The organism is Bifidobacterium leontopitheci, from assembly GCF_009193355.1.
Lineage (GTDB): Bacteria > Actinomycetota > Actinomycetes > Actinomycetales > Bifidobacteriaceae > Bifidobacterium > Bifidobacterium leontopitheci.
Genome location: NZ_WBVT01000005.1, coordinates 1 through 57,671, shown reverse-complemented (window position 1 = coordinate 57,671; position 57,671 = coordinate 1). Strand labels below are relative to the sequence as shown.

46 protein-coding genes and 2 tRNA genes (1 of these 48 running past the window's edge) are annotated in these 57,671 nt (G+C 65.8%); 10 read left to right on the top strand and 38 right to left on the bottom strand.

Going from position 1 to position 57,671, the window contains the following annotated elements; translation table 11 throughout:
- The 3 genes from F7D09_RS02645 to F7D09_RS02635 form a co-directional block, all read left to right on the top strand.
- Positions 1–266, top strand: partial view of a nitroreductase family protein gene (locus tag F7D09_RS02645; RefSeq protein ID WP_152233885.1) — the end only. The gene continues 439 nt to the left of window position 1, outside the view; the window shows 266 of its 705 coding nt (coding positions 440–705); its start codon lies beyond the left edge, outside the window; its stop codon occupies positions 264–266.
- Positions 267–341: 75 nt separating this feature from the next.
- On the top strand, positions 342–1,610 hold the full coding sequence (locus F7D09_RS02640; RefSeq protein WP_152233884.1) for a hypothetical protein: 1,269 nt from the start codon (positions 342–344) through the stop codon (positions 1,608–1,610).
- A gap of 116 nt (positions 1,611–1,726) precedes the next feature.
- Positions 1,727–1,799 (top strand) — tRNA-Ala (locus tag F7D09_RS02635).
- Between the two features lie 442 nt (positions 1,800–2,241).
- Here the strand turns inward: F7D09_RS02635 and F7D09_RS02630 are convergent.
- The 10 genes from F7D09_RS02630 to F7D09_RS02585 all read right to left on the bottom strand — a co-directional run bounded on the left by F7D09_RS02630 (position 2,242) and on the right by F7D09_RS02585 (position 10,845).
- Positions 2,242–3,483 (bottom strand): alpha-amylase family protein, encoded by a 1,242-nt coding sequence (locus F7D09_RS02630; RefSeq protein WP_152233883.1) that lies wholly within the window; start codon positions 3,481–3,483, stop codon positions 2,242–2,244.
- A gap of 70 nt (positions 3,484–3,553) precedes the next feature.
- A complete protein-coding gene (locus F7D09_RS02625; RefSeq protein ID WP_152233882.1) occupies positions 3,554–4,009 on the bottom strand; it encodes a PH domain-containing protein in 456 nt (151 codons plus the stop codon).
- Between the two features lie 116 nt (positions 4,010–4,125).
- Positions 4,126–4,827 (bottom strand): histidine phosphatase family protein, encoded by a 702-nt coding sequence (locus F7D09_RS02620; RefSeq protein ID WP_152233881.1) that lies wholly within the window; start codon positions 4,825–4,827, stop codon positions 4,126–4,128.
- 69 nt (positions 4,828–4,896) lie between these two features.
- Positions 4,897–5,325, bottom strand: coding sequence for a ribosome silencing factor (gene rsfS, locus F7D09_RS02615; protein WP_152233880.1), 429 nt, complete (start codon positions 5,323–5,325; stop codon positions 4,897–4,899).
- Positions 5,326–5,329: 4 nt separating this feature from the next.
- Entirely contained in the window at positions 5,330–6,712 is a 1,383-nt protein-coding gene (gene glmU, locus F7D09_RS02610; RefSeq protein WP_152233879.1) for a bifunctional UDP-N-acetylglucosamine diphosphorylase/glucosamine-1-phosphate N-acetyltransferase GlmU, read from the bottom strand.
- 73 nt (positions 6,713–6,785) lie between these two features.
- Positions 6,786–6,856: transfer RNA gene (locus F7D09_RS02605), tRNA-Gln, on the bottom strand.
- 119 nt (positions 6,857–6,975) lie between these two features.
- Positions 6,976–7,998 (bottom strand): ribose-phosphate diphosphokinase, encoded by a 1,023-nt coding sequence (locus F7D09_RS02600; protein WP_152233878.1) that lies wholly within the window; start codon positions 7,996–7,998, stop codon positions 6,976–6,978.
- A 98-nt stretch (positions 7,999–8,096) separates the two neighbouring features.
- On the bottom strand, positions 8,097–8,822 hold the full coding sequence (gene nadD, locus F7D09_RS02595; RefSeq protein ID WP_193312301.1) for a nicotinate-nucleotide adenylyltransferase: 726 nt from the start codon (positions 8,820–8,822) through the stop codon (positions 8,097–8,099).
- A 14-nt stretch (positions 8,823–8,836) separates the two neighbouring features.
- Positions 8,837–9,478, bottom strand: coding sequence for a phosphoribosylglycinamide synthetase (locus F7D09_RS02590; protein WP_376863381.1), 642 nt, complete (start codon positions 9,476–9,478; stop codon positions 8,837–8,839).
- A gap of 32 nt (positions 9,479–9,510) precedes the next feature.
- Positions 9,511–10,845 carry a glutamate-5-semialdehyde dehydrogenase gene (locus F7D09_RS02585; protein ID WP_193312289.1) on the bottom strand — a complete coding sequence of 445 codons (1,335 nt, stop codon included), beginning with the start codon at positions 10,843–10,845 and terminating at the stop codon, positions 9,511–9,513.
- Between the two features lie 147 nt (positions 10,846–10,992).
- On the opposite strand from F7D09_RS02585, the gene thrC reads away from it, so the two are divergent.
- The gene (thrC, locus tag F7D09_RS02580) at positions 10,993–12,480 is read left to right on the top strand and encodes a threonine synthase (RefSeq protein ID WP_152233875.1); all 1,488 of its coding nucleotides are present in this window, start codon (positions 10,993–10,995) and stop codon (positions 12,478–12,480) included.
- Positions 12,481–12,677: 197 nt separating this feature from the next.
- Complete coding sequence (locus F7D09_RS02575; RefSeq protein WP_152233874.1) at positions 12,678–14,501, top strand: ATP-binding protein; 1,824 nt, start codon at positions 12,678–12,680, stop codon at positions 14,499–14,501.
- 106 nt (positions 14,502–14,607) lie between these two features.
- On the opposite strand, the gene F7D09_RS02570 is transcribed toward F7D09_RS02575, so the two are convergent.
- Genes F7D09_RS02570 through F7D09_RS02560 form a run of 3 tightly spaced genes read right to left on the bottom strand, consistent with a single transcriptional unit; the run spans position 14,608 to position 17,978 of the window.
- Complete coding sequence (locus tag F7D09_RS02570) at positions 14,608–15,267, bottom strand: HAD family hydrolase (protein ID WP_152233873.1); 660 nt, start codon at positions 15,265–15,267, stop codon at positions 14,608–14,610.
- A gap of 19 nt (positions 15,268–15,286) precedes the next feature.
- Complete coding sequence (recN, locus tag F7D09_RS02565; RefSeq protein WP_152233872.1) at positions 15,287–17,026, bottom strand: DNA repair protein RecN; 1,740 nt, start codon at positions 17,024–17,026, stop codon at positions 15,287–15,289.
- The gene (locus F7D09_RS02560; protein WP_226835885.1) at positions 17,019–17,978 is read right to left on the bottom strand and encodes an NAD kinase; all 960 of its coding nucleotides are present in this window, start codon (positions 17,976–17,978) and stop codon (positions 17,019–17,021) included. The genes recN and F7D09_RS02560 overlap by 8 nt, the downstream gene beginning before the upstream one ends.
- Before the next feature lie 197 nt (positions 17,979–18,175).
- Between F7D09_RS02560 and F7D09_RS02555 the strand changes: the two genes are divergently transcribed.
- Entirely contained in the window at positions 18,176–19,639 is a 1,464-nt protein-coding gene (locus F7D09_RS02555) for a TrkH family potassium uptake protein (RefSeq protein ID WP_152233871.1), read from the top strand.
- A 98-nt stretch (positions 19,640–19,737) separates the two neighbouring features.
- Complete coding sequence (locus F7D09_RS02550) at positions 19,738–20,394, top strand: potassium channel family protein (protein ID WP_152233870.1); 657 nt, start codon at positions 19,738–19,740, stop codon at positions 20,392–20,394.
- 16 nt (positions 20,395–20,410) lie between these two features.
- Here the strand turns inward: F7D09_RS02550 and F7D09_RS02545 are convergent, their stop codons facing one another.
- The 11 genes from F7D09_RS02545 to F7D09_RS02495 all read right to left on the bottom strand — a co-directional run bounded on the left by F7D09_RS02545 (position 20,411) and on the right by F7D09_RS02495 (position 33,012).
- Entirely contained in the window at positions 20,411–21,154 is a 744-nt protein-coding gene (locus F7D09_RS02545) for a TlyA family RNA methyltransferase (RefSeq protein WP_152233869.1), read from the bottom strand.
- A gap of 23 nt (positions 21,155–21,177) precedes the next feature.
- Positions 21,178–21,369, bottom strand: coding sequence for a hypothetical protein (locus F7D09_RS02540; RefSeq protein WP_152233868.1), 192 nt, complete (start codon positions 21,367–21,369; stop codon positions 21,178–21,180).
- Complete coding sequence (locus tag F7D09_RS02535) at positions 21,366–22,433, bottom strand: HAD-IIA family hydrolase (protein ID WP_152233867.1); 1,068 nt, start codon at positions 22,431–22,433, stop codon at positions 21,366–21,368. Before F7D09_RS02535 ends, F7D09_RS02540 begins: the two co-directional genes overlap by 4 nt.
- Positions 22,430–24,562: a helicase gene (locus tag F7D09_RS02530; RefSeq protein ID WP_152233866.1), complete on the bottom strand. Its 2,133-nt coding sequence runs from the start codon at positions 24,560–24,562 to the stop codon at positions 22,430–22,432. Before F7D09_RS02530 ends, F7D09_RS02535 begins: the two co-directional genes overlap by 4 nt.
- Before the next feature lie 135 nt (positions 24,563–24,697).
- Entirely contained in the window at positions 24,698–26,020 is a 1,323-nt protein-coding gene (gene tyrS / locus F7D09_RS02525; RefSeq protein WP_152233865.1) for a tyrosine--tRNA ligase, read from the bottom strand.
- A gap of 149 nt (positions 26,021–26,169) precedes the next feature.
- On the bottom strand, positions 26,170–26,952 hold the full coding sequence (locus tag F7D09_RS02520; RefSeq protein ID WP_152233864.1) for a putative ABC transporter permease: 783 nt from the start codon (positions 26,950–26,952) through the stop codon (positions 26,170–26,172).
- The gene (locus tag F7D09_RS02515) at positions 26,939–27,484 is read right to left on the bottom strand and encodes an HD domain-containing protein (RefSeq protein WP_152233863.1); all 546 of its coding nucleotides are present in this window, start codon (positions 27,482–27,484) and stop codon (positions 26,939–26,941) included. Before F7D09_RS02515 ends, F7D09_RS02520 begins: the two co-directional genes overlap by 14 nt.
- 180 nt (positions 27,485–27,664) lie before the next feature.
- Positions 27,665–29,155 (bottom strand): argininosuccinate lyase, encoded by a 1,491-nt coding sequence (gene argH / locus F7D09_RS02510; protein WP_152233862.1) that lies wholly within the window; start codon positions 29,153–29,155, stop codon positions 27,665–27,667.
- A gap of 246 nt (positions 29,156–29,401) precedes the next feature.
- Positions 29,402–30,742: an ABC transporter permease gene (locus tag F7D09_RS02505; protein ID WP_152233861.1), complete on the bottom strand. Its 1,341-nt coding sequence runs from the start codon at positions 30,740–30,742 to the stop codon at positions 29,402–29,404.
- Positions 30,729–31,991: an ABC transporter permease gene (locus tag F7D09_RS02500; protein ID WP_152233860.1), complete on the bottom strand. Its 1,263-nt coding sequence runs from the start codon at positions 31,989–31,991 to the stop codon at positions 30,729–30,731. The genes F7D09_RS02505 and F7D09_RS02500 overlap by 14 nt, the downstream gene beginning before the upstream one ends.
- Positions 31,992–32,025: 34 nt before the next feature.
- Complete coding sequence (locus F7D09_RS02495) at positions 32,026–33,012, bottom strand: ABC transporter ATP-binding protein (RefSeq protein ID WP_226835897.1); 987 nt, start codon at positions 33,010–33,012, stop codon at positions 32,026–32,028.
- 271 nt (positions 33,013–33,283) lie between these two features.
- Here F7D09_RS02495 and F7D09_RS02490 point away from each other — a divergent pair, with 271 nt between their 5' ends.
- Positions 33,284–34,564, top strand: coding sequence for a sensor histidine kinase (locus F7D09_RS02490; protein ID WP_152233929.1), 1,281 nt, complete (start codon positions 33,284–33,286; stop codon positions 34,562–34,564).
- Positions 34,565–34,571: 7 nt separating this feature from the next.
- Complete coding sequence (locus F7D09_RS02485; RefSeq protein ID WP_193312288.1) at positions 34,572–35,279, top strand: response regulator transcription factor; 708 nt, start codon at positions 34,572–34,574, stop codon at positions 35,277–35,279.
- 116 nt (positions 35,280–35,395) lie between these two features.
- Here the strand turns inward: F7D09_RS02485 and F7D09_RS02480 are convergent, their stop codons facing one another.
- The 12 genes from F7D09_RS02480 to F7D09_RS02425 all read right to left on the bottom strand — a co-directional run bounded on the left by F7D09_RS02480 (position 35,396) and on the right by F7D09_RS02425 (position 49,812).
- A complete protein-coding gene (locus tag F7D09_RS02480) occupies positions 35,396–36,634 on the bottom strand; it encodes an argininosuccinate synthase (protein ID WP_152233858.1) in 1,239 nt (412 codons plus the stop codon).
- A gap of 128 nt (positions 36,635–36,762) precedes the next feature.
- A complete protein-coding gene (gene argR, locus F7D09_RS02475) occupies positions 36,763–37,278 on the bottom strand; it encodes an arginine repressor (protein WP_152233857.1) in 516 nt (171 codons plus the stop codon).
- A gap of 10 nt (positions 37,279–37,288) precedes the next feature.
- The gene (argF, locus tag F7D09_RS02470) at positions 37,289–38,254 is read right to left on the bottom strand and encodes an ornithine carbamoyltransferase (RefSeq protein WP_152233856.1); all 966 of its coding nucleotides are present in this window, start codon (positions 38,252–38,254) and stop codon (positions 37,289–37,291) included.
- A 61-nt stretch (positions 38,255–38,315) separates the two neighbouring features.
- On the bottom strand, positions 38,316–39,605 hold the full coding sequence (locus F7D09_RS02465) for an acetylornithine transaminase (protein WP_152233855.1): 1,290 nt from the start codon (positions 39,603–39,605) through the stop codon (positions 38,316–38,318).
- Entirely contained in the window at positions 39,595–40,551 is a 957-nt protein-coding gene (gene argB, locus F7D09_RS02460) for an acetylglutamate kinase (protein ID WP_152233854.1), read from the bottom strand. Before argB ends, F7D09_RS02465 begins: the two co-directional genes overlap by 11 nt.
- Positions 40,552–40,560: 9 nt before the next feature.
- Positions 40,561–41,733: a bifunctional glutamate N-acetyltransferase/amino-acid acetyltransferase ArgJ gene (gene argJ / locus F7D09_RS02455; protein WP_152233853.1), complete on the bottom strand. Its 1,173-nt coding sequence runs from the start codon at positions 41,731–41,733 to the stop codon at positions 40,561–40,563.
- On the bottom strand, positions 41,730–42,821 hold the full coding sequence (gene argC, locus F7D09_RS02450) for an N-acetyl-gamma-glutamyl-phosphate reductase (RefSeq protein ID WP_152233852.1): 1,092 nt from the start codon (positions 42,819–42,821) through the stop codon (positions 41,730–41,732). Before argC ends, argJ begins: the two co-directional genes overlap by 4 nt.
- Positions 42,822–42,984: 163 nt before the next feature.
- Entirely contained in the window at positions 42,985–43,722 is a 738-nt protein-coding gene (locus F7D09_RS02445; RefSeq protein WP_152233851.1) for a DUF4190 domain-containing protein, read from the bottom strand.
- A 45-nt stretch (positions 43,723–43,767) separates the two neighbouring features.
- Positions 43,768–46,374, bottom strand: coding sequence for a phenylalanine--tRNA ligase subunit beta (pheT, locus tag F7D09_RS02440; protein ID WP_152233850.1), 2,607 nt, complete (start codon positions 46,372–46,374; stop codon positions 43,768–43,770).
- A 7-nt stretch (positions 46,375–46,381) separates the two neighbouring features.
- Positions 46,382–47,449 carry a phenylalanine--tRNA ligase subunit alpha gene (gene pheS, locus F7D09_RS02435; protein ID WP_152233849.1) on the bottom strand — a complete coding sequence of 356 codons (1,068 nt, stop codon included), beginning with the start codon at positions 47,447–47,449 and terminating at the stop codon, positions 46,382–46,384.
- Between the two features lie 92 nt (positions 47,450–47,541).
- Complete coding sequence (locus F7D09_RS02430; protein ID WP_152233848.1) at positions 47,542–48,432, bottom strand: TrmH family RNA methyltransferase; 891 nt, start codon at positions 48,430–48,432, stop codon at positions 47,542–47,544.
- Positions 48,433–48,594: 162 nt separating this feature from the next.
- Complete coding sequence (locus F7D09_RS02425; RefSeq protein WP_152233847.1) at positions 48,595–49,812, bottom strand: hypothetical protein; 1,218 nt, start codon at positions 49,810–49,812, stop codon at positions 48,595–48,597.
- 302 nt (positions 49,813–50,114) lie between these two features.
- Between F7D09_RS02425 and F7D09_RS02420 the strand changes: the two genes are divergently transcribed.
- Positions 50,115–56,021, top strand: coding sequence for an endo-alpha-N-acetylgalactosaminidase family protein (locus tag F7D09_RS02420; RefSeq protein WP_152233846.1), 5,907 nt, complete (start codon positions 50,115–50,117; stop codon positions 56,019–56,021).
- Between the two features lie 346 nt (positions 56,022–56,367).
- Here the strand turns inward: F7D09_RS02420 and F7D09_RS02415 are convergent, their stop codons facing one another.
- Positions 56,368–57,078: an SDR family NAD(P)-dependent oxidoreductase gene (locus F7D09_RS02415; protein WP_152233845.1), complete on the bottom strand. Its 711-nt coding sequence runs from the start codon at positions 57,076–57,078 to the stop codon at positions 56,368–56,370.
- A 128-nt stretch (positions 57,079–57,206) separates the two neighbouring features.
- Positions 57,207–57,371 (bottom strand): hypothetical protein, encoded by a 165-nt coding sequence (locus F7D09_RS11060; RefSeq protein ID WP_193312287.1) that lies wholly within the window; start codon positions 57,369–57,371, stop codon positions 57,207–57,209.
- Positions 57,372–57,671: the final 300 nt, after the last annotated feature.

Here is a 57,671-nt window from a genome sequence, read left to right as displayed (position 1 = left end):
GCCGGCCGCACCGCAGCAAGCCCATCGACCAATTGGGATCCACGGAGCATGGCGGGCTTGACGACGCGCCGGACTGGTTCATCATGGGGCTTGAGGCGGCGGCGCTCGCTCCCAGCGCTTTGGGCAAGCAGCCGGTCCACTTCACGCTGCTGGATGACGGCACGGTCCGCGCGGAAGCGCTGGATGGCGTGCAGTCCGAGATCTGCCTGGGCATCGCCCGCCTCCATTTCGAGGTGGGTGCCGGCGGATTGTGCAGATTCTGCTGAGACCGTGTGACGGTTCGGCGCATTTCAGCATTCGTTCAGTTCCATTTCAACAGGTATCGGCTAGCGTCAGACATCATGAAGAATTTTTTCAAGGGCATCTCCTTCTCGTCGATCGCGGCGGGCGCGCTTGCGGCGGTCACGTCGTTTCTGCTGTCCGCGAAGATCGGCATCGCGGGATCGGTGATCGGCGTCGCCATCGGCTCCGTCGTCTCCGCGGTGTCGACGCAGATCTACAAGAACGTCCTGAGCGAATCCGGCAAGAAACTGCAGGATGTGGCAGGCGTAGGCGATTCGGGTGAAAGCGCGGAATCCGGAGCCGAATCATCCACGGAAGGCAATGGCACCGCCCGGCCTGCGTCCGGCGAAACGACGCGGGTCATCACCACGTCGGGCACCATGCCGATGCCCGCGATCCCCGCGCCGCCGGACGACCCCGAGGCCACGGTCGTCGGACTGCATGGCATCGCCCAGCATGACGGCGGCCGACGACCGCGAACCGCAGGATCAGCCGCGGCGCAGGCGGAAGGCCTGCTCGACGGGCGGAACTCGGACGCCACACGGGTCATCGGATCGTCCGCCGCCAACATGGCGCATGACGGTCGGACGGCTTCCGGTGTGGCCGGCGCGAAGGCCGCCGGCAAGAGCACCGCCGGCAAATCCAACCGTACGAAGCGCATCGCGATCATCGTCTCCGTTGTCAGCGCGCTTGCCGCAGTCGGCTTGACGGCGGCGATCATCATGCTGGTCACGCAGGGACAGGGAACCGACACGGTGGTGCGTGACTGGGTGAACCAGTCGAACACGCCGAGCCGGCAGGAACAGTACCGCCGCCCGGACACGACCACGAACGACAAGAAGAGCGACGGCACGACTGACGGCACGACCGGCAACTCCGACAACACTGATGGCACGGACTCGACTGACGACGACGGCACGACCTCATCCAACGGCACCGAGGGCTCCGACTCCGGGTCGAACAGCGGGTCCGACGGCACCGGGTCATCCGGCAGCTCCTCGTCAGGCAGCTCCTCGTCAGGCAACTCGTCGTCGAACAGCGGATCCGGGTCCTCGAGCGGCAACAGCTCGAACGGGTCCGGCAGCTCCTCGTCCAACTCCGGTTCCGGCTCGTCCGATTCCAATGGCTCGTCAAGCGGTTCCGAATCGTCCGGATCCTCCAGCTCGAATGGCTCCGGCTCGTCATCCGGGTCAGGCGGATCATCGTCGGACGGGTCGTCAGGCAGCGGATCTACAGGCAGCGATTCCTCTTCCGGCGCCTCGACGGAATCGGCGACCGGCGGCAGCTCCGGCGGCATCGGAACATCGACGGGCGGATCGGCGGCGTGACCGCCGATGTCGGGAGACGTACACGTTGGCGACGAGCGCGACACGCCGAATTTGGTCTTCATGGTGATGTGAGGTAATCTATCACTCGGCTCGAAAAGAGCCCACAAATGAAGATCGGGGCTATGGCGCAGCTGGTAGCGCATCTCCATGGCATGGAGAGGGTCAGGGGTTCGAATCCCCTTAGCTCCACGAGCAAGGCTCGTACTCAATGAGTACGAGCCTTTTTTCGTCATTGACGTTGTGGTTCCCGCATCCGCCGTTAGCTCCCACCCCACCGTCCAGCGAACCGTACGAACCAGCCCGTCCGAGTACGTTACGTTGACAATTCCCAACCGACCGTACTCGTAACTGTTGCCCGAGTACGTTCCGTTGTGATTTCCTGACAAACCGTACCCGTAGCAGCCCGTCCGAATATGTTACGTTGTGATTTCCCGACGGAACGTACTCGAACGCGGTCTACGAGTACGTTCCGTCAGCATTTCTCAACCGACCGTACCCGTAGCGGGTCTCCCGAGTACGTTCCGTTTTGTTTTCCTGACAAACCGTACCCGTAACGGGTTGTTTGAGTACGGTTCGTTGAAGATCCGCAAACCGAGCGTACCCTGGCGACGTGCGCGTCCGGAAGGCCAGGTCACCGGTGCACGTGCATGACCGGGACGTCGCGCTGCCAGATGGTCGCGTGCGGTTCGGGGTCGAGCGTCAGTTCGACGCGTATCAGCTCGTCCGGCATCGTCCCGACCGACTCGTAGACGAAATGCCGGTTCTCCAGATGAACGGGCCTCGTCCTCGCGTGCGTCAGCCACGGGTTGCGTCTGCGCAGGCTGATCAGTCCCTGGATGAGATGGTACATCCACTCCCCCGCGCGCGGCAGGTCGTCGGGCGACGGCGGGAATGCGGGGCGCACGGCATCGTCGCCGCCGAGCCGGTCCTCCTTGACGCCGCGGAACGCCTGCTCGTCGCCGTAATAGACGCACGGTATGCCGCCGACGGTGAACAGGACGGTCATGGCGAGCGCCGCGCCCGCGTCGCCTATGCGGCTGGCGATACGGGTGACGTCATGGTTGCCGGCGAACGTGAACGGCGTGAAGGTCTTCAGGAACGCGTTGTGCCGGCGCAGGCTCCATTCCAGCTCGTAGAAGTTGCCGGATTCGATGGCGCTCCACATCGCCTTCCACAGCTCGTATTGGGTGAGCGAATCCATGCCGGAGCGTGTGATGGTGTCCGCATAGTCGCCGTGGATGACTTCGCCCATGAACCATGCGTCGGGGAACTCCTCCCGCACGGCGGGCAGCACGCGCGTCCAGAACGCGGGGTCGACGGCGTAGGCGGCGTCCAGACGCCAGGCGGATGCGCCGCGTCGCAGCCAATGCTTCATGACGTCGGTGACCATCGCCGAGACTTCGGGGTCGTCGTGGTTGAGTTCGGGCAGTTCGGCATGTCCTTCGAACTTCGCGTAGTCGACGCCGCCGTCAGCGTTACGGGTGATGAGGAACATGGCGTCATGTCCGTGGCCGGCGAGCGCATCGCGGAACGGGCCGAAGTCGCGTCCTACATGGTTGAACACGCCGTCGAGCATGATGCGGATGCCGCGCGACCGGCAGGCGTCCACCAAGCGGTCGAATGCGGCGTCATCGCCGAGCCTTGGGTCGATGCGGTAATAGTCCGTCGTGTCATAGCCGTGCGTAGAGGAGTCGAAGATCGGGCCGAGCAGCAGGCCGTTCGCGCCGAGTCCGATGAGATAGTCAAGCCAGGGGATGATCCGGTCGAGCCGCGGCGTCATGCGTCGATGCTCGGCCGTCGTCGGCCGTATGGGCGCGCCGGTGAATCCGAGCGGATACACCTGCCACCAGATGGTGGAGTCGTTGACGTTCATATGCACTCCTCACGTATCGTGTCCCATCCGCATCATTGCGGATGGGGTTCTCGGCACATTCACGCTCCGGTCATTGCGCGGGATAGTCCGGGTATCCGTCGCCGTCGAAATCCTGCCCGTCGGGGCCGTATCCGGCCGGAGCGTAGTAGCCTTCGCCGGCGCCCATGAACTCCCTGGTCGATACGCGGTTGACGTTGCGCGCCGCGTCGACGGCATGCTGGAGCTCCTTGCGCACGTCGAACCCGTGAATCACGTTCTTCAATGCGATCTTGCCGCCGGTTGACTGGTCCATGGCGTCGATGAGGATCGTGCTCAGTCCGAAGATCCGCTGCAGGAGCGTTCGTGTGATGGTGATGTCGACGATGCGGAACAGTTTCACCGTGTCGAAGCTTTGGCGCAGCACGCCGCTTTGCACGGCGAGCTCGTCGGTCGTCAGCGTGTAGGTGGTGAAGGTGAACGGCGTGCGGCACCAGTTGCGCTTGCGCTGCGTCCAGATGACGTCGCCGTCTGCATTGTCCTTGGCCATGATGGGCTCCTTCCCGCGGGGTGTAGGCACAGCTCCATCGTAGACCGGGGATGCGCGTTACGGCAACAGGACACGGCTTCGGCTATGGAGACGGCCGGCGTACGGCCGGTCTTCGTTCAGCGCGTGGGGTCGCCCCAGTCGCCGTTGTCGGCTGCGGCCGGACCGTGGTTGTAGTCGACGAGGCGCCAGCGCAGCGTGCCGTCGGGCATGTCGGCGGCGACGAACCGCGTCCAATGGGCGTTGCGCATGCTCACCACATCCGCGAATTCGGGGTGGATGTCGCCCAGTCCCATGAGTTTCTGTACGGTCTGCGCAATCCATGAGCCGTGCGAGAACACGAACAGGTCGGTGTCGTCCCCCGCCTGCCGGCTCCAGTATTCGAGCGCCTCGACGCCGCGCGCACCCACATGCTCCTTGGGTTCGGCGCCGTGCAGCAGCTCGCCGCCGCGGTATTGTGCCCAGGACTTGAAGTCCTCAGGACATTCGCGTTCCAGTTCGGCGAGCTCCTTGCCTTCCCATTCGCCGAAGTCGCGTTCGCGTACGCGCTCGTCGGGATGGACGGTCAACGACAACGGGTCGGCGAACGCCTTGGCGGTCGCCATGGCCCGGCTGAGATCGGAGGCGACGACGATCTGCCGGCGTTCGGGGTGCGGATGCACGTACAGGTCCGTCAGCGCCGCCGCGGTCTGTTCGACCTGCCAGCGGCCCACCTCATCGAGCGGGATGTCGATCTGCCCTTGGAAGCAGTGCCGCACATTGTATGAGGTGCGACCATGCCTCACCAAGGTGATCGAATGGACGTGCGCTTGCGTCGTCATCGCTGCTTCCTTCCCGTCAGCCGGTTCGGCCGAGCCTTGATGTTGCGTCGCGGTGGGAGCCGCTGCGTGCTACTGGTTGTCGGCTGCGTCGGTGTCCTTGGCGTCGTCCGCGGCCAGATGCGACTCTTCGGCATGTTCGAGCTGGAGGTCGACGGTCGGGCAGTCGCGCCACAGGCGTTCCAGCCGGTAGTAGCCGCGCGCCTCCTCATGCATGATGTGGATGATGAAGTCGCCGTAGTCGAGCAGCACCCACTGGGCTTCGCTCACGCCTTCGCGCGAACGCGGATTGAGGTTGCCGCACTTGAGGTACAGGTCCTTCTCGATCTCCTCGGCCACACCGAGCACCTGACGCTCGTTCGCCGCGGTGGCGACCATCATGATGTCGGTGATCGCCAGCAGGTCGCTGACATCGAACGCCTCGATGTCGAAGGCCTTGAGTCGGTTCGCCGCCTCGGCGGCGACGCGGACGGCATCGATGGAATTCTGTGCTGCGGTCATCTGATCAACGCTCCCATTTGGGCTTCCAGCCCTCGACGATATGCTGAGTGTTCTCGGAGTACACCATGGCGCCATCGGGCACCGGGTGACGGACGACGGATCCCGCGCCCGTGGTGACGCCATCCCCCACCTCGACGGGGGCGACGAAGAGGTTGCCGGCTCCCACGTGCACGTTTGAGCCGATGTGCGTGCGGTTCTTGTGCACGCCGTCATAGTTGGCGGTGATCGTGCCGCCGCCGATGTTCGTGTGCTCGCCGAGTTCGGCGTCGCCCACGTAGCTCAGGTGCGGCACCTTCGTGCCGTTGCCGATGTGCGCCTTCTTCATCTCGACGAACGCGCCGGCCTTGGTCTCCTCGCCGAGGTCGTTGCCCTGGCGCATGTAGGTCCACGGTCCGATGTTCGCGGCGCGGCCGATGTGCGATTCCTGCACGCGGGAGCGTTCGACGACGGCCTCGGCGTCCACGGTCGCGTCGATGAGCGTCGTGTAGGGGCCGACCACGGCGCCCTCGCCCACCACGGTGCGTCCCTTGAGGAAGCTGCCGGGCAGCACGGTCACGTCCTGCGCGAGCTCCACGTCATCCTCGATCCAGGTGGTGTCGGGGTCGAGGATGGTCACGCCGGCGAGCATCCACTTCTCGCAGATGCGGCGGTTGTGCGCCTTGGAGAGGGCGGCGAGCTGGACGCGGTCGTTGACGCCCTCCACGCTCAGCGGATCGGGCGCCGCGAACGCGCCGACGGTGCCGCGCGACTTCGCGGTCTCCAACGCGTCCGTCAGGTAGAACTCGCCCTGAGCGTTGTGGTTGTCGAGGTTCGCGATGGCGTCGGACAGCAGCTGCGCGTCGAACACGTACACGGACGTGTTGACCTCGTGCACCGCCAGTTCGCTGCGGTTGGCATCCTTCTGCTCGACGATGCGCAGCACGTGGTCCTCGCGGTCGCGGATGATGCGGCCGTAGCCGGTCGGGTCATCGAGCACGGTGGTGAGCACGGTCGCGCCGTTGCCGCTCTGCTCATGGAAGGCGACGAGACGGTCGAGGGTGACGGTGTCGAGCAGCGGCATGTCGGAGGCGGCGATGAGCACGGAGCCGCGCAGGTCGCGCTCACGGGTCAGCTGGGCCATCGCGCACTGCACGGCGCGGCCGGTGCCCGGAATGTCGTCCTGATGCACGATATCCACCGCGGCGTTGTACGAGCGTGCCGCCTTGGCGACCCGCTCGGCCTGATAGTGCACGACGACGGACAGGACCTCGGGGTGGAGCGCGCCGACGGATGCCATGACACGCTGCAGGAACGTCTTGCCGGCGAATGTGTGCAGCACCTTCGGCCGCGAGGAGCGCATGCGCGTGCCCTCTCCGGCTGCAAGGATGATTGCGGCGGATAATGCCATGTTGTGTGATCTCCAGTCTCGGCCATCGGCCGGATTGCTGCCCGGCCGCACTCCTGCGAACCGGGCGCGTGAGCTCCCCCACCTGGACTCGAACCAAGACAAAGGGTTCCAAAGACCCGTGTGCTGCCATTACACCATGGGGGAACGGCGAGACGAACTCGCCAAGCCTTTATTATGCCATACCTGCCGATTTCGTCAAATCGAAGCGGCAGGCGGCTTGTCCGCCGCGCGGTAAAGGTTCACGTTGCGCGGCGGCCACGGCATCACGCGAACAGGAAGCCCTGCCCGTGATGCTCCGGGTACGTGTCGAACAGTTCGGCGACGGAACCGTCCTCGAACACGGCGCGGATCGCGCTGGCGAGCAACGGCGCGATGGACAGCACGGTCAGGCCGTCCCATCGCTTCTCCTCGGGGATCGGCACGGTGTCGGTGAGCACGACCTCCTTGGCGCCGCAGTTCTTCAGACGGTCGATGGCCGGTCCGGACAGCACGCCGTGGGTGGCGACCACGGTCACGGACTTCGCGCCGGCGTCGCGCAGCACGTGGCATGCGCCGGCGATGGTGCCGGCGGTGTCGATGAGGTCGTCGACGAGCACGCAGTCCTTGCCGGCGACGTCGCCGACCACGCGGTTGGCGACGGCCTTGTTCGGCCGGGTGATGTCACGGGTCTTGTGCACGAAGGCGAGCGGGCCACCGCCGAGGCGCTGCGCCCACTGTTCGGCGACGCGGATGCGGCCTGCGTCCGGGGAGACGACGGCCACGTTGTCAAGCTGGTTCGAGAACCGGTCGCGGATGTAGTCAACGAGGACCGGCATGGCGATGAGATGGTCGACGGGGCCGTCGAAAAAGCCCTGCGACTGTGCCGCGTGCAGGTCGACGCTCATGATGCGGTCGGCGCCGGCGGTCTTGAGCAGGTCGAACACCAGACGGCAGGAGATGGGCTCGCGGCCGCGGTGCTTCTTGTCCTGACGGGAGTAGCCGAGCAGCGGGCATACGGCGGTGATGGAGCGTGCGGATGCGCGCTTGAGCGCGTCGATCATGATGAGCTGCTCCATGATGGACTTGTTCACCGGGGCGGCGTGGGGCTGCAGCACGAAGACGTCCGCGCCTCGCACCGACTCCGTGTAGCGCACGTACATCTCGCCGTTGGCGAAGTCGTAGGCCGTGGTCTCCAGGATGTCGATGCCAAGCTGCTCGGCCACGTCCGCAGCCAGCTTCGGATGCGTACGGCCGGTCACAAGGATGAGGTTTTTATCGGGCTTTCCTTCGAGGATTGCGCTCACCATGTCTCCAAACGTTCATGTTCGCCAAAGTGGACACCACATAGTGTAACCATGCACACCGACGGCAGGCGTGCGGCGGGGATGCGCACGCCCGCCGCCCGTCACCGGTACAGCCCGTGTTTGCCGATGTACTGGACCACGCCGTCCGGGACGAGATACCAGACAGGCTCGCCGTGGGTGGCGCGACGGCGCACGTCGGTGGAGGAGATGGCCAGCGCAGGGATCTCGAGCGTGTCCACCTTGCCTTCGGGCAGTCTGACGCCCTTGGGCGACGAGTAGCCGGGGCGGGTGACCGCGACGAAATGCGCGAGGTCCCACATGTGCTCGGCGTCCTTCCACTGCATGATCTCCGCGACGGCGTCCGCGCCGGTGATGAAGAACAGCTCGGCGTCCGGGTGCTGGGCGCGCAGGTCGCGCAGCGTGTCGATGGTATACGTGACGCCGGGACGGTCGATGTCGACGCGGCTGACGGTGAACTTCGGGTTCGAGGCCGTGGCGATGACGGTCATCAGATACCGGTCCTCCGCGTTCGTGACCTTCTTGTCGAGCTTGAAGACGGGACGGCCCGTGGGCACGAAGATCACCTCGTCGAGGTCGTACACCCATGCGACCTCGGAGGCGGCGACCAGGTGGCCGTTGTGGATGGGGTCGAAGGTGCCGCCCATGATGCCGATGCGCGGCCGCTCATGCCAGTTGCCGCGCGTCGACACCCGTCGGCGCCCCTCGTGCGGTTCCGGTGACAGGTCCGACATGCGCCGTGCGGGCTCCTGGACTGCGTTCGTCAGCGGTTCGGGGTCGGCCTCCGTTGCCTGCGCCGCGGCGTTCATGGCCGTCGGCGCGCTCATTGCGCCGGCTCCTGGGCGGACTGGCTGCGTGCGGCGTCGTCCGCCTCGTCCGTCTCGCGCTCGACCATGTCCGCGGTGGTGTTCTCCTCCTGCGGGTCGATCTTGCCCATGTCCTCGTCCCATTCGTCCTGCACGACGCGCCGGATCTCGGCGAAGGTGGGCAGCGGGAACCCGGGCTGGAAGAGACGCCGCGCCTCGGCGACGCGTTCGGTGATGCGGATCAGCGTGTCGGTCATGCCGTCGATGTCGCCTTCGCGCTCCATGGCGCTGAACCGCGCGATGTACTGCTCCATGGTCGTCATCTGCTCGCGCACGACGCGCATCTGCGCGTCGTCGAGCGCGACCACTTCGGGCGAATCGGATTCGGGCCAGCCGATGAGCACGGCGTCCGCATACTCCAGCGAGGCTCGCTGGCCGGCGGACGCGATGCCGTCCTCGATCTGCACGAGGAACACGTAGCGCACGATGCTGAGCCGTTCCGCGGCGACCTTGAGCACCACCTTCTGGTCCTCGACGCCGATGTCGTTCCATGACGTCACGCCGGCGTGGGCGTCCGCCGCCGCAGCCGCCGGCTCGGCCTGTTCGCTCATGTCGCCTTCCGCGCGGGCGATCGGGTCCTGGTTCCGTGTGTCTTCCATCGTCGCCTCCGAATGCTGTCGCGTGTCCTCGTTCATCGACGCACCTGCCCCATGCCGTAGCCGACCCATTTCGTGGTGGTCATTTCACGCAGTCCCATGGGGCCGCGCGCGTGCATCTTCTGGGTGGAGATGCCGAGCTCCGCGCCGAAGCCGAACACGCCGCCGTCGGTGAAGCGTGTGGAGGCGTTGACCATCACCACCGCCGAGTCCACGCGGCTGGTGAACTCCTCGATGGCCGAATAGTCCTCGGCGATGATCGACTCCGTGTGCCCCGTGGAATGCGCCGCGATGTGCGCGATCGCCTCGTCGAGCGAATCGACGACCTTGACGCCCAGCTTCAGGGCCAAGTACTCGGTGTCCCAGTCGTTCTCGGTGGCGGCGAGCAGGTTCGCGCCTTCGATGCCGGCCGAACCGATGATGCCGTAGGCCGCCTCGTCGGCGTGCAGCTCCACGCCCGCCTGCACGAGCGCCGAAGCGATCGCCGGCAGGTACTCGGCGGCGACGTCGCGGTGGATGAGCAGTTTCTCGGCGGCGTTGCACACGCCGACACGCTGGGTCTTCGCGTTGAGGATGATGGGGATCGCCTTGTCGAGGTCGGCGGAACGGTCGACGTAGATATGCACGTTGCCGGCGCCCGTCTCGATGACAGGCACCTTGGAGTTGCGCACGACCGCCTGGATGAGCCCGGCCCCGCCGCGCGGCACGAGCACGTCGATGTGGCCGCGCGCCTCCATCATGGCGGTGGCGCCGGCGCGGCCGTACTCGTCAACCGTGTCCACCAGCGCGGGATCGAAACCGTGGTCGGCGAGCACGTCGCGCACGATGCCGAGCGTCGCGGCGTTCGTCCGCTGCGCGGCATGGCCTCCGCGCAGGATGGCCGCGTTGCCGGATTTCAGGCACAGGCTCGCCACGTCGACGGTCACGTTCGGGCGTGCCTCGTAGATCATGCCGATGACTCCGAGCGGCACACGACGCTGCTGCAGCCGCAAGCCGTTCGGCAGGTTGTAGCCGCGCACGATCTCGCCGATCGGGTCGGGCAACGTGGCCACATGGCGCACGCCCTGGGCGGCGGCGGCCACGCGCGGAACGTCGAACAGGAGACGGTCGAGCTTGCCTGCGTCCATGCCGGCCTCGCGCGATTCGATCATGTCGAGCTCGTTGGCGCCCGAGATCTCGTCGGCGCGGGCGTCCAGCGCGTCGGCTATCGCATCCAGCAGTTCGTTCTTGGCCTCCGTGTTCGCCCTCGAAAGAAGCTGCTGGGCGGCGGCAGCGGCGTCGGCCTTCGCGCAGACCGCCCCGAACACGGCGTCATCGACCGTCGCCCCCTGCGACGCGGACGTGACCTTGCCTTCATCTGTATTCGTCATACCCATACCTTAGCGCAGAGGGCACCTTTCGGCGCATGCCAGGCCGCCGGACGCCGCCACCATGCGGAAGGCGCGCTCCGACTGCCCACCGATGCCGGTAGACTGGAAAAACCTTAAGTCCATGTCGCATCAAGCATGAAGGGCATCATGACCACGTTCCATTCCACGCGCAGCACCACCGACTCCCTGACCTCCAAGCAGGCGATCCGCAAGGGCATCGCCGACGACGGCGGCCTGTTCGTCACCGATTCGCTCGGCGAGACCAAGGTCGACATCGCGAACCTTGCGGGCCGTTCCTATCAGGACATCGCCTATGACGTGCTGCACGCCCTGCTTCCCGACTTCGCGGAGGACGAGCTGCGCGGCTGCATCGCCGCCGCCTACGGCGCGCAGTGGTCCGACGAGCGCATCACTCCGTTGAAGCCGCTCGGCGACGACTTCATCCTCGAGCTGTTCAACGGCCCGACCTCCGCGTTCAAGGACGTGGCCCTGCAGATCCTGCCGCGCTTCATGGCGCGCACCACGCCGGCCGGCGGCGACGCCGACGAGAAGATCATGATCCTCACCGCCACGTCGGGCGATACCGGCAAGGCCGCGCTGGCAGGTTTCGCCGACGCGCCGGGCACCGCTATCACCGTCTTCTACCCTCAGGGCAAGGTCAGCCAGGTCCAGGAGCTGCAGATGACGACGCAGACCGGCTCGAACGTGTCGGTCGCCGCGGTCGAAGGCAATTTCGACGACGCGCAGTCGGCGGTCAAGCGCATCTTCGGCGACAAGGACCTCGCGGCCAGGCTCGCCAAGGACTCGCATGTCGTGCTCTCGTCGGCGAACTCGATCAATGTGGGCCGCCTCGTGCCGCAGGTCGTGTACTATTTCTCCGCGTACGCGCAGCTGCTGGAATCCCAGACCATCAACGTGGGCGACGAGGTCGAATTCGTCGTGCCGACCGGCAACTTCGGCGACATCCTCGCCGGCTACTACGCGAAGCGGCTGGGTCTGCCGGTCAAGCACCTGGTGGTCGCCTCCGACAGAAACAACGTGCTCTTCGACTTCCTGCGCACCGGCACGTACAACCGTCAGCGCCCGTTCTACCAGACGATCAGCCCGTCGATGGACATCCTCGTCTCCTCGAACCTCGAGCGTATGCTCTACTACTTCTCCGAAGGCGACACGCGTCTGATCACGATGCTCATGAACGACCTCAAGAACTGGGGCACATACGAGGTCCCGGAGGACCTGCTCGCGAAGATCCGCCGGCTGTTCGGCTGCGGATGGGCGAACGAGGATCAGGTGCGCGAGATGATCGCCGACTGCTGGGCGAAGAACCGGTACGTGATCGACCCGCATACCGCGTGCGCGTACTTCGTCGCGCAGCAGATGCCGCGCGACCCGCTCATCCCTCGCGTGATCCTCGCGACGGCGAGCCCCTACAAGTTCCCGCGCGTGGTCAACGAGTCGCTCGGCTTCGACGCGACCGGCACCGATTTCGAGTGCATGGATGTGCTGGCGAAGGAGACGGGCACCGTGCCGCCGGCTGCGCTGCGCGGACTGGAGACGGCCGACGTGCGCTTCGACACGGTCGTGCCGATCGACGGCATGGAGGGCTTCGTGGAGACCGCCGCAAAGGCTCTGTAGTCGGTTTCGGCCTGCCATTCAGCCGGAGACCCGGTCGCGGCGAGGTTACGACGGCCCCGTCAGGACATATATCCTGACGGGGCCGTATTCGTTGTGCCGGTGGTCTGCGATGAAAACCGTCGCCCCGCGACATACATAACAAACATAGCAACCGTTATGATAATATGGTTGCTATGTTCGTAAGGTAGGGAGGGGCCATGTGGACGCAGGAAGAAATAGACGCACTGCTCGCGCCATTGCGCCATGCCGACAGCGATGACCAAAGGGTCGAGGTCAAGGAAGCGGCGGGAGGATTGCCCGCATCGTTGCCCAAGACCGTCTCCGCGTTCTCAAACGGAAACGGCGGCACCATCGTTCTCGGCATCTCGGAACGTCACGACTTCTCCCCCGCCGACGGATTCGACGCCAAGACGATTGCAAGCGCGATGGCGCAGATGTGCCGGGACAAACTCATGCCTCCGATTCGCCCGACCATCGAAGTCGCGACGTACTGCGGCTCCCCGGTGGTCATAGCGGCCATCGACGAGCTCGACCCGCTGGACAAGCCCTGCTATGTGCGCAACCGTGGCCGGTACAGCGGATCGTTCATCCGCGTTTGGGACGGCGACCGGAAACTCAGCCAATACGAGATCGACCGCCTGCTGGAGAACCGCGGACAGCCCACATATGACAAGGAGGTCATCGACGAAGCCACCGTCGACGACCTCATGCCTGACGTTCTGCATGCCATGCTGCGCCTGTGTCGTGAGCAGAGGCCCCGCATTTTCAGCGGCCTGTCGGATGACGCGGCGTTGCGCGCCTTGGGCGTAACTGGCCCCGGCGCCGACGGGTGCATTCGCCCCACCCTTGCCGGGTTGCTCGTCGCCGGGAATTATCCGCAACAGTTCTTTCCACGGCTGAACATCACGTTCACGCGGTATCAGGGGTACAGCAAGGTGTTCGCCGGGGGCGTGAAATACATCGACAACCGGACCCTTGACGGCCCAATCCCGGAAATCATCGAGGAGGCCCTTCTCGCCGTCCGCAGGAACATGCGCATCGGCGGCGTACTGGATGGTCCCCTGCGCAAGGACTCCTATGAATACCCTGAGGAGGCGGTGCGCGAGGCGGTGGTCAACGCCGTCATGCATCGCGATTATTCGCCGCTGGCCCGCGGAGGCCAGATCCAGGTCAACATGTACACGGACCGGTTGGAGGTCCTCAGTCCCGGAGGCTTGTACGGAGCCGTGACCGCGGACACCATCGGCTCTCCGGGCACCACATCCACCAGAAACCAGACGTTGGCCAAACTGTTGGAACTCACACCGTTCAGAGGAGGCACCATTGCGGAAAACCGAGGCACCGGCTTCGAACTCATTGCCTCATCATTACGGGAGAACGGCAATGGGGAGCCGCAAATCAGCAGCACCCTTACGGCGTTTCGCGTGACGTTCCGTTCGTCCGACACATCGACGCTGCCGGACAGCCGTCGCGATCCACGCTATGCCGGCTGGCAGCACCATAACGGCACCGACTACAGCGCTTCGCGAGGGCTGGACCATGGAGGGATGCCGAGGCCCGCACATCCGATAGTCGTGCCATTCCCCAGAAGCGAAATCGTCTCGGAGGACATCACGGGACAGGAGATGTACGACAGATTCATCAAAGGAACGCCTTGGCTTGAGGAGGCATACGCCCGGTACATGGGTCTCACGCCGGGACAGCCCCACGGCGGGGCCATCGTTCCCACGGTCCGCGATGAGGGCGCCGCCGAAACGACCAACGTCGTCCGTGGAAGCATCCCATTGACGTTTTCTGATTCGACGTCTTCTGACGACGATGACCGTTCGCCTTTGGAGCAGGCCTTGCTCAACCTCATCGGCGAACACGGCGCCATGGCCACACCGCAACTGGTGGAGGCCACGGGCGCTCCACGGTCAACCGTCACCTACCAGCTGCGCAAGCTTCTTGCAACAGGCGTCATCGAACGCACGCAGCCGGCCCGAAGTCCGAAACAGTCCTACCGGTTGAAAACGGCGTGAAGCCCATCAGGCAATCATCGCCCGATCATTCCGGTAGCGTTTCTTACGCCGTCATGACATCGGATACGTTCACGAAGCACGCTGCCATCGGCGCACACCCATGACGTCACAATTCGCGCGGGGCGTCATGGAAGTCGAAGAGGACGCCGTCGGCGAGCTCGCAGATCTGCGGCCAATCGGCGTCGGACGAGTCGTCATGCATGGCCCAGACCGTCATGCCGACGGACTTGGCGGATCGGATCGCCACCAACAGGTCCTCGAAGACCGTGCAGTCGGCCGGATGCACCCCCAGCCGCGCGGCGGCGAGCAGATACACGTCCGGCTTGTCCTTGCCGATGTCGTTCGCATCGTCGACGGAGACGATCTCGTCGAACAGGTCGAACATGCCGACATGCCGCAACGCCGGCTCGCGCAGCCGCGGCGGCAACGAGGTGGCCACGGCGAGCTTGACCCCTCGCGCCTTGAGATCATGCAGGTATGCGAGCGACCCCGGTTTGGCCTCCACGGTGGTGGCGTAGGCGACACGTGCCATCTCGTCCCACTCGTTCATCAGCTCCTCGGGAGTGTCCTTGAGCCCGAACCGGTGGATCGTGTATTCGGCGATGGCGCGAAACTGCATGGGCGCGACCTTCGCCATGTAATCGTCCGGCACGTCGATGCCGCGGCGTGCAAGGAAGTCGATGTCGACCTGATCCCATACGCCCATCGAGTCGAGGAGCGTGCCGTCAAGGTCGAAGATCGCGGCCTTCGTGTGTGCGTCGTTCATGATGGCTCCTTGCGGGTTGTCAATCGGCTGCGGCGATACGGGAATCGGCGAGCAGTTCGCGAGCATGGTCAAGGGAGGCTTCGGATTCGGAGCCGGAGAGCATGCGGGCGATTTCGCGAACGCGCGCGTCCTCGCTCACTTCGGCGACCGTGGTGATGACGCCGACGGCATCGTCGTCCGCGTCAGGCGGTTCCTTGGTGACGACGAACTGCGCGTCCGCCCATGAGGCGACCTGGGCGAGGTGCGTGACGACGATGACCTGCGACGTGCGGGCGAGGCGCGCCAGCCGGCGTCCCAGTTCGACTGCGGTCTTGCCGCCGACGCCGGCGTCGACCTCGTCGAAGATGAACGTCATGCCATCGTTGCCCGTGCCCTGCCCGTCCGCACGCATGTCCGCGGCGGACAGTTCCAGTGCGAGCATGAGTCGGCTCAGTTCGCCGCCTGACGCGCTTTTGCCCATCGGCAGTTGCGGCGAACCCTCATAGGGGGTGAACAGGAAGGCGATGTCGTCTGCGCCGTTGGCGTCAATCGGCTCGTCCGTGGTGCGTGGGGTGACCCGGATGGTCAGCGACGCCCCGTCCATGGCCAGCGACGACAGTTCCGCGGTGACCCGGGAGGCGAGGTCCTTCGCGGCTTTCGCGCGTGCCGCGCTGAGATTGTCGGCGGCGTGTCGCGCGTCGGTGTACAGCGTCTTGCGCTCCTGCTCAAGCTCGGCGATCTTCTCCGGGGACGCGTCAAGGTCCTCCACGTCGAACGCGGACTTGTCGCGCCATGCGATCACGTCGGCGAGCGTCGGCCCCCAACGGCGCGTCAGTTCGCTCAGTTCGTGGATGCGCGCGTTGATGGCGTCAAGGTCCTCCACCGTCTCCTCGTCGTCCATCTGCTGGGACAGTGAGAACACCACGTCCGACAGGTCGGCGTTGAGCGATTCGAGCCGGTCGGCGAGTTCGGAGAACGGGCCGTCCACATGGATGTCGCGCAACGCGCCGATGGCCTGGTTGATCAGGTCGGTCGCGCTCGGCGCGTCGGCGTCGACATCGACCTGGGATGCGTCAAGGGATGCGAGCGCCCTGCTGACCCCCTGCGCGATGTCCGCGGCGTTCTCGATGCGTGAGCGGCGCGCCTTGAGCTCCTCGTCCTCGCCGGGATGCGGGTCGACCTGGTTGATGCGTTCGATCGATTCGCGAAGATAATCCGCCTGCTGCCGGGCCGACGACTCCTGCCCGCGCAGGCGCTCCAGCCGCTCGTCCATGTCCGTCAGCGCCCGCCATGCCTTGCGGTAGGCCGTCAGCTGCGCGTCATCCCCGGCCACGGCATCCAGGAACTCGCGCTGTTTGGCGGCGGATGCGATGCGCAATTGGTCGGCCTGGCCGTGAATGGTCACCAGCTGGGAGGCGACCGACCCCAAGACCGCGCGCGGGACGCTTTTGCCGTTGAGCACCGCGCGGGAGCGGCCCGACACCGGTACCGTGCGGGCGAGGAACAGCTCGCCGTCGTCCGGTTCGACTCCCGCCTCATGGGCGGCCTGCGCGCTGGCGTCATGGTCGTCCACGGCGAACACGCCTTGTGCCCACGCGGCCTTCGCGCCGCTGGACACTCGTCCCGAGTCGGCGGAACCGCCGGAAATCAGCCTGATGGCGCTCAGCAGCATCGACTTGCCGGCTCCGGTCTCGCCGGTGATCGCGGTCATGCCGGACGCCGGCGACAGCAGCGCACGATGGATGGGACCGAGGTCGTGGATCTCCAGCTCCTCAAGCACGGGCATCCCCCCTTGCCGTCGTACGTGCATCGCCGCCCGCGCCCCCGTCGGCATGGCCCTGCCGTGCCGTGTCGCGCGCATGCTCGCGCCAGCCGACCACCGGCAGGTCGAACTTCGTCACCAGACGGTTGGTGAACGGCACGCCGGAGAGCCGGGCAAGCCGCAGCGTGCTCTTCGACTCCCTGACCTGCACGTGCGTGCCCTTCGGCAGGGCGCGCTGTCGCCGGCCGTCGCAGCAGATCCATCCGCCGGACGCGGAATCGTCCAGGATGTCCAAGGTGAACGTGGAGCCCGAGCCGATGACCAGCGGCCTGGCGAACAGGGCGTGCGCCGCCAGCGGCACGAGCTGCAGCGCCTTGACGTTCGGCCACATGATCGGCCCTCCTGCGGAGAACGCGTATGCGGTCGAACCGGTGGGCGTGGACACGATCACGCCGTCGCACCCGAACGAGCTCATCTCCACATCGTCGACCCGGATGGACAGCTCCACCATCTTGCCGCGGTCGGCACGCTCCACGGTGATGTCGTTGAGCGCCCAGTCCTGCAGCGGCTCATGCGCGCCGGGCAGCCACACGTCGACGTGGGCGATCATGCGTTCGTCGATCGAATAGTCATGGTCGGCGACACGGCTGATCGCCTCGCTCATCTGGAAGCTTTCGAATTCGGCGAGGAATCCCACATGACCCATGTTCACGCCAAGGATCGGCACCTGCGTGCAGTGCACGAGCTCGGCCGCGCGAAGAATCGTGCCGTCGCCGCCGAGCACGACCACGATCTCGGTGTCCTCGTCCACCTTGGGGGTGGCGCCGCCGAACCCGGGCGCCTCCACATTGTCGATGATCGACACGTCGAACCCCGCATGACGCAGCTGATCCACCGCCTCGGCGACCACCGTCCCGCTTTGCCGCAGACGCGTATGGGTCACCACCACCGCATGCCGTGAACCGACCATCGCATTCCCCCGATCACATCGACCTTCAGAAACAACCTGCCACCATCGTAACCGAACATATGGTCGAAAGACACGCGAACAGACGCACGCCACCCGCCATCGCGATTCTTCAGCCGAGGCGTCTACAATATGGCTGGAACGGCCCCGACCGACACGGCCGTCGCCCGGGAACCGTACGCAATCCAAGGAGCGCAGTCATGCCGAACCTCGTTTTCGACGAGTCCTCCTCGAACCGCAACGCATCGCACGGCTATGCGTGGTGGTTCTCGGGGGACACGTTCGAGAAGGCGGCCGCACAGGAGCGGCTGCCGCGCAAACGCAGTTTCATCCGTCACCTGACCTCTCACCCGGGCAGGCTGACGATCATCTACTTCATGCTGCTGGTGGTCATCTCCACCAGTCTGCTGACGCTGCCGGCCGCATCCCACGGCGACGACCCGACCGACTTCTCGACGGCGTTGTTCACCGCGGTCTCCGCACTGTCGACGTGCGGCATTTCGATCGTCAACGCGACCACCCACTGGACGCTGTTCGGACAGATCGTGCTGCTCGCCTCCGTGCAGATGGGCGGTCTCGGCGTGATGACGTTCGCCTCGCTCATCGCGCTGGCGGTCAACCATCACATCAAGGCGTCGCAACGGCTGCTCACCGCCAACGAGCTCGGCACCACGAAGCTCAACGAGATCCGCGGCGTGCTCACCGTGGTCATCACCACCACGTTCGTCATCGAGACCATCACGTTCCTCGCCTTGTTCCCCGGCCTGCTGCACGTCAACAAGGGCAATGCGAGGCACAGCGCGTGGGAGGCGCTGTTCTTCGCCGTCATGTCGTACAACAACGCCGGCTTCACCCCGGACAACGCGGGGCTGCACGTCAACAACTGGGCGGTGGGCATGCCGATCATGCTCTCCGCGTTCTGCGGCACGCTCGGTTTCCCTGTGCTGCTCAACCTCATGCGGTGCATCCGCCACCATACGCCGCCGAGGCGCTGGAGCCTGCACACGAAAATCACGCTGGTGACCACGTTCGCGCTCGTGCTGCTCTCGCTCACCTGGTTCCTGCTGGTGGAGTGGGACAACCCGTACCTGTTCCGCGACGCTGATGTCGAGACGAGGCTGCGGTACGGCGTGGTGGCCGCAGTCATGCCCCGCAGCTCCGGATTCGACCTGTCGTGGGTGCCGCAGGTGAGCGAGCCGACCAAGGTGTTCATGAGCGCGATCATGTTCATCGGCGGCGGCAGCACCTCCACCGCCGGCGGCATCCGCGTGACCACGTTCGCCGTAATCATGCTGGTCTGCCGCGCCGCGTTCACCGGGCACAGCGACATCAACGCGTTCCACCGTCGCATCCACACGAAGGTGGCGATGACCGCGGTCAGCATCACCGCAGCCTGCCTGATGCTGGTGGTCACAGCCTCGCTGGCGCTCATGCTGGTCGCCGACTGCTCGCTGACCGACGCGCTGTTCGACGCCTGCTCCTCGTTCGGCCTGGGCGGTTATTCGGTCGGCGTGGCGAGGGAGGACAACCCCGCGGCGCTGGCCATACTGGCCACGGCCATGGTGGTGGGCCGTCTCGGCCCGATGACCATCGCCTACGCCATCAGCCGGCCGCGCGCGATGGAGGTGGTCCGCTACCCCACCGAACCGATGGTGGTAGGGTGATGTGGTGGATGTCCGGCGACGCCGGGGACTTCACCGTATGCAGGCTCGAGAGTCGACCTGCGGACGGCATACGCGGATAACGACGGGAGTATAAGTACATGGCATCGCGCAACACTCGCAGCATTCTGGTCGTGGGACTGGGGCGTTTCGGCAGTTCCGTGGCCACCACCCTTGACGCGATGGGGCAGGACGTGCTCGCCGTCGACAAGGATCCGGAGCTGGTGAACCGCTGGTCGTCGCAGGTTCCCACCGTCCAGGCGGACATGACCGACGTGCTGGCGGTCGAACAGTTGAACGCATCCGACTTCGACACCGCGGTCGTCGCCATCGGCGACAGCGTGGAGGCGTCGGTCATCACCGCCGGCAACCTGCTGGACGCCGGCATCAGCGACATCTGGGCGAAGTCCGTCTCCCAGCAGCATGCTCGCATCCTGCAGCGCATCGGCGCACGGCACATCATCAACGCCGAGAACGACGCCGGCAAGCGTGTCGGACATCTCGTGTCCGGCAACTATCTTGACTACATCGAGATCGAAGGCTCGCACACGGTCGTCAAGATCCACACGCCGTCACACGTGGTCGGCTATTCGATCGCCGACGCGAAGGTCAACGAACGCTACGGCGTCACCGTCGTCGGCATCAAGACGCCGGGCAGCGAGTTCCAGTACGGCTCCAAGGAGCTGGTCATGCACCGCAACGACGAGCTGGTCATCATGGGCACGCAGGACAACATCGACAAGTTCATCCGCGGCTGACGCCCCGGTTCGTATGTCATCGGGTCGCCGTCCTCGCATACAGCAGGTACTCGAGGTTGCCGTGGGTGCCTTCGATCGGCGATGGCGCGGTGGCCTTCACGTCGAGCCCGCAGGCGGTCGCGCACGCGCAGACGTCGGCGAGCGCTTTGCGGCGCAGGCCGTCGTCCTCCACGATGCCGCCCTTGCCGAGATTGCCGCGGCCCACCTCGAACTGCGGTTTGACGAGCAATACCACGGCGGCGTCCGGGGCCGCGATGCGCGCGATCACGGGGATCACGTAGGTCAGCGAGATGAAGGACACGTCGGAGACGATCATGGCCGGACGGTACGGCAGGTCGGCGACGGTGACGTCGCGGATGTTGCAGCCGTCCATGCGGATGACGCGCGGGTCGTCGGCCACCCGGCGGTCAAGCTGTCCGTGGCCGACGTCCAATGCGATGACATGCCGTGCGCCATGTTCGAGCAACACCTGCGTGAACCCGCCGGTGGAGGCGCCGATGTCGAGGCAGTCGAGCCCCTGCGGCGAAGGCAGTCCGAGCGGGGTGAACGTGTCGATCGCCCCGACGAGCTTGTAGGCTCCGCGGGAGACGTAATCGTCGCCCTTGTCGATGCTGATCGCGGCGATGTCGGCCACGTTGGCGGCCGGCTTGGTCGTCGTCCGCCCGTCTACCATGACCCGTCCCTGGCGGATGAGCCGTTGGGCTTTGGAACGGCTGTCGACCAGGCCGCTGTCGACCAGCAGCGTGTCAAGGCGTTGCATGCGGAGTCCCCCGTTGTCACTGTTCATCGAATGTCGTCAAGTTCCCTGCGCAAGGTGTCGAGTACGCCGCGGAACGCTTCGATGCGACGCTTGTCCCGCTGATCTGCCGCATCATCCGGACTCGCGTCGGCATTGGGGCCGACGGCGCCGTCGTCTGATGCGGCGAGTTGCGGGAACCGCCGCATCAGGTCGTCGGAAGGATGCCGGCCGGTCATGCGAACCGCGGCAATTCGACGCCGCTGCCGTCGTTTCTGCTGACGACGTCTCCGGCGTCGGAGTACGCCCACATCGCGGCGCAGGCGGCGCGGACCACATCAATATCGTTGATGACACCGGTCGTCCCGGTGCCGTCGCTGACGGCGAGCCGACCATTGGTGATCGTCGCCGTGGCCTGCCGGCAATGCCAGACGCCGTCGCCGTCGCAGGTCACCGCCGGCTGCGGTTCCAGCAGGCCACGCAGGTCGAGCACGATGTAGCTGGGCCTGAGATGGGCCGGCGCGAGCATGAGCTCGCGCGGGTTGGTCACGCCGGTGAGTACGGCCAGCGAATCGTAGCCTCCTCGGTTGCCTGCCTCGATGTCCGTGTCGAGGCGGTCGCCGATGGCAAGGCAGTCCTCCTTCGCCACCAGGTCCTCGCCTTCGTCGGCCACGAGCAGACGGGCCTCGTCGTACATGGCGGATTCCGGCTTGCCGGCGGAGGCGATCGGCTCCACTCCGGTGGCGTTGATGACCGCGCGGATCATCGAGCCGCATCCGGGTGCGATGCCGAGCTCGCGCGGAATCGTCAGGTCGCGGTTGGTGACGAAGTATTTCGCGCCGCGTTCCACCGCGTACGAGACCTCGGCCATCTGCTGCCATGTCATCTGCGGATACCAGCCTTGGATGACGGCTACCGGATTGTCCTCGGCCTGTTCGACCGCGACGAGCCCCTGCCGTTCGACTTCCTGCCGCAGATGGTCGGCGCCGAGTACCAGCACCTTCGAGCCTTTCGGCACGAACCGTGCCACCATGCGGGCGGCGACCACGGAGGAAGTGATGATTTGGTGCGGCTCGACCGTCAGGCCGAACCCTTTGAGCTGATCGGCCACGACCTGCTGGAACCGTGACGAATTGTTGGTGGTGTACTCCACCGTCATGCCCATCGCCTCGGCCTTGCGGATGGAGTCCGCGGCGTATTCCACCGGGTTCTTGCCCCGGTAGACGACGCCATCAAGATCGAGCAGCGCAAGACGGTACGTGGCGGCGATGGGCCTGTCAGTGGATTTCAGCATGGGAATCATTCCTGTTCGCTGTCGTCGGATGCCGTGTCGTCACCGGACTCGTCGGCGGAGTCGTCCTCGGACGTCGCCTGCCCGTCGGTATCGTCGTCGCCGGCGGCATCGTTCCCGTCGGTCGTGTCGTCGGCAGCGGATTCGGTCTCGGCGGGTTCGACGGTCGATTCGGCGCCTGCCTCGGTCTCCTTGGCCGGCAGTTCCTCCTCGTCGTCGGAATCGGCGGACTCATCCGAGTCGGCCTCTTCGGCGGTCTCGTCATGTTCGGAGTCGTCGGCCTGCGCGCTCTGCGCGGCATCGTCGTCCTCGGATTCGGCCTCGTGCTCCTCGGCGTCATCGGAATCGGCATCGGAATCGTCGTCATCGTCTTCCGGCTCGTCGTCGGGAGCGTACTGGGCGTCGTCCTCGCTGATGCCGAGCATGTCGAGCTCGTCGTCGGTGAAGTTCTCCAGATCGTGGTCGATGACCACATCGTCGACGGTCTCGTCCTCGTCGGCTTCGGCGTACTGGCTTTCCAGTCGGTCGAGCAGTCCGTCGAGCTTGGCGGCTTCGACGTCGCGGCCGCACTCTTCGAGGAAGTACTGTTCGGCCTGCACCGCGCGCATGCGGTACTCGCCGGGCAGACCCTTGGAACGGCCGAGCGTGTGGGCAAGCTCGATAGCCTTGTCCCACAGCTTGAGGTCCGCGAGGGCGCCGGCGTACACGAGGAACATTTCGGCCTTCGCCTCGCCGTGCAGCATCTTGGCCTCGTCGGAGCGGACCACTTCGATGGCCTTCTTCGGGTCGCCGTTGCCGCGCTCGCAGTCGGCGATGAACGGCAGGTAATCCGGGAAGCCGTTCATGCGGTAGGCGGTGCGGAACTCGCGCAGCGCAAGCTTGAAGTCGCCCTGACGGTAGGCGATGAACGCCAGCGTCTCTCGGGCGAAGTCGATGCGGGAGGCCTGATGCGCGACCCACTTGGCGTGCTCGAGCGCAAGCTGCGGGTCCTTCTCCTCCAGGGCGTAGGCGGCGAGGATGTGCAGGCCGATGTTCTCGGCGTGCTCCTTGGACAGGCCGCGCAGACGTTCGCGCTCGTCCTTGGAGAGCATCGACCACTCCATGCCCTTCGGCATCTTCGGCTCGTTCGGACGACGGTCAGTGTACGGGTTCTGCGAGGGGAAGCTCATCGTCCCGTCGGAGTTGCGGCGCGCACCGCGCTCCATGTACTCGCGACGCTTGGCCTCGCGGTACTCCTGCTTCTCCTCGGCAGTGAACTGCTTCGCTGGGGTCTCCTCGATGCGGTTCTCGCGGTGGAAATCACGACGGTCATCGTTACGACGGAAACCACCTTCGCGGCGGTCGCCGTCCTTGTGGAAGTCCTTGCGGAAGCCGTTGTCCTTATGGAAGCCGCCACGGCGATCGTCATCACGACGGAAACCGCCCTCACGACGCTCGCCGTCGCGACGGAAACCACCGTCACGACGGAAGTCACGACGGTCGCCGTCCTTACGGAAACCGCCACGACGATCGTCATTGCGGCGGAAGCCACCCTCGCGACGCTCGCCATCCTCGCGGCGGAAGTCACGACGGTCACCGTCCTTGTGGAAATCCTTACGGAAGCCGCCACGACGGTCATCGTTACGGCGGAAGCCACCCTCGCGACGCTCGCCATCGCGACGGAAACCGCGGCGGTCGCCGTCGTTGTGGAAGTCCTTGCGGAAACCGCCTTCGCGACGCTCGCCATCCTCGCGGCGGAAGTCACGGCGGTCACCGTCCTTGTGGAAGTCCTTACGGAAGCCGTTGTCCTTATGGAAGCCGCCACGGCGGTCGTCATCACGGCGGAAACCACCGTCACGATGGAAGTCACGGCGGTCGCCGTCCTTACGGAAACCGCCACGACGATCGTCATTGCGGCGGAAGCCACCCTCGCGACGCTCGCCGTCCTTACGGAATCCGCCGTCACGATGGAAGTCACGGCGGTCACCGTCGCGGTGGAAACCGCCCTCGCGACGCTCGCCGTCCTTGCGGAAGCCGCCCTTGCGGTATCCGCCGCGCGAGCCGCCGAAACCGCCGCGTCCGCCATTGCCGGAACGGCCGGAGCCGTAACCGCCCTTGCGCCCGCCGAAGGACCTTCCGGAGCGCTCGTTGCCTTCTGCCATGTGTTGTGCCTTTCATGTAAACGGTCCGATGCCGGACCCTGTGGAACGTAGTTGGTATATGGAAAACGTTCCCGACGGCAGGTCGGCTCATGCATGGGTCGATGGCCGTGATACCCGCCGCGGGAACGATGGAGGTCAGTGCTGCTCGACCGCGCCGAGGGCCTTCTTGCCGCGGCGGATGAGCGCGAAACGGCCGTGCAGGAAGTCGGCTTCGGACAGCGTCTGGTCCTCGCCTTCCACACGGTTGTTGTTGAGATAGACGCCGCCCGACTTGATGGTCTTGCGCGCCTCGGAAATGGACTTGAACAGTCCTGCCTTCATGCCGGCTTCGGCCACGCGGTCGCCGACGGAAGCCGTCGCGAACGCCTTCTCGCCGTTTTCGTCCTCGACCTTCAGACCGTCGATGGCCGCTTCGAGCGTGTCTTCGTCGATGGCGTTCAGGTCGCCGCCGCGGCCGAACAGCGCGGCGGAGGCGTCGATGGCGGCCTGGGTCGCGGCCTCGCCGTGGACGAAGCTGGTGACTTCCCAGGCGAGGGTGCGCTGCGCCTCGCGCGCACCGGGGTTGGTGCGGGACTCTTCGACCAGGCGTTCGATCTCGGCCTTCGGCAGGAACGTGAACGCCTTGAGCAGGTTCTCCATCTCCGCGTCGGGTCGGTTGAACCAGAACTGGTAGAACTTGTACGGGCTGAGCATCGTGCCGTCAAGCCAGACGGCGTTGCCTTCGGACTTGCCGAACTTCTTGCCGTTCGCGTCGGTGATGATGGGGCTGGTGAACACGTTCACGGTCGCGCCGCGCACCTTGCGGATCAGGTCCATGCCGGAGGTGAGGTTGCCCCACTGGTCGGAGCCGCCGATCTCCAGCGTGCAGCCGTATTCGTCGAACAGATGCAGGAAGTCGTTGCCCTGCAGCACCTGGTAGCTGAACTCGGTGAAGGAGATGCCCTCCTCGGAGTTGAGTCGGCGTGCGACCGTGTCCTTGGCGAGCATCGTGCCGAGACGGAAGTTCTTGCCGACGTCGCGCAGGAAGTCGATGACGCTCATCTGCGCGGTCCAGTCGTAGTTGCTTACGAAACGCACCGGATTGTCGCCGTCGGTCTCGAGGATGCCGCCGATCTGGCGCTTCAGACGCTCGGCCCAGCCGGCCACCACGTCCTTCGGGTTGAGCGTGCGCTCGCCCGACTGACGGGGGTCGCCGATCAGGCCGGTGGCGCCGCCGACCAGGGCGATCGGATGGTGGCCTGCAAGCTGCAGGTGACGCATGTTGATGAGCTGGACGAGGTTGCCGATGTGCAGGGAGGCCGCGGTCGGATCGAACCCGCAATAATAGGTGACCGGCTCCCCGTTCAGCGCTTCGGCGAGTTGCTCCCGGTCCGTGGACTGGGAAATCAACCCGCGCCATTCCAGTTCATCGAGGACGGAATCGAATCCGGCCTCCTTGAAATCGGTGACGTGAGCCATGACTATTCGGTACTCCCTATCAAATTCTGGGCATATTGCGTTTTACAGTCTCTCAGGACATGACGACAGCCGCGGCCCGGGCGGCGGCCGCTCCCCCGCGGCCGTGTTGCGCCGTCCCATGAGCTGCCGTGCGACGCCGGTGACGCAGGTCACTTTCTGCCGTGCAGGTTCTCGAAGACGCGGCGCAGCTGCTTGAGCACCTCGTTGTTGCGGTCGGTGCGCAGTTTGGGGAACGAGGCGATCATGCGGCGCTGCTGCCGGTTGAACGTCTCGACGGCGGCGTCGCGCACATGGGTCATGAAGTCAAGCGACATCTCCTTGCCGCTGTTCCACGATTCGCCGACCCTGCCGGCGGCTCCGTCTACCGCCTCGCGCATCATGCCGCCGTACCGGGTCATGACCGCGAGGATCTTCTCGAGGCTCGTCTCGAAATGGAGGATGCCGCATACGGTGACGATGAGGTCGACGAGTCCGGCCACGAAGAACACGGCGCACATCCAGTGGATGGCGGTCACGGGTATCATGTCGGTCACACCGGCGACATACGGGTGGATCAGCTTGGTGATGACGACGCCTCCGACGCCGAAGATGCAGGCGCCGAGCAGGCAGATTCGGCCGTTGAGGTTGAACCGGTAGTCGGAGTAGTCCCACCATCGCGCGTGGAACAGCTGCTCCATCACCCATGAGGTGACGTATTCGAGCACGCTCGCGCCGATCATGGACGCGAGGAAAATCAGCACCGGGTTGCCGAGCGGCTGAAGCAGCACGACGGCGAGCACGGCCCCGCTGCCGTAGATCGGGCACAGCGGGCCGTTGAGGAATCCGCGGTTCACCGGGCGATGCTCGAGGAACGAGACGAGTATGGACTCATACACCCATCCGACGAAGCTGTAGAACAGGAACCAGAGGAAGAGCTTCTCAAGCAGCAGCATCGACGGTGCCTTTCACGACGTCCGTGCGTGTCCGGCCGTCACGCGGCGGCAGCTGCGGTTTGGAGAAGCGGTCCATGCTGAACGTCTCGCGCGTGGCGCTGATCTTGTCGGCCATGGTGACCAGGTAGCCTTCGATGTAGGTCGGCGGCTTGGGGGTCATGGGGAACATGTGGCAGGCGATGCTGTCGCGTTCGATGGCGTTGAGCCGGAAGTCCTTGATCGCGTTGCGCAGGGCGGCGCCGCCGTGGGTGAAGCCGTGCAGACGGTGTGCGCCGTCATCCCAGTCATGCCAGTCATAGAGGAAGTAGTCGTGCAGCAGGGCCGCGCGGATGAGCGAATGCAGGTCGACGCGACGCCACAGGTGCAGACGGTCGGCCATCCACACGGCCAGGCAGGCCACGCGGATGGAGTGCGCGAACGTGGTGACCGCGCCGTGCTGATAGCAGGCGCGTTCGATGCGCATATGACGATGCCCGATGATGTCATGCCCGTGCAGCTCGACCAGCGTGCGAATCTGTGACCGTGTCAGCAATGGTGTGCCTTTCCGCCTTCTCTTTCCGGTTCCCGCTCATCCGGCATCCTTCCAAGAGGCGCCGGATGAGCGGACGTTACACCACAGATTCTATACCGGTGTGGGGTTCGCCTGCCGTCATCCCGGGGAAGGATGACGGCGTCGTGTGTTCGACGGACGCGACGGAGGCTTTTGGGAACTTTACTTCAGCAGCGACTGCGGGGTCTTGTAGGCGGTGCCGTCGCTGTTGGAGTTGGCGAACGCGCGCAGCGATTCGACGGTGGTGCGGGCGCAGGCGATCTGCTCGCGCACGCGGGCGGGCGACGTGCCGCCCTTGCCGCTGCGGGCGGTCACCGAACCCTGCGTGGACAGCACCTCGCGCACCTGCGGGGCCAGATCGGCAGGCAGGAAGTCCTTGAACACGGTGACGAAATCGTCGTCCGTAAGATCCCACAGCTCCTGGCCGCGGCCTTCGGCGAGCTTGACGCACGCGCCGGAAAGCTCGTGCGCGTGGCGGAACGGCACGCCGTTCTTGACAAGCCATTCGGCGATGTCGGTGGCGAGCGCGAAGCCGGTGGGGGCTTCGGCCTCGAGGCGGTCCGTGTCGAAGGTCATGGTGGCGACCATGCCGGTGAACGCGGGCAGCAGCACTTCGAGCGTGTCGACCTGGTCGAACACGGCCTCCTTGTCCTCCTGCAGGTCGCGCGCGTAGGCGGTCGGCAGGCCTTTGAGCGTGGCGAGCAGACCGGTCAGGTCGCCGATGAGGCGGCCGGACTTGCCGCGGGCGAGCTCGGCGATGTCCGGGTTCTTCTTCTGCGGCATGATGGAGGAGCCGGTCGAATAGGCGTCATCGAGACGCACGAAGGCGAACTCCTGCGTGTTCCAGATGATGATCTCTTCGGACAGGCGGCTGATGTCCACGCCGGTCATGGCGGCGACGAACGCAAATTCGGCGACGAGATCACGCGAGGCGGTGCCGTCGATTGAGTTCTCGGTGACCTTGGTGAAGCCGAGCTCGCGGGCGACGGCGACCGGCTCAAGACCCAGCGTGTTGCCGGCGAGCGCGCCGGAACCGTACGGGCTGGCGTCGATGCGCTTGTCCCAGTCGACCAGACGCTGGACGTCGCGCAGCAGCGGCCACACGTGGGCCATGAGCTGGTGGGCGAGCAGGACGGGCTGCGCGTGCTGCATGTGGGTGCGGCCGGGCATGACCGCGGTGCCGGCCTTGACGGACTGTTCGATGAGCGCGGCGGCAAGGTCAAGCAGCAGACGGGCGATGATGCGGCTGTGGCGGCGCAGCCACATGCGGATCAGACAGGCGATCTGGTCGTTGCGCGAACGGCCGGCGCGCAGCTTGCCGCCAAGCTCGTCGCCGGCGATGGCGATCAGGCCGCGTTCGAGCGCGGTGGCCTCGTCCTCGTCGTCCTCGATGGGCGCGAACGCGCCGGAGTCGACGCGGCGCTGCAGTTCGTCGAGCGCAGCCTCCATGCGGTTGAGCTCTTCGGCGGTGAGCAGTCCGGCGCGGCCGAGCGCGCGGGCGTGCGCGCGAGAGCCGGCGATGTCGTCATCCGCCAGCCGCCAGTCGAACTGGGTGGACTTGCTCAGACGGGCGAGCTCCGGCGAGGGGCCGGAGGTGAAGCGGCCGCCCCACAGGGCGAGATGTTCGGTGTTCTGTGCGGCGCTGTCAGCCATGCGATGATGCTCCTTGTATTGTCGGGTGCCATTGGCGTTCCTGCTCATAAAAACCATGAAAAGCCTATCAGTCTCCATGACCATTCACACCGGTACGTCCCCACACGGCAATCACATTCACGATCACATCGTTTAATGGCATGGCCGGCCGCCCCACCATACATCAACGGAGTGGACGGACCATCGCCTTTCATCGTTTCTGTCGGAGCGGTGCCTGCCGGACACCATCCCGGCAGGCACCCCCGCTCACGCTTCGGCGAGCTTCGTCACGGCGGGTGTGACGGCGGCGGGACGGGACCGGCGGATGCGGCCCACGGCCAGTCCCACGGAGACCAGTGCCACGGCGAACAGCGCCACGATGCCGGTGGCCGAAGCCCATCCGGCCACGTCCATGCCGCGTGAGGCCGCCGTGCCGATGCCGAGCGCATCATCGACGGCCACGCAATACCACCAGCCGGGCAGCATGCGCCCGATGGCGAGCATCGGCGCGGGCATCATGTCCATCGGCAGGGTGATGCCGGACGTGAACAGGATGAACAGGCCGAACACGTTGGCAAAGCCATTGGCCATCGTGTCGTTGGCTCCGGCCTCGCCAAGCAGGAACCCGCAGGCCACGGTCATCAGCGCATAGACACAGGCCGATACGACCGTCATCGCCACGCCGGCAGGGTTGAGCCTTGCCGGATCGAGTCCCGCGGCGAGCAGGAGCGCGACGGCGGCAAGCAGGTATCCGACGACCACGAGCAGCGCGAACGCACACAACGTGGCCATGCGCTGCATGCCCATCGCCGCGGAACGCTGCGGAGAGGCGAACAGGCGCCGCCTGACCTCGCCGTCGTTGAATACGCCCGCCACCAGGGCGGTGCATACGGTCATCGCGAGGAACAACGGATAGAGCGCCGACTTGATGGTCGTGCCGAATCCGGCGGCGGTCCGGTCCTCCGGCGAGACCCCATCGCCCTCGCGAACCGAGTGGTCCACGGCGATCGCATGGTTAGCGTTCCGGTCACGGGAGAGCGTCCGTATCCGCTGCGTGGCGGCGGACAGTTCGTCAAGGCTCGGACGCGAAGCGTCCGTATCGGCCCCGGCTTCGGCAGCGGCGTCCGACGCGTTGCCGATGAGCATCGTGCGGGTCAATGACAGGAATCCTCCCACGGCCATGGACGCCGTGGCGCCTGCCCCCGACGTGTAGCTGGTGACGGTGTCGACGGCGGGAGGCGTCGCACCTGATGCGATCGCGTCAAGCAGGTCATCGGCATACCCGTCGGGGACGATCACGATAAGGTCGGTCCAGTTCGAGGCGACCGCCTGCTGCAGGCTGTGAGGATCGTCGTCAAGGTCGACCATGTCATTGTCCTGCGAAAGATACGTGCGCAACGACGCCGCGACGTCTCCCCTGCCGGCGTCCCGATCGATGACGGCGACGCGCGCCCGGTCGGGCTCGTAGACGTCGCCGACGTCGTCGCGGCTGCCCATCAACGCCGACCCGCTGATGAAAAGCATCATGATGCCGATCAATGCCAGGTAGATGATGACGTAGGTCTTGTGCGCGGCGAGCACACGTAGCGTGGCCTTACAGGTGTTCATGGCGTTGCTCCTTCAGCATGGCGACCCCTGCGGTCAGGAATACGAGGCTCATCGCGATGAGTACGCCGCAGGTCGTGGCGAATGGACGGTAATCGTCGTAGTAGAGGATGTCGTAGAACAGGTTCGTCACCTGCTGCGCGGGATTGGCAAGCGCAAGGATGGGCGTGTGGCGGGTGATCCAGTCGCTCAGCTCCATCGCTAATTGCCCGTACAGGCCGGAGAACAGCGACAGCGCGCATGGGATGGCGCTCGTCAGACCGGTTTTCACACTGTGGCGCAATCCCGGTATCGCACCGATCATCGTGCCGAACGCGCACGCCATGAACGACGCCACCGCCACGGCGAGCACGGCCAACGGCTCGCGTCCGCCCAACGGAACGTCGCATACATATCTGATGTAGGCGAGCGCGATGGTGAGGCTTACCGCAGAGCAGAGCCAGCTGGCGAGGAATCCGGCGATGAGCTGACACGGCCGCGACACCGGCGCCACCGTGCGACGGATGCCCAACGCGGACAGGTTCGCCTGCGCACTGGTGACCGCCGAGATCGAATACCCCATGGCCATGAGGCAGGCCATGGCGAGCAACGCATAGAAGTACCGGGCCGTCGCGTTCGGCGCGAAGTTCGTGAGGCTCACCTCGCGCGTCATGCCGGTTACGTCGCCTACGGAAGCCCAGAACGCGCGGCTTTCGGCGGCTTGCGGATGTTCGGCGATGAGGTCACGGACCGCGGCGCCGGCACGGTTATACAGGTCGATCGCGCCGTTGAGCGCGCCGACGGTGATGGCGCCGTTCGAATCCGAGGCCATGGAGCCGCTCATCGACTCCACGGCGGATGCGGATAGGGTGAGCATGATGCCGCCATCGTCGTCGACGCGCAGATACCCTTTCGCCGACCCGTCGGCGAGCGCGCTGCGCGCCTGCGCCTGCGTGTCGACGTAACGTGCGCGGACGAGCGTCGTGACGGATGCGCCGATCCGCATGTCCGTACCGCCGGCTCCGCCGTCCGTTGTCGTCTGCGTCGTCTTGCCGGACAGGGCTTCGATGAATGTCCTCGCGCCTGCGGACTTCGACCAGTTCGCGTCTTCGACGACCGCGAGCGGCAACGCCTGCAGCTCATAGCCGTCCTTCAGGCCGCCGAGCACGCCGTTGAACAGGGTTGCCAGCGCCAGAGGAAAGACGATAAGCCAGAACAGCGCCGGCCTGTTGCGCAGGTTCGTCTTGATCGTCATGACGAATGTGGCCCACATGAGCGGCTCCTTTCCGAGATGATGAGCGGCGCCGTCAATCGCGCAGCGCCTTGCCGGTGAGTTCCAGGAACACGTCGTTGAGTGTCGGCGGTCGGCTGGTGAGATGCCCGACGTTCGCTCCGGCATCGTGCAGAACCGCGAGCAGGTCGACGAGGTTGTGCTCGCCTCGTCGGCAGCGCACGTGGAGTTCGCGTCCGTCATAGGACGATTCGATGACGAATCCAAGCGCTCGCACGGCGGCGAGCGCCGCGTCGTCAAGGTCGAGCGTTTCCACGGTGATGTGCTCGCCGGTGTCGATCATGGATTTGAGTTCGTCCGCGGTGCCGAGTGCCAGGTGCCTGCCGTGGTCCATGATGAGGATGCGGTCGCAGATTTGTTCGACTTCCTCCATGTAATGACTGGTGTAGACGACGGTCGCGCCGTCCGCGTTGAGCCGTTCGATGCCTTCGAGGATCGCGTTGCGGCTTTGCGGGTCGACGGCTACGGTCGGCTCGTCGAAGAAGATGAGGTCGGGTTTGTGCGCCACGCCACAGGCGATGTTGAGGCGCCGCAGCAGGCCGCCGGAAAGCTTGCCTGGGCGGAACCTGCGGAATTCGCCGAGTCCGGCGAACGCTATCGCCTCTTCGACGAGCGGGGTGCGTTCCGTCTTCTTCGGCACGTACAGCGAGCAGAAGTAGTCGATGTTCTCTTCGACGGTCAGCTCGTTGAACACGGCGACGTTCTGCGGGACGAGGCCGATGCGCCGTTTGAGCGCATAGCTGGTCGGCGTCATCGGCTCGCCGAACACGCGGATCGTTCCCGCATCGTAGGCGAGCAGCGCGAGGATGCAGTTGATGGCCGTGGTTTTGCCGGAGCCGTTGGGACCGAGCAGGCCGAAGATCTCACCTTGGCCGATCTCAAGGTCGAAGTGGTCGAGTGCGACCATGTCACCGTAATGTTTGACGAGTTTCGAAACGCTGATGGCTGGTGTGTCACCGGCTGGGGCTGTCTTCTGCCGTGCCGTTGCGGCGGGAGACGTCACGGCGGGACGTGCCGGCTCCACCGGTGTCTTGGTTGTCGTTGATCCGTTCATGATGGGCGTTCCCTTCTCTGGGTTTCTCTCATCATGGCACGTCGCGGCGGCGGCATGCCATCGGCAAATGTCACGACCTGACGTGGACGGCCGATGACATTTGTCACTCCCCTGCTTTCACCGTCATGTCACGTATCGGCCGGGTCGAATCACGATGCGATGGGCGGAACGGGTACGCTTGAAGGTGACGGTTTCGGACTGGATGGCAGTGGAGGTCTTCATGCGGACGATGGTCAGGAAGGGTGCGCTCCTCGTACTGTGTCTTGCGCTTGCCTCTCTTCCGCACGCCACGATGTACGGGATGCCTGCCGTGGCGATGCTGCTGGCCGTGACTGCGTCCGGGCTTACCGAATGGCTGTCTGCAAGCCGACTGGCGGCGCTGCCGACCGTCATGTTCATGTTGCTTGCGATGTTCGTCCCCGATTGCCGCGCGTATCTGCCGCTCGTCGCCTGCGACGCCGGGACTCCTACAGTGTGGAGGAACGGCGGGCGGGCGATCGCCTCGTCGTCAAGGATCGAACGTGCTCTGCTGCTGGCCGCACAGTGGCTGTGGGTGCCGCCGCTGGTTCCGCTGATGGTCGGAGCCTGTTACGGCGGCGAGGTCGCGCCCGTTGCGCTCGTGGTCGCGGCGACGTACATCGGATTCCTGTGGGGCGCGGATTCGCGTGACGCCATGGCGTCGCGCAGGAAGGCGCGCGTCCTCGCCGACCGGCTGCGCGAATCATCCCGTTCGACCCGGCTGAGGATGGCCGACGTGGATGAGGACCGTGCGCAGTCGGTGCGTATGGCCACGCTCGCCGAACGGTCGCGTATCGCCCGCGACATTCACGATAACGTCGGTCATCTGCTGACGCGCGCGATCATGCAGGCCCAGGCGGGGCTTGCCGTGGCCGCCGCGACCGGGGACGACACGGCTGCCCGGGGCTTTCGTACTGTGGGCGCGACGTTGGATGATGCCATGACGATGGTACGACGGTCGGTTCACGACATGGAGGATGACAGCACCGATTTCATCGCACAGATCGACGATGCCGCGCACTCCTTGCGCTCAGCCTCCGGCTCGGCTCGGGGTATAGACGTTCGTCTGGAGAACACCATCGACGCCGCGCCGGCACCCGTTGCACGGTGTCTGGCGACGGTGATCCGCGAATCGTTGGCCAATGTGGCGCATCACAGCAGGGCACGTGAGGCGCGGGTGATCTTGCGTGACTTCCCTGAGTTCTGGCAGTTGGTCGTCTGTGACCCCGGTCCTGCGGAAGCGGTGCAGGACGATGGCGATGATGGTGGTGTCGGCGCTCCTCCGCGCGGCATGGGGATCGCCGATATCGAATCACGGGTACGCACGTTGGACGGCACCGCGCACTGCGGCCCCTATGACGGCGGCTGGCGCGTGTTCGTCTCGATTCCGAAGGCACGTTGGGCCGCCACCGGCGATGAGACGGTCAACGGCACGATATCGAAGCACACAGCATCGAAGCCTCGGTACGTTCATGAAAGCTGAGATGATCATGACCATTGCGATAGTCGACGACGATCCGATCGTCTGCCAGTCGTTGGAGACCATAATGACCGCTACGGGTGCGGCAGAGGTGCTCTGGACGGCGAATGACGGCGATGAGGCGGTCACACGGTATTTCGACACGCCCGACAATCGCCCGGATGTGCTGCTCATCGACATCCAAATGCCCGGACGCGACGGCCTTGATGCCACACGTGAGATTCTGGAACGCGATCCTGCGGCGCGCATCTTGTTCCTCACCACGTTCGCCGACCGCGCGTACATCACGCAGGCGATGGCGTTGGGCGCCAGAGGATACCTCATCAAGCAGGACGTCACGGCCGTTGGACCGGCGATTCAGGCGGTCATGGCCGGTCAAGTGGTACTGGGCTCCGAAGTGCTCGGCACGCTCACGAACAGTATGAACGGGCACAGTATGAACGGGCACGCGTCTGATGCCGCCTCCCCATCGCGCGACGACATGCCGGAGCACTACCGGCAACCAGGCGATGATGCCGCGACGGTGGAGTCGATGCTGAACGAGCGGGAGCGGGAGGTCGCCGCATTGGTCGCCGAGGGGCTTGACAACCGTGAAATCGCCCACAGGCTGTATCTAGGCGAGGGAACCGTGCGCAACCGGGTCAGCAGCACGCTTGACAAGCTCGGACTGGCCAACCGCACCCAGCTCGCCATCCTGTGGATCAACGCCCATCGCTGACGTTTGGATACGACGAGAGGGACCGGCTATCAACCAATCCCCCTCGTACTGTCAGTCAGACGTGCAATCTGTCAGACGGAAATCCCTATGAGGCATTTCGCGCCAGATCTTCCGTCTCACTCCACGGTGTTGTTCGGCACGTCGATGCCGTTGCCGAACTTGACGTCGCGGGCGGCGGCGACACGGCTCGGCAGGCCGTAGATGTCGATGAAGCCGTTGGACGACTTCGAATCGAAGCTGTCGCCGGAATCATAGGTGGCGAGGTTGTAGTCGTACAGTGAGCTGTCGGAGCGACGACCGGTGACGACGGCGCGGCCGCCATGCAGCACCATGCGAATCTCGCCGGAGACGTACTTCTGCGTGTCCTCGATGAAGGCGCTGAGCGACTGGGTGGCCGGGGAGAACCACTGCGCATCGTAGACCAGCTCGCCCCAGCGCTTGTCGATGTCGCGCTTGATGCGGTGCTGCTCGCGCTCGAGGCAGCAGTTCTCGAGCTCCTGGTGCGCGGTGATGAGCGCCACGGCGCCCGGGGCCTCGTAGAGCTCGCGGGACTTGATGCCGACGAGACGGTCCTCGATGAGGTCGATGCGGCCGATGCCCTGGGCGCCGGCGCGGCGGTTCATCTCCTCGATGGCCTGCAGCGGGGTGACGTCGCGGCCGTCGATCTTGACGGGCACGCCCTGCTTGAACTCGATGACGACCTCATCCTCGACCGGCGGGAACGCCGGGTCGTCGGTGTAGGCGTAGCAGTCCTTGGTCGGGCCGTTCCACGGATCCTCGAGGAAGCCGGTCTCGATGGCGCGGCCCCACACGTTCTGGTCGATGGAGTACGGGCTCTTCTCGGTCTGCGTGATCGGCAGCTTGTGCTCCTTGGCGAACGCGATCTCCACGTCACGAGTGAGCGCAAGGTCACGAATCGGGCTGATGGCCTTGAGCGTCGGGTCGATGGAGGCGATGGACACCTCGAAGCGGACCTGATCGTTGCCCTTGCCGGTGCAGCCGTGCGAGATGGTGTCGGCGCCGAACTGGTGGGCGGCGCGCACAAGGTGCTTGGAGATGAGCGGGCGCGAGATGGCGGAGACCAGCGGGTACACGCCCTCGTACATGGCGTTGGCCTTGAGGGCCTTCATGCAGTATTCCTCGGCGAACTCGTTGCGGGCGTCGACCACGTAGGCTTCGACGGCACCACAGGCGAGAGCGCGCTGCTTGATGGTCTCAAGGCTTTCGCCGCCCTGGCCGACGTCGAGGGAAACGGCGACGACATCCTTGCCGGTGCGCTCCTTGAGGTACGGAATAGCGACCGACGTGTCGAGGCCGCCCGAATATGCGAGTACGATGCGGTTGTTATCTGCCATGGAATGCCCTTTCTGAAGAACAAAGCTGATGCAAGTATATACAGAGGTCTGTATATTTATGCACAATAGTGGCGTACGGCGTGTTGCACGACCATGTGACGCGCCCGGCGCACTGTCCGGGCGGCACGTCACTTGGATGCGACGGCGAGCAGCCAGTCCGCGCGGGCTTCGGCCAGCTCGTCGTCCCTGCAGACGATCATGACGGTGTCGTCGCCGGCGATGGTGCCCAGCACGCCGTCGATGGGCTGCTTGTCGATGACGCTGGCCACGTATTGCGCGGCGCCTGACGGCGTATGCACGACGATGAGGTTCTTGGCCGCAGCCACCGAGGTGACCAGTCCCGACAACACGCGGGACATCTGCTGCTCCATTTTCGTGCTGATGCCGGTCTCCGCGGTCTCGCGACCCGGATGGTCGCCGACGGTGTAGGCGATCGTGCCGTCGGCGAGCCGGGTCTTCATCGCGTTGATCTCATCGAGGTCGCGGCTGAGCGTCGCCTGCGTCACGTCGATGCCTTCATCGGAGAGCAGTCCGGACAGCTGAGACTGTGAGGTGATGACATGGCTGAGCAGCATCTTCTCGATGACGCTCAGACGCGCGGCTCGTGTGGCGGGACGTTGCACGGATGATCCTGAACCATTCATGACGGCGGCTCTATGCAAGCAGGGTCTCGTCCCCGCGCTGCTTGCCGATCAGCCAGGTGAGCAGCGCCTTCTGGGCGTGGAGCCGGTTCTCCGCCTCATCCCAGACCACGGACTGCGGCCCGTCGATGACCGAGGCGGTGACCTCCTTGCCGCGGTACGCGGGCAGGCAGTGCTGGAACAGCGCGTCTGGCTTGGCGTAGGACATGAGCTTGTCGTTGACCTGATAATCCCAGAACGGCTTGGATCGGATGGCGTATTCGGATTCCTCGCCCATGGAGACCCAGGTGTCGGTGAACACGCAGTCGGCGTCGGCCACGGCCTCCTTGGGGTCGGTGGTGACGAGTATGGAGCCGCCGGTCTGCTCGGCGATGCGCTTGGCGTCGGCCACGATCCGCGAGTCGGGCAGGTAGCCGAGCGGTCCGGCGACACGCACGTGCATGCCGGCGGTCGCGCCTGCCAGCAGGTAGGAGTTGGACATGTTGTTGGCCGCGTCGCCGACGTAGGCGATGGTCTTGCCGGCCAGCGCGTCGACGCCGCCGCGATGCTGCGCGATGGTGAGGAAGTCGGCGAGCACCTGGCAGGGGTGGAACTCGTCGGTCAGCGCGTTCACGACCGGGCAGGTGGCGTACTTGGCCATCTCCTCGACGCGGTCCTGGCCGAAGGTGCGCCACACAATGCCGTACGCCATGCGGGTGAGCACGCGGGCGGTGTCGGCGACCGGCTCGCCGCGGCCCAGCTGGGAGCCGGACTTGTCGATGACCAGCGGATATCCGCCGAGCTCGGCGACGCCGATCGAGAAGCTGGAGCGCGTGCGGGTGGACGGCTTGTCGAAGAGGACAGCCACGGCCTGAGGGCCGGCGAACGGCTGTCGGTAGAAGCGGTTCTCGCTGAATTTCATGCCGAGTTCGAGGATCTGCTTCTGCTCGTCATGACTGATGTCGTCGTCACGAAGCATGTGACGCAGCTGGCCGGTCATGTTGTTCTCCTTACGTTTCCGTTGGTGTGCCGTGATTGCCGTTATGGCCGCGGCCTAGGGTTCAGTCGTTGGGCAGGTCACCCGGGATCTGCTTGAGGATGGCCACCGCATCGTCGATGTCCTGTTCGCTGACGATGAGCGGCGGGGCGAGACGCAGCGCGTCGGGCGCGACGGCGTTGACGATGAGCCCGTGCTCGAGCGCCCAGTTCATGGCCGCGTGGGAGCACGGGTGAGCCAGTTCGATGGCGTTGAGCAGGCCACGGCCGCGGACGGACTTGAACAGCGGGTTGCCGCATGCCATGACGGCGTCGCGCAGCTGCTGGCCACGCGCCTCGGCGTTCTCGACGAGATGGTCCTGCTCGATGACGCCGAGCGTCGCAAGCGCGGCGGCAGCGCCGAGCGGGTTGCCTGCGAACGTCGAGCCATGAGAGCCAGGCGTGAACAGCGCGGACAGCTTGGAGCCGAACGCGATCATGCCTCCCATGGGGAAGCCGCCGGCCACGCCCTTGGCGAAGGTGACCATATCGGGCTTGACGCCTCCGGTGAGGTCCTCACGCTGGAAGGCGAACCATGCGCCGGTGCGGCCGATGCCGGTCTGCACCTCGTCGATGATGAGCAGCGCGTGGTTGATGTCGCACAGCTCGCGCACCTTCTTCACGTAGTCGACGGGCAGCGGCCTCACGCCGGCCTCGCCCTGGATAAGCTCGAGGATGACGGCCGCGACGGGGCCTTTGCCGTACTGGCCGAGTCCGGTCTCCGAGAACGCCTCGTACAGGGAGAACGGGTCCCCTGCGCGCACGAACTCGATGTTGGGCACGAGCGGCTCGTACTGCTTGCGGATCGCGGGCTTCCACGTCGCCGACAGGGCGCCCATCGTGCGCCCATGGAATCCGTGGGTGAGCGCCAGGATGCGGGCTGGCTTGCCGCCGATGGCCGGCAGCGCGCCGGCGAGCGTGCGGCCGTACAGCTTGGCGAGCTTGAGCGCCGCCTCGTTGCCTTCGGCGCCCGAGTTGCCGAAGTACACGTGGGATCCTTCGGGTGCGCCGGCCAGCTTGATGAGCTTGGCGGCGAGCTCGATCTGCGGCTCGGTGGCGAAGTAGTTGCTCACGTGCGCGCACTTGGCCGCCTGCTCGCTGACGGCCTTCACCCAAGCGGGGTGGGCGTAGCCCAGCGAGTTGACGGCGATGCCGGCGAGGAAGTCGAGGTACTCGTTGCCGTCGATGTCCCACACGCGCACGCCCTTGCCGTGGTCGAGCACGCGAAGCGGCGTGCCGAACACGTTCATGTGGACCTGCGAGTACTCACCCAGCCATTGCGAGTCCTTGGGGCCGATCGTCTCTTCAGTAGACATAGGAACTCCTCATTTCAATGCCGTCCTCGGGCACGACCATGGTGCCGATGCCGGCGGTGGTGAAAATCTCGTTCAGAATGGAATGCGGCTTGCGCCCGTCGATGATGTGGGCCTGCGGAACGCCGCCGTCGATAGCGCGCACGCATGCCTCCATCTTCGGCCTCATGCCGGTCTCCAGATCGGGCAGCATGTCGCGCAGGTTCTCCACTCCGATGCGGCCGATCAGCGAATTGCGGTCGGGCCAGTCGGCGTACAGGCCGTCGACGTCGGTGAGGATGATGAGCTTGCGGGCGCCCAAGGCCGCCGCCAGCGCCGCCGCCGCGGAATCGGCGTTGACGTTGAGCACCTCTGTGGCGTCGTCCTCGTTCGGCGCGACGGAGGAGACGACGGGGATGCGTCCGGCGCTGATGAGGTCTTCGACCGCGGAGGCGTCGACGCTGACCACATCGCCGACCAGTCCGATGTCGGTGGGCTTGCCGTCGATGATGGGCTTGCGCTGCATGGCGGAGAACAGGGCGCCGTCCTCGCCGGACAGTCCGACCGCGAACGGGCCGTGCGCGTTGATGAGGCCTACAAGCTCGCGGGACACCTTGCCGGTGAGCACCATGCGCACGACGTCCATGGCTTCGGGCGTGGTGACCCTCAGACCGCCTTTGAACTCGGATTTGATGCCCAGTGCCTTGAGCATGTGGGAGATCTGCGGGCCTCCCCCGTGCACGACGACGGGGTGGAGCCCCACCTGACGGAGGAAGACCATGTCTTCGGCGAAGCACTGCTTGAGGTGCTCGTCGACCATGGCGTTGCCGCCGTATTTGACGACGATGCGCTGGCCCGCGAACTCCTCGAGCCAAGGCAGGGCTTCGATGAGCACTTCCGCCTTCTGGTCGGCGCGCAGATCGGTGTGCACGTCGAAATGGAATCCGGGTCCTTTCAGTTCAGTTGCCATACGCGTTGTTCAGCTTTCGTAGTCGGCGTTGATATGGACGTATTCGTGGGTGAGGTCATCGGTCCATACGGTGGCCTGCGCGTCACCGGCGTTGAGGTCGATGTCGATGTGCACTTCGCGCGGGGTCATGTCGACCTCGCTGCGGTCGCGTCCGGCGCCTCCGTTCTCGCAGATGCGCACACCGTTGACATCGACGGTGACCTTGTTCGCGTCGTACGGCGCGACGTCCTCCGGCACAGTGCCCAGCGAGGAGACGATGCGGCCCCAGTTGGGGTCGTTGCCGCTGATCGCGCACTTGAGCAGGTTGGAGGCTGCGACCGCGCGGCCGCAGGCCAGTGCGGCGTCCTCGGTGGTGGCGCCGGTCACGGTGATGCGGATGTCGTGGCTAGCCCCTTCGCCGTCGCCGATGATCTGGCGGGCGAGCGAGGCGCAGGCCTTGGCGACGGTCTCGTTGAACTCGTCGGCGTCGGGCTCGATGCCGGACGCGCCGGAGGCGAGCAGCAGCACCGTGTCGTTGGTGGACATGCATCCGTCAACGTCGATGCGGTTGAACGACAGGTCGGCGGCGGCGTTCAGCGCGGCCTGCATCTGGCCTGCGCTCACGACCGCGTCGGTCGTGATGACGCACAGCATGGTGGCCAGCTGCGGGGCGATCATGCCCGAGCCCTTGACCATGCCGCCGATGCGCCAGCCGGCTGCGCTTTCCAGGGTGACGGTCTTCGGCTTCGTATCGGTCGTCATGATGGCGTGCGAGGCGTCGGCTCCCGCTTCGTCGGTGTCGGCGAGAGCGGCGTACGCCTGCTTCGCGCCGGCGAGCACGTGGTCGAGCGGCAGCAGTTCGCCGATCAGGCCGGTGGAGCATACGGCGATGTCCTCCGCCTTGGCGCCGACCAGCCCGGCGACGGTCTCGGCGGTTGCCTTCGACTGCTCGTATCCGGCTTCGCCGGTGCAGGCGTTCGCACCGCCGGAGTTGAGGATCACAGCCTTGATGTGACCGTCGGCGACCTGTTTGCGCGACCACTGCACGGGTGCGGCGCAAAAGCGGTTCGACGTGAACACGCCGGCGGCCGCGTCGAGCGGGCCGTTGTTGACGACCAGTGCGAGGTCCTTCTTCCCCTCGACGGACGAGATGCCCGCCGCGATGCCCGCTGCGGTGAATCCTTTGGCAAATGTGACGCTCACGGCGCGACTCCAATCTTCGTCAGTCCCTGATCCTCAGGGAGTCCCAATGCGATGTTCAACGACTGCACGGCCTGACCGGCGGTGCCACGGTTCAGGTTGTCGATGGCCGCAAAGGCGATCAGACGACCGGCGTTGCGGTCGGTGACGACCTGGATGTGCGCCGCGTTCGATCCGACGACGTTCGCCGTGGCCGGCAGCACGCCCTGCGGCAGCATGACCATGAATTCCTGCCCGGCGTAGGCGTTCAGCCAGACCTGTCGGATGTCGTCGTCGCTCATGGCCAACGCCTTGTCGCTCATGCGCGCGCTCACCGTGGCGAGGATGCCTCGGGCCATCGGAGCCAGGATCGGGGTGAATCCGAGGCTGAACCTGGATGCGTCCGCCCCGTTGCCCCCCGCCGCATGGGCGAAGTTCTGCAGGATCTCCGGAATGTGCCGGTGCGTGCCGCCGACTCCGTATGGCAGGGCGGAGCCGAACGCTTCTGCGGCGAGCAGGTTGGTCCTCTTGAGGCTCTTGCCCGCGCCGGAGTATCCAACGACCAGATCGGCGACGATGTCCCTGACATCGATGAGGCCTTCGGCGACGGCCGGCTGCATGGCCAGCGTGGTGGCGGTCACGTTGCAGCCCGGCCCGGCGATGCGCTTCACCCCGGCAAGGTTGCCCCGCTGCCGCACGTACTCGCCGTCGGCCTTGCCGATGATGAGCTCCGGCATACCGTAGGTCCAATGCTCGTAGAAGTCGCCGCCGTAGAAGGCATCCCATGCGGAGCGTTCCTCAAGACGGTGGTCGGCGCCGAGGTCCACGACGACCGTGTCGGGGTCGAGCTGGGAGGCGAGCTTGCCTGAAGCGCCGTGCGGCAGGGCCAGCACCACGACGTCATGACCGTTGAGGACATCCGCGGTGGTGTCTTCGACCACCAGGTCGGCCAGCTGCGGGATATGCGGCATATGCTTGCCCAGACGGTCGCCAACCGAGGAATGGCCGGTCACGCAGGTCACCTCGAAATCGGGGCGGGCGGCGAGAATCCGCAACGCCTCCCCTCCGGCATATCCCGTGGCTCCCGCCACGGCTACGGTGTATTTCGCCATATCATGCTCTTTTCTCGCGAACGAAACTAGAGCAAGAGTATACATGTTATACAGTACATTGCATAATATGCATTGGGTTGACGCGTGTCGCCGCCTGTTCCGCGGTCAGCACCCGCTCATCTGCCCGCGGCAGTCGGCATCCGGGCACACGCAGCTCCCGCGGTCAGGCGGAGATGGTACTGTCCCCGCTGCCGCCAGTCCCGCCGGTGCCTCCCGACTGGATCATGTTCATCATCATCTGATAGAACTCATCGGCTGAGATGCCGTGCATCATCAGCCAGACCACCGTGATCGTGGACAGGACGTTGATGACCACCGCAGCGATGGCGAGCCCCACGCCCTTGGTGTGGAAACGCCGGGTGCGCCAGATGGCGAGACCGCCGATCAGCGCCGGAAGCACCGGCATGGCGAAGAGGATGGAGAAGACGAACGCGAAGATCGCGTAGAAATCCCAGTGCCCGTAAATCGGGTTCTGCTGAGGATCGTCGAGGTTGATGCCGTGGAAGTAATGCGGCCCGTCCTGGCTGCCGCCGTTGCCCGGGCCTTGCGGCTGGCCGAAGCCGGGGTATCCCCCTTGCGCCGGACCACCGAACTGCTGTGCCGGAGGATACTGCCCGGGCTGACTCCCGGCATACCCGGGATACCCCTGACCCCCGCCAAGCGCCGGCACGGCGGCCTGCTGGCTTGCGACTTGGCCGGGCGCGTTGCCGTCGTCCGGATGCCCATACAGGTACGGGTCGTAGCCTTGCGGGAATTCGTCGGCGCGGGCGCCATACTCGGGTTCGACCCGCTGCCCGTATTCCGGCTGATTGACCGGCTGGCCCTGCAGCGGAGCCGCAACCTGCCGGGAGTCCCTTGATTCCCCATCAGGTGACTGCGGCTGTGGTTGCGGCTCTGTCATGGATTGCTCCTTTGTTCGCTGCGTTTACGGGTCTGGCCTGCGCGCTCAGGCGCGCAGCTGTGCGCCGATCTGCGCGGCCTTGTCGACGATGGCCTTGCGGATGGCTTCGCTGTCCTCGGCGGTGAGCGTCTTGGACGGCGAACGGAAGGTGACGGCGAACGCCAGCGACTTCTTGCCCTCGCCCACCTGTTCGCCGGTGAACACGTCGAACAGGTCGATGGATTCGAGGTTGTCGCCTGCGGCTTCGCGCACGACCGATTCCAGCTCGTCGGCGGTCACCGTGTCGTCGACGGTGAACGCGAGGTCCTGCTTGACCGGCGGGAACGTGGAGATCGGCTTGGCCTGGACCGGCTTGCCGTCCAGCGTGGCGAACAGGTCGGTGAGGTTGAGCTCGAACGCGGCCGAATGGGAGGGCAGGCCGAGCGCCTCGTTGACGTGCGGATGCAGTTCGCCGACGAAGCCGACCGCCTTGCCGTCGGCCACGACCTGGGCGGCGCGGCCGGGATGCCACTGTGCGGGGACCTGATCGGCGGCGGGCTGCACGAGCGCATACTTGGCGCCGAGTCGGTCGCAGATCCTGCGCACCGCTTCGACCGCGTCGCTCCAGTCGACGGCGCGACGCTCGCCGAGCCAGCCGGAGTCCACGGCATTGCCGGTCAGCAGGCCGGCGACGTGCAGCGGCTGGTCGGGCAGGCCGACGTCGAGCGCCTTGAGCTGCTCGTCGGTGGGGCGCACGCCGCCGGGCAGCGCCGGGATGGCGGGCGCGTTCGGATCCCACAGGTACACGTGGCCGAGTTCGTACAGGCTGACGTTCTCCAGACCGCGGCGCAGGTTGCGCTGCACGGTGGTGGCGAGCGTGGGCAGGATGTCGCGGCGCAGGTAGGGACGGTCGCCGGCGAGCGGGTTGGCGATCTCGACGCTGACCGGCTTGATCGCCTCGGGATCGTAGGCGAAGGCCTTGAAGTCCTCGTCGCCGACGAACGGGTAGCTGAGCGATTCGACCATGCCGTATTCCGCGAGCGTGTCCGCGACCCAACGGCGACGGCGCTGGTCCGGGGTCAGACCGACCGCGCCCTTGACCGGTGCCGGCGGCACGGTGACGGGGATCTCGTCGTAGCCGACCAGTCGGGCGACCTCTTCGACCAGATCGCACGGCTGGTTGAGGTCGGGGCGCCACGTCGGCGCGGAGACGGAGAACTCGCCGTTGCCGCCGCCGGCGACACGGCAGCCGACGTCGGTGAGGATGTCGCTGATGCGGTCGACATCCACGTCAAGACCGGCCACGCGGGCCACTTCGCTGGCCTTGAAGTGAATCGGACGGCGGAACGTCGTGGTGTTGTAGTCGGTGGGGTGCTCGCTGGGTTCGCCGTTGCCGTACTTGGTCAGCAGTTCGGCGGCCATCTGCGCGGCGGCCGGCTGCAGTTGCGTGTCGACGCCGCGCTCGAAACGACGGGACGCCTCGGAGGGGATCTTGTGGCGGCGGGCGGAACGCGCGATCGAAACGGAGTCGAAGTGCGCGGCCTCCAGCAGGATGTTCTTCGTCTCGGCGGTCACCTCGCCGTACAGGCCGCCCATGACGCCGGCGATGCCGAGGATGCGCGAGCCGCGCTGGCCGTTCGGAGAGTCGGTGATGAGCAGGTCCTCGGGGCTCAGGTCGTGGTTCTTGCCGTCCAGGGTGGTGAGCTTCTCGCCGGCGTTCGCGCGGCGCACGACGATCGGTCCTTCGATCTTGTCGAGGTCGTAGGCGTGCATCGGCTGGCCGAGGTCGAGCATCACGTAGTTGGTGACGTCGACGGCGAGCGAGAGGGAGCGCATGCCGGCGCGGATGAGGCGGCGACGCATCCAGTTGGGCGTGTGCGACGACGGGTCGAACCCGTGGACGGCGCGGGCGACGTAACGGTCGCATCCGGCGACGCCGTGGATCGGGTTGTTGTCGTCCACGATCACCTCGATGTCGCTGGCGACGCCGGATTCGGCTGCAGGCGACTTGGGGGCGCGCTTGTCGAGTTCGACGACCGGATCGACGAACGGCGCGCCGGTGGAGTGGTGGTATTCGCGCGCGACGCCGCGGTACGAGAACGCGTAGCCGCGGTCCGGGGTGATGTTGATCTCCAGGATCGGCTGGTCGAGGTGCAGCAGGTGCATGGCGTCCTGGCCGGGCTTGAGCGCCTTGTACTCCTCGGGGGTGAAGCCGTATTCGCGCAGCAGGATGATGCCGTTGTGGTCGTCGCCGAGGCCGAGTTCGCGCTCGGAGGCGCACATGCCTTCGGAGATGTGGCCGTACGTCTTGCGCGGCTCGATCTTGAAGTCGCCGGGCAGCACGGCGCCGGGCAGGGTGACGACGACCTTCTCGCCGGCGGCCATGTTCGGGGCGCCGCACACGATGCCGCGCGGTACCTTCTTGCCGTTCTCGTCGACGACGTTGTACTCGCCGACGTCCACATGGCACCAGTTGATGGTCTTGCCGTTCTTCTGCGGCTCCGGCGTGGCGTCGAGCACGTAGCCGACGACGATCGGTCCGGTCACCTGGGAGGAGTGGATCTCCTCCTCCTCGAGGCCGACTCGGACGAGGTCCTTGGCCAGCTGCTCGTACGTGAGGTCGGCAGGGACCTCGACGTGTTCCTTGAGCCAATCAATGTCAACCATAGGCATGGGTCAATCACTCCCCCATCACAAACTGTTCGCTGAATCGCACGTCGCCCTCGACGAGATCGTGCATGTCGTTGATATCGGAACGCAGCAGCAGCGTGCGCTCCATGCCCACGCCGAACGCGAAGCCGGTGTACTCCTCCGGGTCGATGCCCGCGGACTTGAGCACGTTCGGGTTGACCATGCCGCAGCCGCCCCATTCGAGCCAGCCCGCACCGCCCTTCTTGTCGGGGAACCACAGGTCGAGCTCGGCGCTCGGCTCGGTGAACGGGAAGTAGCTCGGGCGCAGGCGGGTCTTCGCCTCGGGGCCGAACATGGTGACGGCGAGCTTGTCGAGCACGCCCTTGAGGTCGGCCATGGTCAGGTGCTTGTCGACGGCCAGGGCCTCGCACTGGTGGAACACCGGGGTGTGGGTGGCGTCGAGCTCGTCGGTGCGGAACACGCGTCCCGGGCTGGCGATGTACAGCGGCACGCCGCGCGTGAGCAGCGCTCGCACCTGGTCGGAGGACGTCTGCGTGCGCAGCACCATGTTCGAGCCGACGAAGCCGGCGGCGTCCTTGGCCTGGTTGCCCTTCACGTAGAAGGTGTCCTGCATCTGGCGGGCCGGATGGTCCGGGCCGAAGTTGAGCGCGTCGAAGTCGTACCATTCGGTCTCCACTTCGGGGCCGGCGGAGATCTGCCAGCCCATGGAGATGAACATGTCCTCGACGTCCTCCATGAGCTTGGCGAGCGGGTGGCGGGCGCCCAGCGGATGGCGCTTCACCGGCAGCGTCATGTCGACGGTCTCGGCGGCGAGCGCACGCTGCTCCTCCTGCGCCTTCAGCTCGGTCTCCTTGGGGCCGTACGCGCGGCCGAAGTCGGCGCGCAGCTTGCCCATGAGCTTGCCGGCGTCCTTCTTCTGGTCGGCGGGCAGCGAACCGATGGCCTTGCTGGCCCGGGTCATCGCCGACTCGGCTCCGGCGTACTGCGTCTTGATGGCCTTGAGTTCCTCCAGACTGGAGGCGTTCTGAATCTTGCTGATGCCCTCGGCGACCGCATCGGTCACTGCCTGGGCATCGAAGAGAGCATTGTCTGCCACGAGAACCCTTTCATCCTTTACATACCCGGTTGTTGTGCACATACCCGGTTGTCGTGCGCCGAAATCATATCATCCCTAGCGTTTTACCGAGTTCACATTTTCTCTATATGGCTCGACATAGCCAGACTCATCAGCAGCACCGCGGCACTGGTCGCAAGGTTGAGCGACTCGGCTTTCCCGTACAGCGGCACGCGGACCATCGAGTCGCAGCGGCGCAGCAATCCAGGCTCCAGGCCGCGCGCCTCGTTGCCGAACACCACGGCCTTGGAACGGCGGATGAAATCCCTGTCCGCGAGCGCCTGGGGCAGCTCGACGGGCGCCTTGCCGTCCACGCCGTACACGTCGGCGGCGACGGTCGCGAGTCCGTTGTCGCCGGTCCACGAGAAGAACGCGGCGACGTCCATGGCGACCACGGGGATGTGGAACAGGGATCCCGCGGTGGAGCGGATGACCTTGGGGTTGAACACGTCGACGCAGTCGTCCAGCAGGATCACCGCGTCGCAGCCGGCGGCGTCGGCAGCGCGGATGACCGTTCCCGCGTTGCCGGGGTCGCGCACCTGCCAGAACGCGGCGACGAGGGGGCGTTCGCCGAACCGTACGTCCTGCACGTCGGTCTGCATCCTCTCGAGGTCGCCGACCGCCGCGATCCCCTGGCAGTCGGGGCTGATGCGCCGCATCACCGCCGCGGTGGCGGGGTGCACGTAGACGCCCTCTTGTTCGGCGCGCGAGACGATGGCCGCGATCGTGTCATTCGCGAACCGGGGCGGCGTGGCGTCGTCATGCGGGACGCCATCTTCCATGTCCCTGATCTCGGCATACAGGTCGAGCACCGTGTCGGGACGGCATGAGACGGCTTCGCGCACCGCCTGCGGCCCTTCGATGAGGAAGCGGCCGTACCGCTCGCGGCTTCTGCGGCTGGCGAGGTCGGCGACCCTGCGCACCCGTTCGGCCTTCGCGTTGTCTATCGTTCTGGTAATCGGCATACCCGTCACCCTACACGTGCGTTGATACAGTGCGCAGGGCGCATGACCAGTGCCGCATGGCCCGTTGCCGACGGCCGAATACGCGCGAGGGGTGGCCTCGAACGCGGTTTCACGCGTACGGGACCACCCCTCCTGTTGGTTCATGTCCGTTGGTTCATGTCGTCATCGGATCGTGAGGACGTCACCCGGGACGGTGCCGTTGACGTCTTGCGCGGCCGACGCCGCGGCAGCGGCACGTTTCGCCGCGATGGCCTGCTTCGCGGCGGAGGCCCGCCATCCGGGGATGGCGTTGCGCACGGCCCGCGTGCAGATGCTCGTCCCTCCCGAAAGCCTCAGGGCTTCGGCCAGGTCACCGCATGAGGCGTCGTTTCCGCGCGTCGCCGTCGCGAGTTCGAGTCTCAGCGCCGCGTCGGCGAGTCGGGCGGGATCGTCGCCCAGCCACCAGCTGATCAGTATGAGCACATGCCCGTACAGGCCACGGGTGACGCCCGCCGCCTGCAGAGCGCTGTCGGGAAGCCGGTTGACGATTCCGGTCAGCAACGCCCGCATGGCGCGGATGCGCGCAGGGTCCGGCCTTGCGGCAGTCCGCTCGATGCGCTCGACCGCGGTGCGCAGCAGTTCGGCGAGCTGGTGCGCGCAAGTGGTCTCGTCATAGTCCACGTCCTCCACGACATACCGAAGATGCCGGTCGGCTGAGGGCTGACCGTGTTGCGCGCCGTCGACAAGGCGGACCGTCTCGTCGACGATGAGCGCGGCGATCAGGCTGAGCCCGGCGTGCGAGGCGATGGCGTCCACGAGCGTCTGCAGGTAGCGTCCGGGCGCGCCGGAGAACAGCCGCTGCACGCCGCCGTCATCGATCACGTCCTGGACGAGATGCCGGTATGCCCGCCATACGTCGTACCGTTCGTCCGCCACGTTGATGAGGCGGGCGAGACGGACGCCGGCATGCACCTGGTGCGGGGCGAGGCGCAGCGCCTGCCGGTTGAGATGCAGCCGAAGCCGTATCGTCTGGTGTTCCACGGTGCAGTCGAGTACGGTGCCGTCGGGTACGGCGCCTTCGCCGGCAGCGCCGTCGAGCATGAACCCGGGAAGCTCGAACGTCCTCCCCATGCCCATGATCGCGTCGACATCATCGTTGCGAAGCCCGCGGATCCGTCCGCGCCGGTCGGGCGCCGGATACTCCCAGCGGGAGCGGACCATGCCGTCGTCCCGCACGTAGACCTTGAGATATGGACTGCGCGAGTCGGTCACGATGAGGCCGGCGCCGGTATCGGTGACGGAGCAGGTGCGGCATTCCGCCCGCAGCCGTTCGGCGAGCGCCGAACAGTTGACTCGGATTCCTCGCAAGCCGTGGCCGGACGCCATTTGCGCAGACGTCACGTATGCAGCCGTCGATCCGAAAGCAGAGTTTGCATGATTGTGCATGAATGCGATACTCCATTCGTTCACTCTTGACTTATCAATTCCTCCAGTCGCCGGGGAGAAGATACACTTCACCCGCGGAACCGGATGGAATTCATCTCAAGCCAAGATGAACGGACGATACTTCTATCGCATGGCCATTCACTATAGGGCATGTCGTGGACGCCGTGCCCTGATGATATGGTGAATGCAATCCATGCGCGCCGTGGCTCATCACCGGCACGCACACTCAACGATGAGGATGAGAGCGGAAGACCATCATGAACCCCAATTCCCCACGACCGCGACGATGGCTTGCGGCGTCGCTGGCAGTCGCCCTGTCGTTCGGTCTGCTGGGCCCCGTAGGAGCCACGCAGGCCGCAGCGGCAAGGCCGTCCGCCGCAACCACGGCCGTGACAGCCGGCACCGGCACGACGACCGCGGACGCCGCCGTCAACGGCTGGAGCCTTGACCCCGCGACGGTGCAGGGCGGCGAGACCCTCGAGGCCGGTTCCGGCGCGTACGTCAGCTGGACGCATTTCAAGTCCACCGCGGCGAACGGCAACGCCGCCGGCAATCCGACCGCCGACAACCAGTATCCGGCGATCGCCGTGTACGACGGCACGTTCGACTTCACGAAGCCGGGGTCGCTGCACGCCACCATCGTGTCGCCGCAGGAGGCGACCAAGAACCGTTTCGGGTTCTATCTCGGCTATCGCGGTCCCGGCGACGGCCTGTTCATCGGCTATGACACGGAAGGCTGGTTCTGGCAGAAGTACGCCGGCGGCGACGGCGAATGGCTGTCCGGCACGAGGACCGCGGCGCCCGGCGCCGGCGTGAAGGCGGACGTGGACATCACCTGGACCGGCACGACGGCGACGCTCAGCGTCGACGGCGCGAAGGCGTTCGACGTGGACTACGCCGCGATGGACAACCTGAGCGGGACCGTGGCGATGAAAGCCGGCTCGCTTAAGGAGACCGGCGACACGACCGACATGTACATCCGCGACTTCCCCGTGGCCGACACGTCCGAATATGCGGTGACCGGCATGGTCGTCGACGTGGACGGCAAGGCCGTGGCCGACGCGACCGTATCCGCGGGGTCCCTGACCGCGCGCACCGGCGCGGACGGCGCGTTCTCGCTCACGGGACTTCGCAACGGCACCTACACGCTGACCGTGTCGAAGGACGGCTACGAGGACGCGACGCGCGAGGTCACCGTCAACGGCGGCGACGTCACGCTGGATGCGCGGATCACGCTGAACAAGGCCGCCGAGATCGAGACGAAGACCCTCTCCTCCGCCGACATGGACGTGCGGGTGAGGACCGCGTTCCCCTCGGTGCTCGACTATACGATGAAGAAGCTTGACGGCAAGGTCATGCACGGCCAGACGAAGGATGTGCGCACGGTGGCGGTCAACGGCACGGCCATCGAGCTGACGGACGACGACGTGACGTTCCGCAAGACCGGCGACGCCGCAGCCGAATACACGCTGCACGCCAAGGATGAGGCCAAGGGCATCGACGCGACAATCACCGTGGTCATGGCCGTCAAGGCGAACACGCTGAGCCTCGAGGTGACGAAGGTCGTCAACCATATGACGGACGACAAGACGACGGCGAACGTCGAGGAGCACGCCGTCGAGACGATCGCCTTCCCGAACCAGAGCCTGGTCGCCGTGCGTTCCGACCAGTCCGACCCGCAGTTCACCGGCAGCGTCATGTCGACCGACGTGTCGAAGGTCGGCGACGAGAACCTCGCCGTCACCACGGCCACGTCGATGACGGACCGCGACTACATGTATGCGTTCGTCTCGGGCGGCGGCCTGAGCGCCGGACTGTGGTCCAATTCGGAGCATGACGGGCGCACCGTGCAGGCGACCGTCAGCGGCGGCAGCCGGAACACGCGCGTCTACGCCACCACCGAGAAGGTCGCGGGCGCCACGTCGCTGGGCTTGGCCAGCGCACCCTGGTACTGGCATCGCACGGTGAGCGACACGAACGGCGCACGGTACACGATCGATCAGGAAGAGAACCCGAAGCTCTCCGTGGCCATCGCCGGCGACGAGAACGGGGACGGCGCGGTCAACTGGCAGGACGGCGCGATCGCCTACCGCAGCATCATGAACAACCCGTACAAGGCCGACGAGACGCCGGAGCGCGTGGCGTGGCGCATCGCCATGAACTTCGGCTCGCAGGCGCAGAACCCGTTCCTCACCACGCTGGACAACGTCAAGAAGGTGGCTCTGAGCACGGATGGCCTCGGTCAGTCCGTGCTGCTCAAGGGCTACGGCAACGAGGGCCATGATTCGGCGCACCCTGATTACGGCGATATCAACACGCGCGCCGGCGGCGCCGCGGACATGAACACGTTGATGAGCGAGGGCGCCAAGTACGGGGCGCGGTTCGGCATCCACGTGAACGCGTCCGAGATGTACCCGGAGGCCAAGGCGTTCAGCGAGGACATGGTGAACCGTTCCGGCGGCTCGCTGCGGTACGGCTGGGATTGGATTGACCAGGCGGTCGGCATCAACGGCGTGTACGACCTCGCCTCCGGCATGCGCGAGCAGCGGTTCGCCACGCTGAAGGGCAAGGTCGGCGACGGCCTGGACTTCGTGTATGTGGACATCTGGGGTTCCGGCACGTCCGGCGACGAGGATTCATGGCAGACGCAGCGGCTCGTGCGCACGATCAACGGCAACGGCTGGGCGGTCGGCACCGAATACGGCGCCGCGCTCGAGAACGACGCCACGTTCCAGCATTGGTCGATGGACCTAGGCTATGGCGGCGCGGCGAACAAGGGGCAGAACTCGCAGGTGATGCGATTCCTGCGCAACCATCAGAAGGACAGCTGGACGGGCGACTGGCCGTCGTTCGGCGGCGCCGCGAACGCCCCGCTGCTCGGCGGCTACAGCATGAAGGACTTCGAGGGCTGGCAGGGCCGCAACGACTACGCCGCCTACATCGAGAACCTGTACACGCATGACGTGTCCACCAAGTTCATCCAGCACTTCAAGGTGACGCAGTGGGTCAACTCCCCGCTCGACTCCACCTCCGTGCAGGACGCCTCCATCAACAACGGCAACGAGCAGATCACGCTCAAGGACGACTCCGGCAACACGGTGGTCCTCAAGCGCGGCTCCAACAACACCGCCGACGCCGGCTACCGCGACCGCACGATCACGCTCAACGGCAAGGTCGTGGCGTCCGGTTCGGTGGAGCCCGGCGACGGCAGCGGCACGGGCACCGAATCGTATCTCATCCCCTGGCTGTGGGACGCGACGACCGGCAAGCGAGTCGAAGCCGACGCCGAGAAGCTCTACCACTGGAACACGGTCGGCGGCGAGACCACGTGGACGCTGCCCGACGACTGGGCGAACCTCAAGTCCGTCAAGGTCTACCAGCTGACCGACCAGGGCAAGACCGACGAGAAGACCGTCAAGGTCACCGACGGCAAGGTCACGCTCACGGCCGACGCACAGACCCCGTACGTGGTGTACCGCGGCGCGGCCAAGCAGATCAAGGTCACGTGGAGCACCGGCATGCACGTCACGGACGCCGGCTTCAACGGCGGCGCCGCGACGCTCAAGGACAACTGGACCGTTGCCGGCTCCGGCAAGGCCGAGGTCATCGGCGACAGCAACGCCGTGCTGCGGCTGACCGGCTCTGTCAAGGTGTCCCAGCGGATGACCGGACTGACCGCCGGCAAACGCTACGCCGTGTACCTCGGCGTCGACAACCGGACCGACGGCACAGCGAAGGTGACGGTGACGGACGGGTCGGCCGTCCTCGCCGAGAACCACACCGGACGGTCCATCGCGAAGAACTACGTCAAGGCGTACGCGCACAACACGAACACCGTGGTCGAGAACGGCGTCGCAGGCAGCTACTTCCAGAACATGTATGTCTGGTTCACCGCGCCCGACAGCGGCACCGCGACCGTGACCATGTCGCTCGCCGACACGTCCACGACTGCGGACGCACACGCGTACTTCGACGATGTGCGCATCCTGGAGAACGCCTACGACGGGGCGCAGTACAACGCTGACGGCTCGCTCAGGAAGCTCTCCAACGGCTTCGAGCACAACGCTCAGGGCCTCTGGCCATTCGTGGTCTCCGGATCCGAAGGCGTGGAGGACAACCGCATCCACCTGTCCGAACTGCACGCCCCGTTCACGCAGGCCGGCTGGGAGACCAAACGCATGGACGACGTGCTCGACGGCAAGTGGTCGCTCAAGGTGCACGGCCTGACACAGAAGAACACGCTGCTCGTGCAGACGATCCCGCAGAACGTGCGCTTCGAGCCAGGCGAAACGTATAAGGTGACGTTCACGTACCAGTCCGGTTCTGCCGGCACGTACGCAATCGCCGTCGGCGACGGCGAGTTCGACGCCAGCCGGGTGAAGCTGACCGAGCTCGGCAAGGCGCTCGGCGAGACGAAGACCGCCGAATTCGAGATCACCGGCTCCTCCAGCGGCAACAGCTGGTTCGGCCTCTACTCGACGTCGACGGCTGCCGACACGCAGGGCGTGGGCGGCTATGCGGCGAACCTCGGCGGGTACCGCGACCTCATCGTCGACGACGTGACCGTCGAGCATGTGGCGTCCGCCTCACACACCAAGGCCGAGGCCGAGGCGAAGATCAAGGAGCTGCGCGACACGTATGACGGACGTCAGGCGGAATACGGCGCGGCCGCATGGCGCGTGTACGTCAATGAACTCGCCGAAATCCGCGCGCTCGTCGACAAGGACGACGCCGGCGACGCCGACTACACCGCCGCCTACAACCACGCCGTCGCGCTGCTCGCCTACATGGCCGACGCGACCGGCGACGCCTCCGACGACGCGTGGGACGTGCGCCGCGACGGCTCCGACCAGCTCGGCGGCTACACGGTGAGCGCCGGCAGCGCGGAGGCGACGCAGGGAGGCGCTTCGGAAGGCCCGGCCGAACTCGCGCAGGACGGTGACGCGCAGACCCGCTGGCACACCGGCTACAGCGACAACGCCATCGCCGACGGCAAGGCCTGGTACCGGTTCAACCTGGCCAAGCCGACCACCATCAACGGCATGCGCTACCTGCCCCGGCCGGGAGCCGCCAACGCGAACGGCAAGATCAAGCGGTACCGCATCGATCTGACGCTGGCCGACGGCTCGACCAAAACCGTGGTCGAATCCGGCGAATTCTCCACGACGACCGCATGGCAGAAAGCTACGTTCGACCCCGTGGATAACGTCGTCGCCGTGACGCTCACCGCACTGCAGACGGCCGGGCAGAGCACCGCCCAGGAGAACCGGTTCGTCTCCGCCGCGGAACTGCGCATCACGACGAACCGCGAGGTCGGCACCACTCCGATCACTGTCGACAAGTCGTCGTTGCAGGAGCTGGTCGAAGAGGCCGGCGCGCTGAACGAGGGCGATTACACGGCCGATTCTTGGACGACGCTGACGGCCAAGCTCGCCGCGGCGCGCAAGGTTCTGGACAACGCCGACGCGGACGCGTACGACGTGGCGCTCGCCGCGGCCAATCTGCACACGGCGATCGACGGGCTGCAGTCGCGCCCCGACAAGGATACGACGGCGTTGCGCAACGCGGTCGACGCTGCCGCGGCGCTTAAGGAGTCCGACTACACCACGCAGTCGTGGAGCGTGTTCGCGGCGGCGCTGGCCGAGGCGAAGCGCGTGCTTGCCGACCCGGATGCCACGCAGGCCGACGTGGACGCCGCGCTGGACGCGCTGCGCAAGGCGGTCACCGGTCTCGAGGCGGCGCAGACGCCCGACCCCGACAAGCCGGATCCAGATAAGCCCGACCCGGACAAGCCCGACCCGGACAAGCCCGACCCGGACAAGCCGAGCGCGAGCGTGGATAAGAGCGTACTGAGCGCGACCATCGCCAAGGCGAAGGCCATCGACCCGAGCGGCTACACGGCGAAGTCCGCAGCCGCGCTGCGATCTGCCATCGCCGAAGCCCAGACCGTGCTCAACGATGCGAACGCCACGCAGAGTGACGTGGATGCCGCCGTGAAGCAGCTGGACAAGGCCATCGCCGCACTGCGGAAGGCCAACGGCGGCGGCGACGACCAGTCAGGCGGCCTGTCGAAGACCGGTGCGGATGTGGCGGTGGCTGTGATGTCCGCGATGATGCTGGCGGCCGCAGGGGCTGCGCTCATGCTCCGCCGCCGCAGGCGGTAAGGCACGCTCGCCGAGTTGGCTCGCGGCCAAAGCGGGTGGCGCTCCCCAGTCAGCTGCGCTGACAGCCCCCTCCACCGAGGGGGCCAAGTGACTGCGCCTGCCACGTTCGGCACGAACGCACGACAGCCCATCCACTGAGGGGGCCAAGTCGGCGAACTCGCTCCCGCTGGCGGGACGCAATCCGCTCCCGCCGGCGGGAGCTGGCTCGCGGAGCGAGACTGAGAGTGGTCGCCAACTACAGACGCAACGCAGCAACGGCGGTGGCTGTACCGGACATTCCCGGTACGGCAACCGCCGTTGTCATATCGTTATGGCATCGTGACGAAGCCTGCTTCCCGGCCGCCGATCACACGTAGTTGCGTTCGATGAGGATGTCGGATACGGTGAGGTTCGCCGAGTTGACGAGGTTGAACAGGATCACCGAGGCGAGTTCGCCCGGATCCATGAACGTGTGCTGCTTCTCCTCGGAGACGTAGTCGTGGCTGTCGCGGTAGAACGACGTGTCGATGCCGCCCGGGTACACGCCGACGACCTTCACGCTGGTGCCCTTGTAGGCGGCCTTGAGGCTCTGCGTGTAGCCTTTCTCGCCCCACTTGGTGGCGCAGTAGACGGATTCGTTGGCGTTGCCGCGCGTGGCGGCCGTGCTCATCACGTTCGCAATCTTGAGGTTGTGTTCGGCGGCCGCCTTGAGGGTTTCGACCGACCACAGGATCATGCCCTTGAGGCCTTTGAGGCACTTGTCCACGTCCGCGGCCTCGTATTCGACGGGCGCCTTGAACGAGGGCTGGCCGGCGTTGTTGATGAGCAGGTCGATGTGGCCGACCTTGGCGATCTCGGCGATCGACTGCTTGACGAAGATCTCGTCGGACACGTCGCCGACGAAGCCACGGTACGACTCCGCGGGGAATTCCTTGGCGAGCTCGAGCTGACGGGCCTCGTTGAAGTCGATGCCGGCCACGAACCAGCCGGCTTCTACGAGCCTTCTGGTCAACTCGTAGCCCAGTCCCAGCGCACTGCCGGTCACGATTGCGATGCTTCTGCCGTTTGCGTCTGCCATATGGCCTCCTGTCTCGCCTGTTGACGTACAGGATATCGAAGCGTTCAGACCCCGCGTTTCGCCCGGTTCGCGCGCTGTGCCGCGGCTTCATCCGGGCGTATGGGTCCGGGTGAAGCCGCGTGCCGCCGTCAGGCGATCAGCGAGGCGCGGCGCGGGTACCAGAACGCGAATAGGTCACGCTCGTCGGCGTGGCTTGACAGTTCGGCGAGACGCTCCGCCATCCATGCGCGGCAGGTGGCGAAGTAGCGGTTGATCAGCGCGTTGTACAGATTCGTCATTCGTTCGGTCATCATGATGCACTCCTTACTGTCCATGTGATGCCTTGCCGATGGATAGTAATTTCGTAATCTTGCCGTCCGCCGGCTGTTGCCTTGTTGAATCTTCCTCTGCAGCTGGAAGTTGCTTTAAGATTACGGCTCGTTATGTTTCGACACATGGCGAGATGTTTCACCACTGTGTGACGAAGGGTAGTGCCCGATTTCTTGCGCACTTTGGTTCTCGCCCGTCCCTGTGACGATGATCAGTTCGCTTCGTGTACGTTCTCACCGAGTCGGGACATGTCGAGGTAGCGGCGCGTCGACCACTCGCTGGAG

Bases quoted from the DNA above. Each gene is read 5' to 3' on its own strand.
- F7D09_RS02500 (WP_152233860.1), bottom strand. From the start codon at position 31,991: ATGTGGGCCACATTCGTCATGACGATCAAGACGAACCTGCGCAACAGG.
- nadD (WP_193312301.1), bottom strand. From the start codon at position 8,822: ATGAACGCCGCGGCGCAGGCAACGGAGGCCGACCCCGAACCGCTGACG.
- F7D09_RS02630 (WP_152233883.1), bottom strand. From the start codon at position 3,483: ATGAACGTCAACGACTCCACCATCTGGTGGCAGGTGTATCCGCTCGGA.
- F7D09_RS02505 (WP_152233861.1), bottom strand. From the start codon at position 30,742: ATGAACACCTGTAAGGCCACGCTACGTGTGCTCGCCGCGCACAAGACC.
- F7D09_RS02445 (WP_152233851.1), bottom strand. From the start codon at position 43,722: ATGACAGAGCCGCAACCACAGCCGCAGTCACCTGATGGGGAATCAAGG.
- F7D09_RS02490 (WP_152233929.1), top strand. From the start codon at position 33,284: ATGCGGACGATGGTCAGGAAGGGTGCGCTCCTCGTACTGTGTCTTGCG.
- F7D09_RS02640 (WP_152233884.1), top strand. From the start codon at position 342: ATGAAGAATTTTTTCAAGGGCATCTCCTTCTCGTCGATCGCGGCGGGC.
- tyrS (WP_152233865.1), bottom strand. From the start codon at position 26,020: ATGGCTCACGTCACCGATTTCAAGGAGGCCGGATTCGATTCCGTCCTC.
- F7D09_RS02555 (WP_152233871.1), top strand. From the start codon at position 18,176: ATGCCGAACCTCGTTTTCGACGAGTCCTCCTCGAACCGCAACGCATCG.
- F7D09_RS02600 (WP_152233878.1), bottom strand. From the start codon at position 7,998: ATGGTGAGCGCAATCCTCGAAGGAAAGCCCGATAAAAACCTCATCCTT.
- F7D09_RS02485 (WP_193312288.1), top strand. From the start codon at position 34,572: ATGACCATTGCGATAGTCGACGACGATCCGATCGTCTGCCAGTCGTTG.
- F7D09_RS02625 (WP_152233882.1), bottom strand. From the start codon at position 4,009: ATGGCCAAGGACAATGCAGACGGCGACGTCATCTGGACGCAGCGCAAG.
- F7D09_RS02590 (WP_376863381.1), bottom strand. From the start codon at position 9,478: ATGGAAGACACACGGAACCAGGACCCGATCGCCCGCGCGGAAGGCGAC.
- F7D09_RS02420 (WP_152233846.1), top strand. From the start codon at position 50,115: ATGAACCCCAATTCCCCACGACCGCGACGATGGCTTGCGGCGTCGCTG.
- F7D09_RS02430 (WP_152233848.1), bottom strand. From the start codon at position 48,432: ATGCCGATTACCAGAACGATAGACAACGCGAAGGCCGAACGGGTGCGC.
- pheT (WP_152233850.1), bottom strand. From the start codon at position 46,374: ATGCCTATGGTTGACATTGATTGGCTCAAGGAACACGTCGAGGTCCCT.
- F7D09_RS02480 (WP_152233858.1), bottom strand. From the start codon at position 36,634: ATGGCAGATAACAACCGCATCGTACTCGCATATTCGGGCGGCCTCGAC.
- F7D09_RS02560 (WP_226835885.1), bottom strand. From the start codon at position 17,978: ATGGTCGGTTCACGGCATGCGGTGGTGGTGACCCATACGCGTCTGCGG.
- F7D09_RS02620 (WP_152233881.1), bottom strand. From the start codon at position 4,827: ATGACGACGCAAGCGCACGTCCATTCGATCACCTTGGTGAGGCATGGT.
- F7D09_RS02530 (WP_152233866.1), bottom strand. From the start codon at position 24,562: ATGGCAGAAGGCAACGAGCGCTCCGGAAGGTCCTTCGGCGGGCGCAAG.
- F7D09_RS02535 (WP_152233867.1), bottom strand. From the start codon at position 22,433: ATGATTCCCATGCTGAAATCCACTGACAGGCCCATCGCCGCCACGTAC.
- glmU (WP_152233879.1), bottom strand. From the start codon at position 6,712: ATGGCATTATCCGCCGCAATCATCCTTGCAGCCGGAGAGGGCACGCGC.
- argC (WP_152233852.1), bottom strand. From the start codon at position 42,821: ATGGCGAAATACACCGTAGCCGTGGCGGGAGCCACGGGATATGCCGGA.
- rsfS (WP_152233880.1), bottom strand. From the start codon at position 5,325: ATGACCGCAGCACAGAATTCCATCGATGCCGTCCGCGTCGCCGCCGAG.
- F7D09_RS02545 (WP_152233869.1), bottom strand. From the start codon at position 21,154: ATGCAACGCCTTGACACGCTGCTGGTCGACAGCGGCCTGGTCGACAGC.
- argB (WP_152233854.1), bottom strand. From the start codon at position 40,551: ATGGCAACTGAACTGAAAGGACCCGGATTCCATTTCGACGTGCACACC.
- F7D09_RS02465 (WP_152233855.1), bottom strand. From the start codon at position 39,605: ATGTCTACTGAAGAGACGATCGGCCCCAAGGACTCGCAATGGCTGGGT.
- F7D09_RS02550 (WP_152233870.1), top strand. From the start codon at position 19,738: ATGGCATCGCGCAACACTCGCAGCATTCTGGTCGTGGGACTGGGGCGT.
- F7D09_RS02570 (WP_152233873.1), bottom strand. From the start codon at position 15,267: ATGAACGACGCACACACGAAGGCCGCGATCTTCGACCTTGACGGCACG.
- argR (WP_152233857.1), bottom strand. From the start codon at position 37,278: ATGAATGGTTCAGGATCATCCGTGCAACGTCCCGCCACACGAGCCGCG.
- F7D09_RS02540 (WP_152233868.1), bottom strand. From the start codon at position 21,369: ATGACCGGCCGGCATCCTTCCGACGACCTGATGCGGCGGTTCCCGCAA.
- F7D09_RS02585 (WP_193312289.1), bottom strand. From the start codon at position 10,845: ATGACGAATACAGATGAAGGCAAGGTCACGTCCGCGTCGCAGGGGGCG.
- thrC (WP_152233875.1), top strand. From the start codon at position 10,993: ATGACCACGTTCCATTCCACGCGCAGCACCACCGACTCCCTGACCTCC.
- F7D09_RS02575 (WP_152233874.1), top strand. From the start codon at position 12,678: ATGTGGACGCAGGAAGAAATAGACGCACTGCTCGCGCCATTGCGCCAT.
- F7D09_RS11060 (WP_193312287.1), bottom strand. From the start codon at position 57,371: ATGATGACCGAACGAATGACGAATCTGTACAACGCGCTGATCAACCGC.
- argF (WP_152233856.1), bottom strand. From the start codon at position 38,254: ATGACCGGCCAGCTGCGTCACATGCTTCGTGACGACGACATCAGTCAT.
- F7D09_RS02415 (WP_152233845.1), bottom strand. From the start codon at position 57,078: ATGGCAGACGCAAACGGCAGAAGCATCGCAATCGTGACCGGCAGTGCG.
- argH (WP_152233862.1), bottom strand. From the start codon at position 29,155: ATGGCTGACAGCGCCGCACAGAACACCGAACATCTCGCCCTGTGGGGC.
- F7D09_RS02520 (WP_152233864.1), bottom strand. From the start codon at position 26,952: ATGCTGCTGCTTGAGAAGCTCTTCCTCTGGTTCCTGTTCTACAGCTTC.